The organism is Kitasatospora sp. NPDC002040 (assembly GCF_040296785.1).
In the GTDB taxonomy this organism is placed as follows: Bacteria; Actinomycetota; Actinomycetes; order Streptomycetales; family Streptomycetaceae; genus Kitasatospora.
This window is the reverse complement of the sequence record NZ_JBEOXV010000002.1, coordinates 1-57,671: the sequence shown is the minus strand read 5'-3', so window position 1 is coordinate 57,671 and position 57,671 is coordinate 1. Positions and strand designations below refer to the sequence as shown.

The 57,671-nt window shown below is 71.0% G+C and carries 43 protein-coding genes, 2 rRNA genes and 5 pseudogenes (1 of these 50 running past the window's edge); 15 read left to right on the top strand and 35 right to left on the bottom strand.

The window, feature by feature from the left end; genetic code table 11:
- Positions 1 to 297, bottom strand: the 5' portion of a protein-coding gene (locus ABT118_RS05720; protein WP_350645175.1) for a spirocyclase AveC family protein. 669 nt of this gene lie to the left of the window's left edge; only the first 297 of its 966 coding nucleotides appear in the window; it begins with the start codon at positions 295 to 297; its stop codon lies beyond the left edge, outside the window.
- A gap of 676 nt (positions 298 to 973) precedes the next feature.
- Here ABT118_RS05720 and ABT118_RS05715 point away from each other — a divergent pair.
- The 3 genes from ABT118_RS05715 (at position 974) to ABT118_RS05705 (ending at position 5,762) form a co-directional block, all read left to right on the top strand.
- Positions 974 to 2,935 (top strand): M60 family metallopeptidase, encoded by a 1,962-nt coding sequence (locus ABT118_RS05715; RefSeq protein WP_350645174.1) that lies wholly within the window; start codon positions 974 to 976, stop codon positions 2,933 to 2,935.
- 770 nt (positions 2,936 to 3,705) lie between these two features.
- The gene (locus ABT118_RS05710) at positions 3,706 to 3,978 is read left to right on the top strand and encodes a hypothetical protein (protein ID WP_350645173.1); all 273 of its coding nucleotides are present in this window, start codon (positions 3,706 to 3,708) and stop codon (positions 3,976 to 3,978) included.
- Positions 3,979 to 4,289: 311 nt separating this feature from the next.
- Positions 4,290 to 5,762 (top strand): M60 family metallopeptidase, encoded by a 1,473-nt coding sequence (locus ABT118_RS05705; protein WP_350645172.1) that lies wholly within the window; start codon positions 4,290 to 4,292, stop codon positions 5,760 to 5,762.
- A gap of 444 nt (positions 5,763 to 6,206) precedes the next feature.
- On the opposite strand, the gene ABT118_RS05700 is transcribed toward ABT118_RS05705, so the two are convergent.
- Entirely contained in the window at positions 6,207 to 6,407 is a 201-nt protein-coding gene (locus tag ABT118_RS05700) for a hypothetical protein (RefSeq protein ID WP_350645171.1), read from the bottom strand.
- Between the two features lie 245 nt (positions 6,408 to 6,652).
- Here ABT118_RS05700 and ABT118_RS05695 point away from each other — a divergent pair, with 245 nt between their 5' ends.
- Positions 6,653 to 8,329, top strand: coding sequence for a tetratricopeptide repeat-containing protein (locus tag ABT118_RS05695; protein ID WP_350645170.1), 1,677 nt, complete (start codon positions 6,653 to 6,655; stop codon positions 8,327 to 8,329).
- A gap of 54 nt (positions 8,330 to 8,383) precedes the next feature.
- The gene (locus ABT118_RS05690; RefSeq protein WP_350645169.1) at positions 8,384 to 8,590 is read left to right on the top strand and encodes a ketosteroid isomerase family protein; all 207 of its coding nucleotides are present in this window, start codon (positions 8,384 to 8,386) and stop codon (positions 8,588 to 8,590) included.
- Positions 8,591 to 8,770: 180 nt separating this feature from the next.
- Here the strand turns inward: ABT118_RS05690 and ABT118_RS05685 are convergent.
- A pseudogene (locus ABT118_RS05685) lies at positions 8,771 to 8,905 on the bottom strand (expansin C-terminal domain-related protein); the annotation flags it as partial.
- Positions 8,906 to 9,085: 180 nt separating this feature from the next.
- Positions 9,086 to 9,469: pseudogene (gene lexA, locus ABT118_RS05680) on the bottom strand (transcriptional repressor LexA); the annotation flags it as partial.
- A 49-nt stretch (positions 9,470 to 9,518) separates the two neighbouring features.
- Here lexA and ABT118_RS05675 point away from each other — a divergent pair.
- Positions 9,519 to 9,635, top strand: a pseudogene (locus tag ABT118_RS05675) (LexA family protein); the annotation flags it as partial.
- Here ABT118_RS05675 and ABT118_RS05670 read toward each other — a convergent pair.
- Together ABT118_RS05670 and ABT118_RS05665 are read right to left on the bottom strand one after the other, a co-directional pair.
- Positions 9,617 to 10,090, bottom strand: coding sequence for a hypothetical protein (locus ABT118_RS05670; protein ID WP_350646590.1), 474 nt, complete (start codon positions 10,088 to 10,090; stop codon positions 9,617 to 9,619). The pseudogene ABT118_RS05675 and the gene ABT118_RS05670 overlap by 19 nt on opposite strands.
- Positions 10,091 to 10,739: 649 nt before the next feature.
- A complete protein-coding gene (locus tag ABT118_RS05665) occupies positions 10,740 to 14,717 on the bottom strand; it encodes a ricin-type beta-trefoil lectin domain protein (RefSeq protein WP_350645168.1) in 3,978 nt (1,325 codons plus the stop codon).
- 326 nt (positions 14,718 to 15,043) lie between these two features.
- Here ABT118_RS05665 and ABT118_RS05660 point away from each other — a divergent pair, with 326 nt between their 5' ends.
- The gene (locus ABT118_RS05660; RefSeq protein ID WP_350645167.1) at positions 15,044 to 23,248 is read left to right on the top strand and encodes a ricin-type beta-trefoil lectin domain protein; all 8,205 of its coding nucleotides are present in this window, start codon (positions 15,044 to 15,046) and stop codon (positions 23,246 to 23,248) included.
- An 820-nt stretch (positions 23,249 to 24,068) separates the two neighbouring features.
- Here ABT118_RS05660 and ABT118_RS32705 read toward each other — a convergent pair.
- Both ABT118_RS32705 and ABT118_RS05650 read right to left on the bottom strand, forming a co-directional pair.
- A pseudogene (locus ABT118_RS32705) lies at positions 24,069 to 24,248 on the bottom strand (site-specific integrase); the annotation flags it as partial.
- A gap of 708 nt (positions 24,249 to 24,956) precedes the next feature.
- Positions 24,957 to 25,859 (bottom strand): MFS transporter, encoded by a 903-nt coding sequence (locus ABT118_RS05650; RefSeq protein WP_350645166.1) that lies wholly within the window; start codon positions 25,857 to 25,859, stop codon positions 24,957 to 24,959.
- A gap of 82 nt (positions 25,860 to 25,941) precedes the next feature.
- On the opposite strand from ABT118_RS05650, the gene ABT118_RS05645 reads away from it, so the two are divergent.
- The 3 genes from ABT118_RS05645 to ABT118_RS05635 all read left to right on the top strand — a co-directional run bounded on the left by ABT118_RS05645 (position 25,942) and on the right by ABT118_RS05635 (position 27,717).
- On the top strand, positions 25,942 to 26,928 hold the full coding sequence (locus tag ABT118_RS05645) for an ArsR/SmtB family transcription factor (RefSeq protein WP_350645165.1): 987 nt from the start codon (positions 25,942 to 25,944) through the stop codon (positions 26,926 to 26,928).
- A gap of 80 nt (positions 26,929 to 27,008) precedes the next feature.
- Positions 27,009 to 27,485, top strand: coding sequence for a GNAT family N-acetyltransferase (locus tag ABT118_RS05640; protein WP_350645164.1), 477 nt, complete (start codon positions 27,009 to 27,011; stop codon positions 27,483 to 27,485).
- A 4-nt stretch (positions 27,486 to 27,489) separates the two neighbouring features.
- Positions 27,490 to 27,717, top strand: coding sequence for a hypothetical protein (locus tag ABT118_RS05635; RefSeq protein WP_350645163.1), 228 nt, complete (start codon positions 27,490 to 27,492; stop codon positions 27,715 to 27,717).
- A 49-nt stretch (positions 27,718 to 27,766) separates the two neighbouring features.
- Here the strand turns inward: ABT118_RS05635 and ABT118_RS05630 are convergent, their stop codons facing one another.
- Complete coding sequence (locus ABT118_RS05630; protein WP_502884487.1) at positions 27,767 to 29,035, bottom strand: geranylgeranyl reductase family protein; 1,269 nt, start codon at positions 29,033 to 29,035, stop codon at positions 27,767 to 27,769.
- A 118-nt stretch (positions 29,036 to 29,153) separates the two neighbouring features.
- Between ABT118_RS05630 and ABT118_RS05625 the strand changes: the two genes are divergently transcribed.
- Positions 29,154 to 30,527 (top strand): dipeptidase, encoded by a 1,374-nt coding sequence (locus ABT118_RS05625; RefSeq protein ID WP_350645162.1) that lies wholly within the window; start codon positions 29,154 to 29,156, stop codon positions 30,525 to 30,527.
- Here ABT118_RS05625 and ABT118_RS05620 read toward each other — a convergent pair.
- The 7 genes from ABT118_RS05620 to ABT118_RS05590 form a co-directional block, all read right to left on the bottom strand.
- Complete coding sequence (locus tag ABT118_RS05620; protein WP_350645161.1) at positions 30,494 to 31,186, bottom strand: DUF4184 family protein; 693 nt, start codon at positions 31,184 to 31,186, stop codon at positions 30,494 to 30,496. The genes ABT118_RS05625 and ABT118_RS05620 overlap by 34 nt on opposite strands.
- 12 nt (positions 31,187 to 31,198) lie before the next feature.
- A complete protein-coding gene (locus ABT118_RS05615) occupies positions 31,199 to 31,672 on the bottom strand; it encodes an HIT family protein (RefSeq protein WP_350645160.1) in 474 nt (157 codons plus the stop codon).
- 75 nt (positions 31,673 to 31,747) lie between these two features.
- Positions 31,748 to 32,806 (bottom strand): NUDIX hydrolase, encoded by a 1,059-nt coding sequence (locus ABT118_RS05610; RefSeq protein WP_350645159.1) that lies wholly within the window; start codon positions 32,804 to 32,806, stop codon positions 31,748 to 31,750.
- A gap of 181 nt (positions 32,807 to 32,987) precedes the next feature.
- Positions 32,988 to 34,394 (bottom strand): acyl-CoA synthetase, encoded by a 1,407-nt coding sequence (locus ABT118_RS05605; RefSeq protein WP_350645158.1) that lies wholly within the window; start codon positions 34,392 to 34,394, stop codon positions 32,988 to 32,990.
- A gap of 93 nt (positions 34,395 to 34,487) precedes the next feature.
- Positions 34,488 to 35,450, bottom strand: coding sequence for an electron transfer flavoprotein subunit alpha/FixB family protein (locus ABT118_RS05600; protein WP_350645157.1), 963 nt, complete (start codon positions 35,448 to 35,450; stop codon positions 34,488 to 34,490).
- A gap of 42 nt (positions 35,451 to 35,492) precedes the next feature.
- On the bottom strand, positions 35,493 to 36,278 hold the full coding sequence (locus tag ABT118_RS05595) for an electron transfer flavoprotein subunit beta/FixA family protein (RefSeq protein ID WP_350645156.1): 786 nt from the start codon (positions 36,276 to 36,278) through the stop codon (positions 35,493 to 35,495).
- 435 nt (positions 36,279 to 36,713) lie between these two features.
- Positions 36,714 to 37,127 carry a TlpA family protein disulfide reductase gene (locus tag ABT118_RS05590; RefSeq protein ID WP_350645154.1) on the bottom strand — a complete coding sequence of 138 codons (414 nt, stop codon included), beginning with the start codon at positions 37,125 to 37,127 and terminating at the stop codon, positions 36,714 to 36,716.
- A gap of 185 nt (positions 37,128 to 37,312) precedes the next feature.
- Here ABT118_RS05590 and ABT118_RS05585 point away from each other — a divergent pair, with 185 nt between their 5' ends.
- Complete coding sequence (locus ABT118_RS05585) at positions 37,313 to 37,741, top strand: DUF4395 domain-containing protein (RefSeq protein WP_350645153.1); 429 nt, start codon at positions 37,313 to 37,315, stop codon at positions 37,739 to 37,741.
- A gap of 178 nt (positions 37,742 to 37,919) precedes the next feature.
- Positions 37,920 to 38,675 (top strand): lysophospholipid acyltransferase family protein, encoded by a 756-nt coding sequence (locus ABT118_RS05580; protein WP_350645152.1) that lies wholly within the window; start codon positions 37,920 to 37,922, stop codon positions 38,673 to 38,675.
- A 123-nt stretch (positions 38,676 to 38,798) separates the two neighbouring features.
- On the opposite strand, the gene ABT118_RS05575 is transcribed toward ABT118_RS05580, so the two are convergent.
- The 16 genes and pseudogenes from ABT118_RS05575 to ABT118_RS05500 form a co-directional block, all read right to left on the bottom strand.
- Positions 38,799 to 39,314: a hypothetical protein gene (locus ABT118_RS05575; RefSeq protein WP_350645151.1), complete on the bottom strand. Its 516-nt coding sequence runs from the start codon at positions 39,312 to 39,314 to the stop codon at positions 38,799 to 38,801.
- Positions 39,315 to 39,395: 81 nt separating this feature from the next.
- Complete coding sequence (locus tag ABT118_RS05570; RefSeq protein ID WP_350645150.1) at positions 39,396 to 40,022, bottom strand: hypothetical protein; 627 nt, start codon at positions 40,020 to 40,022, stop codon at positions 39,396 to 39,398.
- A gap of 11 nt (positions 40,023 to 40,033) precedes the next feature.
- A complete protein-coding gene (locus ABT118_RS05565) occupies positions 40,034 to 40,582 on the bottom strand; it encodes an Rv1363c family protein (protein ID WP_350645149.1) in 549 nt (182 codons plus the stop codon).
- An 11-nt stretch (positions 40,583 to 40,593) separates the two neighbouring features.
- Positions 40,594 to 41,085, bottom strand: a complete 492-nt coding sequence (locus ABT118_RS05560) for a hypothetical protein (protein WP_350645148.1) — start codon at positions 41,083 to 41,085, stop codon at positions 40,594 to 40,596.
- Positions 41,082 to 41,585, bottom strand: a complete 504-nt coding sequence (locus ABT118_RS05555; protein ID WP_350645146.1) for a hypothetical protein — start codon at positions 41,583 to 41,585, stop codon at positions 41,082 to 41,084. Before ABT118_RS05555 ends, ABT118_RS05560 begins: the two co-directional genes overlap by 4 nt.
- Positions 41,582 to 42,736 (bottom strand): MlaD family protein, encoded by a 1,155-nt coding sequence (locus ABT118_RS05550; protein WP_350645145.1) that lies wholly within the window; start codon positions 42,734 to 42,736, stop codon positions 41,582 to 41,584. The genes ABT118_RS05555 and ABT118_RS05550 overlap by 4 nt, the downstream gene beginning before the upstream one ends.
- A complete protein-coding gene (locus ABT118_RS05545; RefSeq protein WP_350645144.1) occupies positions 42,736 to 43,881 on the bottom strand; it encodes an MCE family protein in 1,146 nt (381 codons plus the stop codon). The genes ABT118_RS05550 and ABT118_RS05545 overlap by 1 nt, the downstream gene beginning before the upstream one ends.
- On the bottom strand, positions 43,878 to 44,870 hold the full coding sequence (locus ABT118_RS05540) for an MCE family protein (protein WP_350645142.1): 993 nt from the start codon (positions 44,868 to 44,870) through the stop codon (positions 43,878 to 43,880). Before ABT118_RS05540 ends, ABT118_RS05545 begins: the two co-directional genes overlap by 4 nt.
- Complete coding sequence (locus ABT118_RS05535) at positions 44,867 to 45,931, bottom strand: MCE family protein (RefSeq protein WP_350645141.1); 1,065 nt, start codon at positions 45,929 to 45,931, stop codon at positions 44,867 to 44,869. Before ABT118_RS05535 ends, ABT118_RS05540 begins: the two co-directional genes overlap by 4 nt.
- Entirely contained in the window at positions 45,928 to 46,962 is a 1,035-nt protein-coding gene (locus ABT118_RS05530) for an MCE family protein (protein ID WP_350645139.1), read from the bottom strand. Before ABT118_RS05530 ends, ABT118_RS05535 begins: the two co-directional genes overlap by 4 nt.
- Positions 46,959 to 48,203, bottom strand: a complete 1,245-nt coding sequence (locus ABT118_RS05525) for an MCE family protein (protein WP_350645137.1) — start codon at positions 48,201 to 48,203, stop codon at positions 46,959 to 46,961. Before ABT118_RS05525 ends, ABT118_RS05530 begins: the two co-directional genes overlap by 4 nt.
- Positions 48,200 to 49,057 (bottom strand): MlaE family ABC transporter permease, encoded by an 858-nt coding sequence (locus tag ABT118_RS05520; RefSeq protein ID WP_350645135.1) that lies wholly within the window; start codon positions 49,055 to 49,057, stop codon positions 48,200 to 48,202. The genes ABT118_RS05525 and ABT118_RS05520 overlap by 4 nt, the downstream gene beginning before the upstream one ends.
- A gap of 3 nt (positions 49,058 to 49,060) precedes the next feature.
- Positions 49,061 to 49,822 (bottom strand): MlaE family ABC transporter permease, encoded by a 762-nt coding sequence (locus ABT118_RS05515; protein WP_350645134.1) that lies wholly within the window; start codon positions 49,820 to 49,822, stop codon positions 49,061 to 49,063.
- Positions 49,823 to 49,836: 14 nt separating this feature from the next.
- Positions 49,837 to 50,709: pseudogene (locus ABT118_RS05510) on the bottom strand (ABC transporter ATP-binding protein); the annotation flags it as partial.
- A gap of 67 nt (positions 50,710 to 50,776) precedes the next feature.
- Positions 50,777 to 51,748, bottom strand: coding sequence for a hypothetical protein (locus ABT118_RS05505; RefSeq protein ID WP_350645132.1), 972 nt, complete (start codon positions 51,746 to 51,748; stop codon positions 50,777 to 50,779).
- 255 nt (positions 51,749 to 52,003) lie between these two features.
- The gene (locus ABT118_RS05500) at positions 52,004 to 52,633 is read right to left on the bottom strand and encodes a hypothetical protein (protein ID WP_350645130.1); all 630 of its coding nucleotides are present in this window, start codon (positions 52,631 to 52,633) and stop codon (positions 52,004 to 52,006) included.
- Positions 52,634 to 53,033: 400 nt separating this feature from the next.
- Between ABT118_RS05500 and ABT118_RS05495 the strand changes: the two genes are divergently transcribed.
- Complete coding sequence (locus tag ABT118_RS05495) at positions 53,034 to 54,236, top strand: PucR family transcriptional regulator (protein WP_350645129.1); 1,203 nt, start codon at positions 53,034 to 53,036, stop codon at positions 54,234 to 54,236.
- Positions 54,237 to 54,327: 91 nt separating this feature from the next.
- Entirely contained in the window at positions 54,328 to 55,290 is a 963-nt protein-coding gene (locus ABT118_RS05490; RefSeq protein WP_350645128.1) for an alpha/beta fold hydrolase, read from the top strand.
- A gap of 60 nt (positions 55,291 to 55,350) precedes the next feature.
- Here the strand turns inward: ABT118_RS05490 and ABT118_RS05485 are convergent, their stop codons facing one another.
- The 3 genes from ABT118_RS05485 to ABT118_RS05475 all read right to left on the bottom strand — a co-directional run.
- Entirely contained in the window at positions 55,351 to 56,325 is a 975-nt protein-coding gene (locus ABT118_RS05485; RefSeq protein ID WP_350645127.1) for a hypothetical protein, read from the bottom strand.
- A 112-nt stretch (positions 56,326 to 56,437) separates the two neighbouring features.
- Positions 56,438 to 56,554: ribosomal RNA gene (rrf, locus tag ABT118_RS05480) — 5S ribosomal RNA — on the bottom strand.
- 88 nt (positions 56,555 to 56,642) lie between these two features.
- A 23S ribosomal RNA gene (locus tag ABT118_RS05475) occupies positions 56,643 to 57,671 on the bottom strand; the annotation flags it as partial.

Sequence of the window (57,671 nt, the reverse complement as noted above, 5' to 3'; positions counted from 1 at the left end):
CGCGTCGAAGGACAGCCGGCCCTCCGCGCGGCTCTGCCGCCAGACCCAGCCGACGAGCACCGCCAGGGTGATGACCACCAGTGCGGTGAAGACCCCTTGCAGCACCAACGCCGTGGTGGTGGCGGCGGGGCGGGACCCGGTCAGGCGGTAGCCCTCGTCCGCCACCCACCGTACGAGGAGCGCGAGTTGGGCCGCGACACACATGGCCCCGGCGAGTGCCCAGCCCCTCGCGGCGACCTGCGCGCGGGACTGCGGGCGGACGGACGCCAGGCCGGTCCCGGCGTCGGAAGCGCTCATGCCCGCCACCGTCCTCGCGCGGTCCTGGTGACGCGGGGGCGGAGGAGTCCGGGTCCGCCGGCCCGTTGGTGCTCCCGCGCGATGCCGCGGGCCGGGGCCCGCTCACTGGCTGAGGCCATGGTGTTTCCTTCCGGAGCGTTGGCAGGGCCTGGTGCGCCCGCACTTGGGCGGATCCGGGCCGCGGCCAGATGGTCCGCCGGCCCGGCCGTGTCCGAGGCGCAGTGGGCCGTGTCGGTAGGTGCGTGGAGCGCACCGCCAGGCCGGTGTCCACAGCGTCAAGTAACGCCCCCTTCGCAGCCGGGCGGAAGCCAGTGGCCCGCGCCGGATGTTGAATGTCGGGCGGCGTTGAAATCCTGACCCGCTCTCGTCCGTGCCCACGGAACGTGCGGTGCGCCTGGACAGGCGATGGCCGCTCGGGCTGCGCGAGCGGGCGCGTGCGCCGATCCTGCGGGCCGCTGCCAGACGCGGACCGGAGTGCCACCCTCGAGCAACGGGATGCGAGTTCACTCGCCTGCTCCGTGAGCGAAGCGACGATCGGGTGATCCGGGCCGTGAGACTGAGGGTCCCACCGGGGGGTCTGTCAGGAGGCGAGTCCATGCACGGTCCTCGAAGGCGTCCCGCACGAGCGGGTGCGGTCCTGGTATCCCTACTGTCCCTGTCCCTGGCGGCACCGGCCGTGGCAGTGACACGCGCCGGCACCGCCGCGAGCGCCGATGTCCGGGCCGAGGCCCCGGCGGTGACGCTGACCCCGCAGGGCGGCGGCATGGCCGCCAAGGGCCGGGGCGTCACCGCGAGCGCCCACTTCGCCTTCGGCCCCCGGGACGACACCTGGACGGTCGAACTGTCCGTCGCTCCGTCGCCGGGCCTGCGGACGTACTCCGTCGACAACGGCGGAGCCTCGTGCCCGGTGAAGGACCCCACCGCCACCACCGTGTGCTCCTACGGCTCGGGCTGGGCCAAGTCCAAGGCGCCGTGGACCTCCGACCTGGTCTTCACGGTCGACGCGCAGACCACGGCGCAGAGCGTGTCCGCCGACGTGGACCTGGTGCTCCGTGACCGGCAGGGCAGGGAGACGGGCCGGGCCGCCCACACCTACACCTGGCAGACCACCCCCGCCCAGCCGCCCTTCCAGCAGAGCCGCCCGGAGCTGTTCACCCAGCCCCGGACCCTCACGCTGCAGGCGCTGCCCTCCTCCGCCTCCGAGAAGGACCGCACCCAGCGCAAGTACCTGTGGCCGGACATCCAGCCCACCGGCTTCTACCTCAACCCGGGCCAGGAACTCGACGTCGAGCTGGACACGGCGCCCGGCGCCCCGCCGGTGAACCTCATGATCGGCACCTGGGACCTGGTCTCCGCCACCGACGACACCGCCACCGACCGGGCCAGACCCGCCACGCTCCGGCTCAACCCCGGAACCAACCACATCAGCGACCCCTTCGGCGGACTCCTCTACGTCCAGTACGCCAAGGACTCCCTGGACGCCACCGCGCCACCGGTCACCGTGAGCCTCGGTCAGAGCGCCGTGCCCGTCCCCTACTTCCGCCAGCACCAGAGCACCAACGCGCAGTGGCGCGCCATGCTCGAGGCCAGCACCCTGCCCTGGGCCCAGTCCAGCGGCGACCACATGACGCTCACCACCACGCGCGACAGCGCCATGACCTACCGGGCCACCGACCAGAACGCCCTCCACGAGAACTACAGCCACATCTGGAAGGTCGAACAGGACGTCGCCGGCTTCGACGACTCCAAGCCCGCCCACCGCGTCGGCCCGCTGCGTCAGTTCCTGGTGGAGTCCAACAGCACCAACGCCGGGGGCAACCGCAACTCCGGGAACTACCGCATCGCCTTCCCCCGCAGCCAGAACTACATGGGCGGCGCCCTCGACCCCGCCCAGGTGCGCAAGGCCTGGGGCACCTGGCACGAGATGGGCCACGAGAACCAGCAGACCTGGACCTGGACCGCGATGACCGAGGTGACCGTCAACCAGTTCTCGCTCGCGGTCCAGCGCAACACCCCCGGCCTCACCGACGCCGACCCCAACACCTGGAACGACGCCTGGAAGTGGCTCCAACTCCCCAAGGACCAGCGCGACTACGACTGCGTCCCGCTCAACATGGAAGGCGGCACCCAGGAGGACCCCTCCTGCCCCTACTCGCAGCTGTTCACCAAGCTCGTCATGCTGGAGCAGCTGCGGGTCGCCTACGGTGACGCCGCGCAGGCCAAGGTCTACCAGCTGACCCGCGAGAACAAGCCCAAGTTCACCGACGACCAGTCCAAGCGGAACTACTACATGACCACCGCCTGCACCGCCACCGGCCACGACCTCAGCGCCTTCTTCACCACCTGGGGCGTCGCCGGCAGCCAGGGCGTCTGCGCACCGCTCGGCCTGCCCCAGCCCACCGGCGACCTGACCCGCATTGCGGTCCGCGGCGGCGGACAGCCCCTCACCACCACCGGCAACATCACCCTCGACCTCCCCGGCAGCCGCTACGCCACCGGCACCGTCGTCCACGCCACCACCGACCCCACCGGGTTCACCGGCTGGCAGCTCGACGGCAAGCCCGCCGGCACCGCCAACCCCCTGCCCGTCACCATGAACGGCCCCCACACCCTCACCGCACTCCACACCACCCCCTGACCCACCCACCACAGCGCCCCTGCCGGGCGGCAGGGGCGCTGTGGTGTGCTGTGGGGGCCGAGGAGGGGATGGGATGCCCGGTGGGGTGCTGCCGCTCACGGCGCCGATGCTGCCCCGGGCGTCCGGTCAAAGGGGCGGGCGGCCGGGGCAGGACGCGGGAGCGGTCTCCAACCGCCAGGGCCTCGGGGGCGGTCCGGAGCGGGTTGGTCGCCCGGAGCCTGTCCGGCACGGCGTACCGGCCGGACCGGCCCCGGGTTCCGCCCGCCGTGCCGGGTGACCGTGGGGGTTCTCACGGCCGGCTGGGCGGGCAGACGCTGCCCTGGTTAGAGGCGCCGACCGGAACAACGAGCGAACCGGCGCCGAGGAAACGGTTCGGCACGTCCGCGAGGCCGCAGGAGGGTGCTTTTCACCCCGTGGTCTCCCGCCGGGGCCCCGGCCCTGCCTGCAGCAGGAACAGCCGGCGCCGGACCCCCACACGCCGGCCCTGCCAGCGCACCACGGGTCTGCCTTGCCATCGCCCCCGCCACAGTTGGTGCTCTCCCGCGGCCACCAGCCACATGTCCGCCTTACGACGAAACGGGTCATCAACCACAGGCACGTCCTCGGTCCCCAGCCCGCCGCCTCACCTCCGGCGCACCGATGCGGCCGGCACAGGCCGGTTCTGTGGATCCGCGACCTTCCCGCGTTGCGGCCGCTGCGCCGAAGCCGGCCGGCGCGACCGCCCGCCGCGCCGGCCGGAACCAAGTGGGGCGCTTGGCGTTGGACACGGTATGACCGACCCCGACCCCGACCGCGCCCTCGGCGCCGCCCGGCGAATGCGCCGCGACGCCGCACAGCTCGCGTCCTCCATCGCGCGCGTGCTGACCATCCTGGACAACGCCGAGCCGCACCTGCGGCAGCCGCTGCAGACCGCGCTGGAGAACGCCATCGCCCCGCTCGCCCCGCCCTTCCTCTACGCCCGCTACCAGCTCGGCGACACCGCCCAGCAGGTCAACACCCTCGGCACCAGCCACCTCACCCCCGACGCCCCCGCGGCCACCTGACCAGCCGTCAGCCACAGGCGCCCCGTGCGGGGACCGGCCGAACCGGTGAAGCCCGCCCCGTCCAACCCCCCGAGACCCGACCGGCACAGGACCTCTTCCGGCCCGACGTGTGACAGGCCGCAAGGCCCGGTCCTGCGGCGGGAAGCCTCACCGGGGACCGGCGGCCGTGGTGCGCGCTCGCACCGGTGGCGGTCAGTCACTCCCCGGGTGTCCTCGGGTCGCGGTGTGTGGTGGTGGTCGGAAGACTCCGAGGTGCCGGACGCCGCACCCGACCGGGGGGTGGCGCCACGCTGTTCCGGAAGGACACGCCCGTGACCTCAAGGGTCCGCTCCCGCCGAGTTCTCCTGGCCGCCTGCTCGATCGTCATCGTCGCCACCGTCACGCCGCTGTCGGCACTCCCCGCCACCGCTGCCACCGCCGGTGCGGTCACCGCGGTGGCCCCCGCACCGGACGCGGTGGCCCTGGACCCCGCGCTGGTGCTGGCCCGGGGCGACGGGTCGCCGTCGGTGTTCTACCGCAAGACCCGGGAAACGGTGGAGATCTCCGCGGTCCCGCTGGACACCGCTGAAACCGCGCGGCTGGCCACGGTGCCGGGCCAGCATTTGAGCCAGGTGGTGGCCGCCGGGTACTACCTGCCCAAGGGCACCGATCTGGTCCTGGACGTCGTGATCCCGCCGGGCGGGACGCTCACGGTCGGCATCGGCACCCCGGACATGACGATCGCCGACACCGGGGACAAGGCGAAGGGGGAGATGCGGTTCACCGACGTCTCCGCCTCGGGCCGCGTCACCGTCACCGACACGTACGGGGTTGGCGGCGAGGTCTACCTCGCCCTGACCGGCCCGGTCGCCGCCGGACAGCACGCGAGGGTCGCCTTCCCTGCCAGCTCCGGCGCCCGGCCCCTGCCGTTCTTCCAGTGGGGTGTCACCACCCCCGCCCAGTTCCGCCAGCAGCTGGGCGACCTCCCCGACGCGCCCCGCGCGCAGCTGATGGGCCCGCACACGCTCCTCACCCTGGAGCGGGCCACCGCCCTGAAGTACCAGGACCAGGACCAGGACCGGCTCCTGGCGATCTACGAGAAGGCGATCGCCGCCGAGGACGCCTTGGTGGGGCTGGACGGCTCCTCACCCCGGCACAGCCGAAGCCCTCTGCCCTTCCACTTTGTATTCAGCGACTACCTGGACATCGGCGGGGCGTACACCTCCAAGGGGTTCATGGCCATCGGCCCGACCTGGACCTACTGGAGCCTCAAGCTCGCCGAGCTCGCCAAGCCCGACCACGAGGCCGTGTGGCACGAGGTGGGGCACGTCCAGCAGCCCCGGGCCGTCTCCGGCACCGGCTACACCGAACGTGATGTCGACATCTACGGCAACGCCGCCATCCGCGCCGTCACCGGCCAGCCCGGACTGGACAAGTCCACCTGGGACAAGGCCCTCGACGACATCGCCGGATGGAAGGCTGGGGTCGACGACGCGGCCAAGCGCAGCGACGCCCACCGCTGGTCCCAGGTCGCCTGCCTCGACCAGATCCGCATCCAGTCCGGCGACCGCTACTGGGCCGACATGCACAAGCTCATTCGCGACAACGCCTTCCCCACGCTCAAGGCCCAGGGCGACACCGCGTTCCCCGTCTACGCCAGCGCTGCCGCCGGCTACAACGTCGCACCCCACTTCGAACGCTGCGGCTACCCCGTCACCCCCGACGCCAAGACCTACCTCACCACCCTGAACCTCCCCACCGCCCCCGCCGAACTCCCCACCCGCAGCGAATGGCCCCAACCCTGACACACCCCCACGGCGGCCCCGCCGGAGCACCAGCGGGACCCAGCCGCCCGGCAGCTCGAAAGGTCGGAGCGAAACCGCGCCGACCTGTCACGCGGATGGATCGGGTGGATGTGCAGAGGGCCCGGATTGCGAAGGCTGTGGCGGGAGGTTCCGCAAGGTGGGACCGGGCATGTACGAGATCGTGACCGAGAATCGCCGGCTCAGCAGGTAGGACCGGAACGGTCCGCAGCTCCCTGACAGACCTTCAAGACGCGGCGATCCAACTGGCCTTCTTCCAGGTAATGCAGAGGCCGTCACCTGCAGGTGGCGGCCTTCCGGCTGTGTGCGTGGCCGCTCGGAAGGTGCCGTGAGGCCGATGTCATCGCCAGCTCGGGCGCCCTCGCACACCCTGCCAAGACGGGCCGGCGGGAGAAGAGAATCCCTCCCGCCGAGCCGCCTGTCGGGTCAGCTGATCAGTGAACGCAGGACGGGGACGCTGACGCCGAAGGCGGTCGCCCCGGCGAGTACGGCAGTGGCCACGGAGCTGCCGCTGAAGAAGGTCAGTCCGCCGCCGACGAGGCCGATGAAGGCGGCGGCCAGGAGGACGAGGGCTGCGTAGACGCTGAGGAAGGACTGGTCTGAGTGGTTCGGGCGCTGCGAGGTCATGTTCTCCTCCACGGATGCTGCCGGGCCGGGGCCCGGGTTCCTGCTGTGTGCCAGGTGGCGGGAAGGAGATGTGGTTGGTCTTGGTAGTCCCAACCCGACGGTGGCATCACCGCAGGTAAGGTCCGGACAACAGCGGGTTGTCCCGGGACAGCCGGGACAAGAAGGGGGCCCGTTCAAAGGGGTGGGAGCAGGACGTGACGGAGCGCAAACGTGGTGGGAGACCGTGGGCGCCGGTGCGAACCCAGGTGCCCGAGCTCAAGGCCCTGGCGGAGTTCCTGCGTAAGCAGATCGACGACAGCAGGCTGACGATGACCGAGGTCGCTTCGAAGGTCGGCTACTCCAAGAGCCAGACGGGGCTCTACCTGGCGGGCAAGCTGCCTCCCGAGGAGTTCGTGACGACACTGATCGACGTGACGGTGCGTGAGCCCGCCCTGCACCGGGTCCGGCTGGCCCGGGGCAGGGAGCTGTTCCTGGCGGCCCGCTCCCCCAGCATCTCGGTCGGGCAGGCCGGCGCCTCCGGCCCGGGGGCCGAGCTGGAGCTGCTGCGCGCCCAGCAGGTGGAGGTCTACAAGGAGCTGACCGCCTCGCAGCGCCAGGTCAACGACCTCCTGATCGCACAGCGCAACTCCCTGCAGCTGGTCGTCGTGCTGACCGGGATGATCGGCGCGCTGTCCGACCGGGTGGAGAGCCTCACCGCGGAGCGGGAGCACCTCCTTGAGATCTCGGCGGACCCCCAGGTGATGGAGCGGATGCAGATCCGTCTGGTGCGGGCGTTGGACCAGGAAGCGCGAGCGAAGGAGGAACTGCAGCTCGCCCGGGAGAAACAGCGGCAGGCCGAGGAGCTCGCCGTGGTCGCCCAGCAGCGGACGGCGGAGCTCATCGACGAACTCGACCGCCTGCGCGTCGGGGACACCGGCCAGCAGCACGCGCAGCTCGCGCCCACCGAAGCGGCCGGGGAGCCCGCGCCGGCGGACCTGGTGGGTGATGACTTCGAGACCGTCCTGGCCCGCGTCATGGCCATCAACGAGACCGACGACCGCACCATCCGGCGCATCGCCGACGAGCTCCACGATCCGGACGAGGATCCCCCCGCCGCGCTCGTCCAGCACCCCGCGGGTCGGCCCGCAGTGGTTGTCCCGGTTGTCCTGGACAACCGGCAGAGCGACTCCGACCAGGCGGTAGCCGCAGGTACAGCGGCTCTCATCGCCTTCTTAAGCCCCGCCTCGGGCCCCCTCCTCAGCGGCATGGCCCGGCTCGGAGCGATGACCGGGCGCAACGACAGCGCGGCACAGGCGTACGCGGAGCTGGTCGACAGGGACACCCGCGTGTGGGGCCCCGACCACACGCGCACACTGAAGCGGCGCCAACAGCTGGTCCAGCAGCTGAGCCAGTCAGGCCAGATGGGAGAGGCCGAACGCGTCGCAGCCGAACTCGTCAAAGACCTTGCCCGCGTCCACGGCCCCGGTCACCACAGCACCTTGTCGGTGCGCCGGCTGCACGCCGAGGCCGTCGGCAGCCTCGGCCGGACGGCGGAAGCCTCCGCCCTGTTCGCCGACCTCGCCGCCGACTACAGCCGTTCCCCGGGTCCTGATCACAGCGACACCCTCAGGATGCGCGAGCTGCACGCCGACGCCGTCGCCAGCCTTGGCAAGACGGCGGAGGCCGCCGCCCTGTTCGCCGACCTTGCCGCCGACTACAGCCGTGTCTGGGGCACCGACAACGTGTTCACGTTGCCGGTGCGCTACAAGCACGCCTGCCTCGTCAGGGAGACCGGCAACCCCCAGGAGGCAAAACGCCTCCTCGAAAAACTCCTCCCGGACGCCAGACGACGCCTGAAGCCCTTCGACTCCCTGGCCCTCCAAATCGCAGCCACCCACGACAGCTTCCACCCGACCAACCCGGACGACACCCCGAACAAGTGAACCCACGGGTTCAGCCAGACCCTGGCTGTCGACCGGTCCACCAGCCAGCTGGCCGTGACCAAGCACCAGGTGGACGTCATCGACGCGCAGCCCAGCCCCGGGGACGGCGTTCTGATCCACGTGACCGGTACCTTCTCCATCGACGGCAGCGCCGACGCCCTGCCCTTCGCCGACACCGTGAATCTGCTGCCCGACCCCGACCCCGACCGGCCCGGCCGCTCCTACATCCACAACCAGATCCGCCGCGTGGTCCCCGTCTGAGGCCCCGCGGCCGGGCCGGACCGCCTCGTTGGCGTACTCGCCTGCCGCGGCCTCATTGCCGTGTGTGCGCGGAGAGGGCCGCCACCCCCGACGGGGGTGGCGGCCCTCCCTCTGGCGTACGGAGGTGGGGTCAGAAGCCGGGTGCGGTGACGGGTCTGGCCAAACTGTGAGGTCGGCGGTCACCTGCCAGTTGGCGCCTGAGTTGCGTTCCATGGTCATCCAGGCCGTGTTGGTGCCCTTGATTTCGACCTTCGTGGTGCTGGCCCGGGAGTTGGAGTCGACGTTGATGAGCAGGAAGTAGGGGTGGCCTTGCATCTTGTAGCGGATGGGCAGGTGACAGGTTCCGCGACAAATCGGTGACAGCCACCGCGACCAGAAGCGTCGAAAGCCGCAGGTTGGCCAGTGCTCCGAGTGACGCCTATCTCGACCAGTCACATCTGTCCCCGTCCGGCGACCTGGGGACGGCCACGGCGGGGAAGGGTGGTGCTTCTCCTCTCAGAGGCGCCGAAGGACTGCCACGACCTTCCCCAGGATGACCGCGCCCTCACCCACGATGGGCTCGTAGAGCCGGTTCTGGGGCATGAGCCAGATCTTGCCGTCCTCGCGCTTGAGGCGCTTGACGGTGGCCTCGCCGTCGATCATCGCGGCCACGATGTCGCCGTTCTCGGCCACCGGCTGGCGGCGCACGGTGACCCAGTCGCCGTCGCAGATGGCGGCCTCGATCATCGAGTCGCCGCGCACGGTGAGCGCGAACAGCTCGCCCTCGCCGACCAGCTGACGGGGCAGCGGGAAGACGTCCTCGACCATCTGCTCGGCCAGGATCGGACCGCCGGCGGCGATCCGGCCGACCAGCGGCACGTAGGCGGCGGAGGGTCCGGTCACCGAGCTCGCACCGGAGGCCTTCTGCCCGATCTGGTCATCGGCAACGTACCCGCCGTCGATGCGGGAGATCGGCCAGGCGGTCGGCCTCAGCTCCACATCTTCCGTCGCGCACCAGCTCAAGAGCCTGGAGAAGCGCGGCTACGTCTACACCGACCCGCACCGCCGGCTGCGGTCCGCACGAGTCGGCAGGCGCCTCACGTCCAGATCGCCCAACAGGTGCCCGTTCACTCCCCGCACCGAGCACTGGTGAACGTAGAAGCCCTTCAAGCAGGCCGCGAGAACCTCCAGCGCCGAGGCACCGTACGGACGCTTCGGCGGGACCCGCCACGGCTGCCCGAACGGCATCGGGATCTCGGCCCCCACCGCCCCCATGTACCGGTGAAGATCAAGAAGCCCCACCGTCTCAGTCCCAAGACCCTCCCGCACCCGCCACCGCAGATGATCCACCAGGAAGTACGCGTAGGTCCTCTGCGTCCCACGGCCCTCGAACTGCCGTAGGAAGCCGTCCGCTTCCTCGTCCACCAGGCCGTCCGGCCACAAGATCGTGTAGGAGTACCCGCCACCAGCCCGTGGAATCTCCTGAACCCTCAGATCCCCCAGCACCAACCCGCTGACCAACAGTCACTCCTGACGCCGCACTCCAGTACGTGCAGGATCATCCCGAGACGGTTGGTAAACCATTCCAAACCAGACCAGAACAACACTCTGACAGACCATCAGGAGCGTGGATCAGTAGTCGGTAAACGAGATGACCGCGCGCTGGCGGTCCGTCAGCCCGTCGTCACCGCGCCGGGCACCGGGCGGCCGGCCGCTGGAGGTACGGGCGTTGGTGGGGTGCTCGGACATGGCTGCCTCTCAGGGGTTACAGGTGAGCGTATCGCGGCTGCTACCAGACCGTGCGGGCCTACATCTGCCCCAAGCGGGCCTCGGCCCAGCCCGTTCAGCCGCGGCCGCCATCGCCGCGAACCGTCGCCGGCTGGGTCCTGCGACGCCCCGACAACCTCCCCGAAGCCTCCCGCCGCCAGCTCACGGCGGTCCTGGCTAGGTGCCCCGAACTCGACGTTCTGACCGGCCGCGTCAGGTCCTTCGCCCAGATGCTCACCCAACGCGAATGCGAGCGGCCACCACAGTGGTCAACCGACGCAATCTTTTGACCTGCGGTTGTGTGTCAGTGACCGGAGAATGTCCCAGGCGCGTCATGATCACTTCCCGATGCTGGGACCCGCGGTGCTGGGTGCACTGCGGGTCCCTGTGCCTCATTGGTTGGTCAGCTGCTGGTGTTGGTGTAGTAGGTCCAGCGGTGGTTCGCGTGGTCGGGGAAGCAATCCCAGATGCCGAGTGCGGTGCTGTTGGCGTCGTTCCAGCCGGGGAGTTCGATGCAGCGGTTGGCGGTGGGGTTGTAGATGGTTCCGTCCGCGCGCAGGGTCCAGATCTGGCCGGTGGCGTTGCCGCAGTCGGCGATGACCAGCAGGGTGCCGTTGCCTGTTGCGTTGTTCTGGGTGGAGACGCAGCGTCCGCCGGTGCGCAGGGTTCCGTCGCCGGCGAAGGTGAACTTCTGGGTGGGGCCGTTGTAGCAGTCGTAGAGCCGCAGGGCCGTGCCGTTGGTGGCACCCCAGTTGTCGAGGCATCGGGTGGGGTTGTGGGCGGAGTTGAGGTTGTAGCCGACGGGGGTGGGGCCGGGCAGGGTGCGCGGGGCGTTGAACCGCGGGAGGCCTGCGTGCGGTGCGGTGCCCAGGTACTGGGTGAGTGTTCCGCTGCTGTTGGTGGTGATCAGGTCGGGGTTGCCGTCCCCGTTGATGTCACCGGGGGAATCGACCGTGGGGTAGGCGCTGGAGCTGAACCCGCCGGGGAGTACCGAACTGGTGGAGGGGCTGGTCCACCTCTGACTGACGCCGTCGAGGCAGTCCCACAGGATGAGGTGGTTGCCGGGGGTGTTCTGTCCGCCGGGAACGGCGAGGCAGCGGCCGGACTGGGGGTTTCGCAGGGTGCCGGGGTAGGGGCCGTCGGCCCACTTCTGGGCGCCGCCGTCGTTGCAGTCGAAGAGCTCGATGTTGCTGCCGTTGTAGGTGGTGCCGCCTGTCACGTCGAGGCATTTGCCGAGGATGTGCAGGGTGCCGTCGCTGCCTCGGGTGAAGGCCTGGGCTGCGCCGGGATGGCAGTCCCAGAGCTGGGCGACGGTGCCGTTGTCGGTGTGGGCGCCGTTGATGTCGGCGCACATGTTCGCGCCGGCGGAGTTGGTGACGCCGGAGACCAGTGTGCGGCGGTTCGGGGCGTGCAGGGACTTCGCGGCGGGCTTCCCGTTGGACAGCGGCAGCGCGAGGTTGCTGATCGCGCCGGTGATGCTGTCGCGGACCCACAGGGCGGGCGAGCCGGCGATGACGCCCGGGGACAGGAGGGTGAAGGCGCTCCAGTCCTCGTTGTCGGCGCCCAGTTCGATGCCTTCGGCGAGCAGGCAGCCGCCGAGCGGGCTGCCCGCGTAGTAGCGCAGGTGACCGCTTTCGATGGTCACGAGGTTGGGCCGGCCCGCGCTTGCCGGTGTCGCGCTGAGCGACGTCATCTGGGTGATGTTGTTCCAGGTGCCGTCAACGCCCTTGGCGCACAGGCTGCTGTTGCCGATCTGGGCGATGCCGGTGCGGTTGCTGTAGTGGCCGGGGGCACCGCCGGGAATGCGGGTGGAGTCGTTGTAGTAGATGTAGAGCTGCTTGCTGCCCTTGTTGTAGGCGAAGAGGTCGTCGACGCTGTTCTCACTGATGGAGCCGCGGTGGGCGATCAGGTAGTTGTTCCAGCTGTCCCCGTTGGGGTTGTTGCCCTCCGGGCTCTGGAACTTGGTGGAGGCGGTTCCCGGTTGGGCGGTGAAGTCGCTGTTTCCCGGGAGCAGGGTCAGTGAGCCGTCCGCAGCGGGGAACAGGTAGTCAGGGGTGCCGTCGAAGTTGACGTCGCCCGCCACGACCTTCGTCGCCGGGTTCCAGGGCGCGTAGAAGTCGTATGTGGCTGCCTGGGGCTGGGTGTTGCCGACGTTGTCGGCGGCCCGCACGTACAGGCGGTGGGTGCCCCACTGGTCGGGGTTGAGATTGACCGGGATGTCCGCGTAGGCGGCGCCGTTGGAGTCCACACCCGCCACCGGCACCGAGCTGTAGCCGGTGGGCGGGATGTTGTCGTCGAGGGCGTACTGGAACTCGCGGACGCCGCTTGCGATGCAGCTGCCGCGGGTGCAGCCGCCGGGAAGCGGGTCGGTGCTGGTCACGCGTACGGTGGCGCCGCTGTCACCGGCGTGGCCGGTCGGCTTGATGCCGCTGCCCATCGGAGGGAACACGGACGAGGGGGCGATGTACGCGAGCCGGGGTGCGCTCAGGTCGACGTTGAAGTAGCAGAACGCGCTGCTGCCACTGGTGAGCAGGCCATCGGTGGTCCAGGCGTTCCAGCCGTACTGGTGGCCGTCAGAGACCGGGCCGCCGATGTTCGCGTCCCCCCAGCCCCAGCCGTTGATGGTCTGGCTGACAGGCCAGCTCGCGTCTGCGGGACCGCCGCCGGCGCCGGCGGCCATGTTGTCCCAGACGTGGAAGCCCACCACGATGTTGGTGCCGGGCATCGGGGTCGAGCCCCAGGCGTGCAGGGTGATGTCGGAGGCACCGTTGCCGAGCGGCACCGTCCTGCCGATCCAGCCCGGCTGCCCGCCGCCGCACGCGGGGTTCCCCGGGTTGGGGGTGGTGTACATCGAGTCGGGCGTGTTGGGCGCGATGTCGTAGGTGGCGATCATGTAAGGGTTGGAATTGAACCGCATGAAGTGGTCGACGCTGGTGGAGCGGTTCTCGTCACCGAACAGTCCCACGGTCAGCGGTCGGCCTTCCTGGACGACGCTGCGCACCGCACCGGTGACGTCGAAGTCGACGTCACGTGTTCCGCATGTGCCGTAGGCACTCTGGAGCCACTTGGTCTCGCCCTCCTGGCGTACGCCGGGCTGGTTGTTCCAGCTGGTGCCGCCGCCGATCTCCCAGGTCCACTTCAGCGTCACCGGCGCGGTGGCGGCGCAGCTCCAGGCCGCCCCGTAGGTTTCCTTGAAGTAGACCCGGGCGCTGTCGATGTACATCTGCGGCGTGAGGGCGCCGGTGCCGAGCTCGTAGTAGGAGCGCTCCATGCCGTAGCAGTTGCTTTGGTAGTGCTGGAAGCCCGCGCCCTGGCCCTTGTCCTGGGCGATGTCGTACTGGGGGGTTCCTGCGCAGCCCTCCATGACCTGGGCGAAGTGGTTGGTGCCGGTGGTCGGCGCCGGCTGGAACGTCGGGTCGATGTACAGCGGCCAGACGGTGTCCTTGCCGTTCAGCAAGTCACTGTCGGGGGTCAGGGTGAGCGTGCCCGCTTCGGCGCGGACGCCGATCGGTCTGATGCGCGCGCCGTGGCCGGGTCCCTGCGTTGACGACCCGGTGACGGGGGTGGTCGGGGGGCTTGCGGCGCCGGCGAGCAAAGCGCCCTTGCCGATCTTTGCGGCGGCGTCCGTTGCGGGGGCACTGGTGGCTGAGTCCCACATCACGGGTGCTGGGGCCTGGAATGCGGGTTTGCCGTCTTTGCCGGTGGCGGTGAGGTTGCCCTGTGGGTCGGATGAGAATGTCAGGTCCTTGCCGTCGGCGCGGAGCCTGAGGGATTTCAGAGCGGGGTGGGTGGCGGCCTTGGCGTCCTTGACGACGAGGACCTCGCGCACGGCGCCCTGGTCGCTGACGTCGACTTGGAGGTCGACGCCGGCAAGGACTGCGGGGTAGGTGGCGGTGCCGCCGGTGATGGTGGGCTTCGGCAGGGGCAGCGGGAATGTCAGCGCGAGTGAGTGGCCGTTGCGGTCGCCGAGGATGGCCAGCGGTCCGCTGCCGCCGCCGGAGAGTTTGACGGTGGTCGGCGTGGTGGCGGGGGAGTAGCTGCCGTCGGTGTTGCGGGCGAGTGTGGGGTCCAGCGCCGTCCAGGTTTTGCCGTTCCTCATCCGCGCGGGCCGTAGGTGGGTGGTGAGGGCCAGTCTGCCGTCGGGCTGGGCGACGGTGAGGCTCGTCTCGGTCGTCAGTTCGTCGATGGTGACCGGTTTGCCGGTCTTCTTCGCCTTGAGTCGGGCGGCTTGAACGGCGTTGCCGGCGGCCGGTTCGGTGGGTTTCGCCGCGCGGGAGCCGGAGTCCGGAGCTGCTGCGAGGGGCCGGTCATCGGCGGTTGCGGCGCCGGGAGTGGTCAGGACGAGTCCGACGGCCAGTGCTGCCGCCAGACGCCTCGTCATACGGTGCCGACGTCGCGGCGCGACGGGAAGGGGTTCCCCCATGGTGTCTCAAATCGCCTTCGTGGTACGGGCGCACCCCTTCATCCGACCTGTGTGCGATGCATCACATTGGTCGGAGCGCGGAGTGGCCTTTGTCTGATTGTGGCGCGATTTCTGTCGACCCATCAGCTGACTGAGCGTCAATTTCCTGGCCGGTCGCAGCCGAACGCTATTGCGTCCCGACGGAGGCTGACAATAGCGTTCCCGCCGTCATTCTGGGCAGCCCGCGAGAAAACATCAATGCAGGTCACGGGCCCATTACAAGTTCACGAACAGTGGGGGGAAGCATGCGGCCCAGTTGGGGACCGTTCAGCATCAATTCATTGAGGGGAGGCCGTAGAGGACGAAAGCCACAAACCGTAGCCGCGCTCACCGCCGCGCTGACACTGGTCCTGCCACTGTCCGGCGAAGGCTTCGCACTGACCGCACTCGCGGCTGGCAAGGGCGAGGTGACACTCCAACAACTCCCGCGTGTCAGCGGCCACGACGCCGGCGGCACCCGCCAGCCGGAACAGTCGGCCCGCCCTGCCGGATCCCGCGCCATGACGCCACACATATCCAACCCCGTGCAGTGGCCCGGCCAGGCCACCGTGAACGTCGGCCTGACGACCGAACCCGGATCCCGGTTCAAGGACCCCAGCAGCCTGGCCGTCCGGGCGCCCTCCACACCGGTCATCCTGCGCGCCATCGCCCCCGACCAGGTCGGCGACCAGGCCAGGACCGCAGCCGGCGGTGGCCCCGTCAGTGCCCCTTCCTCGGTCGAGGTCAAGGTCGCCGACCGGGCCCAGAGCGCGAAGGCGACCGTCAACGGCCTGCTGGTCGGCCTCAAGCGCAACGACGGCTCCAAGGACGCCGCGAGCGTGGCCGTGTCCCTCGACTACGGCGCAATCGCCGACGCATTCGGCGGCAGTTGGGCCTCGCGGCTGCGCCTGGTGGCGATGCCCGCCTGCGCGCTGACCACACCGGAGCTGGACCAGTGCCGCACCCGCCGACCCCTCGATTCCACGATCGACCCCTCCGCCAAGACGATCAGCACCACCGTCGTCCTGCCCGGGCAGACACCCGGGAGCGCACCGTCCACACCGGACGATCCGCCCGCGACGAGAATCAACTCGACGGCCCTTCCCGCCGCCCCCGGCGCCAGCGCGATGGTGCTGGCGGCCGAATCGGGTGCCGACGGCTCGCAGGGCTCGTTCACCGCGACCGACCTGTCGGCCTCCGGCGCGTGGTCGCAGTCCGCCTCAGGCGCGTTCACCTACAGCTACCCGATCACCACACCGCCGTCTCTGACCGGACCCGGACCCGGGGTGGCACTGTCCTACGACTCCCAGTCGGTGGACGGGAAGACCTCCGCACGCAACTCCCAGGCCTCATGGATCGGTGACGGCTGGTCATACAGCCCCGGCTTCATCGAACGCGCCTACAAGGCGTGCAAGAACTCCGGCATCGACAACTCCGGAGACCAGTGCTGGGCCGGCTGGAACGCCACCCTGTCCCTCGGCTCCCACTCCGGTGAACTGGTGCGCGACAGCAGCGGCACCTACCACCTGCAGAGCGACGACGGCACCCGCATCGAACGCCTCACCGGAGCGTCCAACGGCCTCTGGCAGGGCGAGCACTTCAAGGTCACCACCACCGACGGCACCGCCTACTACCTCGGCCTGGGCCACGCACCCGGCACCACCGCCGACAGCCCCACCAACAGCGCCTGGGCCACACCCGTCTACCACCCCAACAGCGGCGACCCCTGCTACACCGCCGCCAAGGGCAAGGCCTCCCAGTGTGACCAGCCCAGCGGCTGGCGCTTCAACCTCGACTTCGTCGTCGACCCCCACGGCAACCTCCAACGCTACGACTGGGCCACCGAAACCAACCGCTACGCCACCGGCGGTGGGCAGGCAACCACCGGCGGCGGCACCCTGACCGCGTACGCACGCGGCGGCAACCCGAGCCGTGTCTCCTACGGCTACCAGCTCGCCGACGCGCTCGCCGGCCGCGAACCCTCCGCCCGGGTCACCTTCGACCTCGCCGAGCGATGCGTGGTCTCCGAAAGCACCTGCCGCCCGGAGAACCTGACCCCGTCCACCGCCTCCAAATGGCCCGACGTCCCCTACGACCTCGCCTGCCAAGACGGCTGGAGCACCAGCGGCACCGGACCGAACGTCTGCCGCATCACCTCCCCGACCTTCTGGTCCACCAAGCGGCTCAGCGCGATCCGCACCGAATTGCGCACCGCCGGCGGCTGGAACCCGGTCGACAAGTACGAACTGAAGCACCTCTTCTCCGAGGCCGGAGCACTCTACGACCCGGTGACAGGCCAGACCAGAGACAAGGAGATCGCAGGATCCCTGCAGTCGGTGATGTGGTTCGCCGAGATCAGGCGCACCGCCCAGGACACATCAGCCGGCGCCCCGGGCCCCGCGACCCTCGACCCGGTGACCTTCACCGCCACCGAGATCAACAACCGGGTGAGCGGCTCCACTGCGTCCGCCACACCGCTGTACCGGCCTCGCGTCATCGGCGTCAACACCGACACCGGAACCTCCATCGCCATCAGCTACCGCGACCCCGAATGCGACCGCTCCAAGGGCCGGATCCCCGCATCGGCCGACAGCAACACAATGGCCTGCTACCCGGTGTACTGGACCCCCGCCGGCGCGGCCAAGCCCATCGCCGACTGGTTCCACAAGACACTGGTCGCCAAGGTCACCGCATCCGACACCACCAAGGCCAACTCCCCCGCCAGGGTCACCAGCTACGACTACCGCGACGGAGCTGCCTGGCACCGCGACGACTCCGACCTCACCGACGACCAGTACCGCACCTGGAACGACTTCCGCGGCTACCGCACCGTCGTCACCACCACCGGCGCCGGCGGCGACCCGATCAGCCAGAGCGCCGTGTCCTACCTCCAGGGCATGGACGGTGACTACCTGGCGGGCGGAACCCGCCGGGTGAGCCGGCCCAGGAACTCCCTTGGTGAGGAAATCACCGACAGCAACTGGCTCGCCGGCATGGCCCAGGAAACCATCACCTTCACACAGGCCGGCGGAACGCCGATCGCCAAGCAGTTCAACGACACCCCCGGCTTCCTCGACAATCCGGTCAACCGTCCCCGAACCGCCTGGACATCCCAGAGCGGTGCCGCACTGTCGACACTGCCGCCGTTGGAAGCCCGCCGCGTCAAGTCGGTCAGCAGCCGCTCCAGCTCGCTCCTGTCCGACCAGAGCACCTGGCTCACCGGACGCACCAGCACCGCCTTCGACACCCTCGGACGGGCGGTCAAGACCGAGACCCGGCCCGATGTGACCACAGCCCTCGGGCAGATCTGTAGCACCACCGGTTACGCGACCTCTCCGGCGAGCAACCCGATGATGACCGGCTACCCGAGCGGAACCCTGACCGTCGCCGGCCCCTGTGGGACACCCGCCTCGGCAACCACGACCATCAGCGACCGACGGCTGATCTACGACGGCAGTGCTGACCCCGGCAATGTCGGCGCCCCAGGTGTACTGGGCCAGAACGGCACCAGCGTCGGCTACGTCACCGCCACCCAAGCCCTGAAGTCCTACGACGCGCAGGGCAACCCGGCCTACCAGACCCTCAACGCGCAAGCCTTCGACGGATACGGCCGGATCACCCGCAGCGTCGACGCCGCAGGCGCCGCCGAACTGACCGCCTTCACACCGGCTTCCAGCACCCTGCCAACCGAGATAGCCACCACCAATCCCCTGGGATGGACCGCCAAAAGCATCCTGGCACCGGCCCGTGGCCTGGCAACCCGCGCGATCGACGCGAACGGCCGGGTCACGGATGCGGCATACGACGCGCTCGGCCGACGCACCGCCGTCTGGCTGCCCGGCAACAGCAAGGACGCCAACAAGAAGGCCGACCGAACGTTCAGCTACGAGCTGCACGGCGTCGACCCCGCCCCGTCTTCACGTGCCAACCCGCCGAGCATCACCACCACGACCCAGCTGGACAACGGCACCTACCAGAGCGACGTCACCATCTACGACGCGTTCCTGAACCCCCGCCAGAGCCAGTCCGTCCCCGCCAACGGCGCCACCGGCCGAATCATCACCTCAAAGCGGTACGACAGCCAGGGCCGGGTGTCCAAGACCACCGCCGCCTGGTCCGACCCGACAACGGGCCCCGGCACCACCCTCTTCGAGGAGGCCGACAACACCGTCCCCTCCCAGACCAGGACCGTCTACGACGGCGTCGGCCGCACCATCGCCACCAAGCTCTACGCCAAGGCCGTCGAGCTCTGGCAGACCACCACCGCCTACCCGGGCGCCGAACGGACCGACACCACCCCGCCCAGCGGCGGCACGCCGAGCACCACCTACACCGACGCCATCGGCCGTACCAGCGCATCCGTTCTGCACGGCGGAACCGGCACCGGTGACGTCACCACCAGATACACCTACGACGTCCGCGGCAACCTCTCCACCATCGCCGACAACGCCAACAACATCTGGACCTACACCTACGACGTGCGCGGCAGCCTGATCGCACAGACCGACCCCAACGCAGGCACCTCCAGCACCACCTACGACGACCTCGGCAGGGTGACCACCACCACCGACGCCCGCGGCAAGCAGCTCTCCTACACCTACGACCGACTCGACCGCCCCGTCGGCCGCTACGAAGGCACCGACACCACCAACCAGACTAAACTCCTCGCCTCCTACACCTTCGACACCCTCGCCAAGGGCCTGCCCACCTCCACCACCCGCTACATCGGCGGAGCCGCAGGAAGCGCCTACACGCAGAAGATCAACGGCTACAACACCCGGTACCAGCCCACCTCCACCACCACCACAATCCCCACGGCCGAAGGCCGCCTCGCTGGCGACTACACCGCAGGACTCGCCTACACCGACAACCTCGGTCTGCTCGCCGGCTACACCTACAACGCGGACGGCGGACTGCCCGCCGAGAAGTACGGCTACACGCGCGACCTGCAGGGCGAGGTCATCGGGAGCGGCACCGACAGCACCCAGCTGCTCGACCTGGCCAACTACAACCCGCTCGGCCAGATCCTGCTGTCCCAGTACGGCACCCGTGGCGAACTCATGCGCACCGCGCACACCTACGACGACACCACCGGCCAACTGACCACTAGCAGCATCAAGCTGCAGCAGGCTGACGCCAACCCGGTCTCGTTCACCAGCTACGGCTACGACCAGATCGGCCGCCTCACCAGCGCCTCCGAAATGCAGTCCTCCGGAAGCGTCGATCTGTTCAACGACACCCAGTGCTTCCACTACGACGGCCTCAGTCGCCTCACCGAAGCCTGGACCGACACCGCAGGCGTCAGTGCCGCCGGCCCCGGCCAGACCTCGCACTGCAACAACGCCACCGTCAACATCAACTCCCTGGGCGGACCGGCACCCTACTGGCAGAGCTTCCAGTACAACCAACTCGGCGACCGGACCCAGCAGATCCGCCACGACGCCACCGGCGACACCTCACGCGACATCACACAGACCAACACCTACAACGGCAACGGCCGCACCCCGGCCAGCCGGCCCAACACCCTAACCTCCACCACCACCCGCACCGGCAACCCGACCACGACACTGACCTCCGCCCACCCCGGCATCGGCGGCATGCAGCTCTGCCTGGACGTCACCGCCGCACGCACCGCCGACGGAACCCCCGTCGAAACCTGGACCTGCCACGGTGGCTCCGCCCAGAAGTGGACCCGCCCCGGCGACGGCACGCTGCGCGCCTTCGGCAAGTGCGCCCGCCCCGGTGCCACCGCCGGAATCGGCGTCGGCATCGAACTGGGGACCTGCGACGGCAGCGCGGCCCAGCAGTGGCAGGACGGCGCCGGCGGCGCCCTCGTCCACACCGCGTCTACCCTCTGCCTCGAAATCCCCGGCTGGAACCAGAACCCCGGCACGCAGGTCGGCCTCTACTACTGCACCGGCCACCCCAACCAGCAGTGGCCCGCCACCGCCAACCCGCCTACGGGCCCTCGCTACAGCACCACTCTGACCCCGCAGTACGACAACGCGGGCAACACCACCACCCGCACTAACAGCACCACCACCACCTTGCCCTCCGCCATCCCCACCGGAAGCACCCCGCTCTGCCTGGACGCCTACGGCGGCCACACCGCCAACGGCACCCCCGTACAGACCTGGACCTGCCACGGCGCAGCCTCACAGGAATGGACGATCGGCACCGACGGCACCCTGCGCGTCCTCGGAGCCTGCGCCCGGCCCGTCGCAGGCAGCTCCGCCCGCAGCACTCAGATCGAGCTGTGGACCTGCGACGTCAACGACGGCAGCCAGCAGTGGCGCACCGCCACCAACGGCTCACTCATCCACAAAGCATCCGGCATGTGCCTCGACATCCCCTGGGCCAGCTCCAGCCAGGGCACCCGCGTCGCACTGTGGCCGTGCAACAAGAACGCCAACCAGAAGTGGGGCCCGGACGGCACCCAGCCGACCGCCGGCGCCACCCAGGTCCTCACCTACGACCTCGAAGGGCGCACCGAAACCGTCACCACCCCCAACGGGGCCGACAGCGCAACCTCCCGCTACCTCTACGACACCGACGGCAGTCTGCTCATCCAGCGCGGCCCCGACGGCACACTCCTCTACCTGTTCGGCGGCACAGAACAGCTCACCCTCTCCCCCGACGGCACCACCGTCACCGGCAACCGCTACTACCACCAGCCCGACGGCACCACCGCCATCCGCTCCAGCACCGGAAACACCACCTACGAACTCACCGACCCCCAGAACACCTCCACACTCCACGTCGACGCCACAAACAGAACAGTCACCCGACGCGCCTTCGACCCCTACGGCACACCCCGGGGAACAGTCCCCGCATCCTGGCCCGACAACCGGGGCTACCTCGGCAAACCCGTAGACGCCAACAGCGGCCTTAACCTCCTGGGTGCCCGGAACTACGACCCGACACTGGGACGCTTCCTCACCGTCGACCCCCTGCTCCAAGCCGGTAACCCCAACCAGATGGGCGGCTACACCTACAGCAACAACGACCCCGTCAACTCCAGCGACCCCACCGGGCTGCTTTCCCAGGACGGCCCCCTGGACTGCTCAGTAGTCCAAGGAACCTCAAGCTACATTGCAGGCCAGACCACCTGCGGCTACCCCAGCAGCGGGGGCGAGGACTGGCTGATCGAAGACATCGTCGACTGCTCGGGCGAGGAAGCCGGCAGCTGGGACGCCTGGACCTGCGGCATGCGCAATTCCATGTGGAAGAACGCGCAGGCGTCCGGTTGCCTTGGCGGGACCTGTGGCGGCGGAGCGGTAAGGCTTTCCAAAACCAAGATCAAGGGCCCGGAACCGGTCGGCCGTGGCGCAGCCAGGGCCGAGAAGGAGACCACTCACCCGGATGACTCCCCCGCCTCCGAAAAGGCGGCAGCCCGACGAGTTCATGCAGAGGCCGCGGAGAACGCCAGGAAGGCATCCCTCGAAGGCGGAGTACCCGCCTCCGACAAGCAACACATCCAGAAGCACTCCAAGACGAGCCCCGAAGCGCCCATCACCCCCAGTGACGTCGCCGCCGACGCGGGCACCGGCACATCCCAGAAGCCCCGCGGCGCGAAATCCGGCAAGTCGCCCTCCGAGAATGCCCTGCCGCCTTGCAAGAACAGCTTCCCAGCCGGCGTCCGAGTCGAAATGGTGGACGGGACGTCCAAGCCCATCGAGGACGTGCGAGTCGGCGACTACGTTCTCGCCGCCGACGCTGAAACAGGAACCGTACGGGCCGAACAGGTCACCAACACCATCGTCACACCAGACGACTACGAATACACCGACCTCACCCTCTCAGCACCCCAGACCGACGGCACCAGCCAGCCCGACCTCCACATCACCTCAACCCAGCACCACCCCTACTGGAACGCCAGCACCGCACACTGGACCGACGCCGCCAACCTCCACCCCGGCGACCAAGTACAAACCCCCGACAGAACAACACTCACCGTCAAATCACTCACCAACTACCTGACCCGCCCAACAACCGCCTACAACCTCACGGTCGCCCACCTCCACACGTACTATGTGCTCGCGGGGACCACGCCGGTCCTCGTACACAACTGCAATGGTGATGACCCTCAGAGTGCGCCTGGAGGGAAGAACGGCGCTGCCCTTAGCATCAAGCAGGTGAAGATGGCGTTGGGCAGGGCTGGCATGAGCGTTTCTGACTACGACATTGTGCACGTGCCAGAGATCAACACCGCAGGAGACGGCCTGCCCTCTTACGGGAACAGTCCCCACGACGGCAACGGAATGCCGAACCTGGGCCCGCGAGGACGCCCGGTAATCCAGATTTCCAATATGGGACTGGACAACATGGATACGGCTGTGGCCACGATCTTCCACGAGATATACCATCACCAGATGTTCGCCACTTGGCCGGACTCTATGGGCGGAACAGAGTCCGCTGCTGAGACATACGGGCAAGCTATGCTCGGCGTTTTCAGGCGAAGGACGGGCTGATGAATCAGATAAGGCGTTTCACGCCATCGGAGATCGAGACTCTCGGGCGAGAGAGAAACTTCCTCCGAGACCAGTCAGAGTGGCTTTGCCCTGCGTGTGGCGAGGTTTCGGTTCGCACCTACCTCCGAAAGACACAGCATGCGAATCGCCCCGCTGTGATCAGCTACACATGGTGTGCTGCTTGCCGCAAGATGTCTGGCTCAACCGGCCCTTTGCCACCCGGTCTGATCATCTCTGATCCCTGGCGCGAGTTGGACCCGGTAGCGTGGGAGGAGTTCGACGCGAGCTTGTACAGGCTCTTCGCTAGACTCGACCGGCTATGGGAGGACGGCGTGCTACCACAAAGCCTCGGTTGGACCGGCCGGTAGAACGCTGATGGACGGCCATGCCAACCCAAGGCCATCCTCAGCATCTTGAGCACATAGCGGATATCAATTGCCCGTTCCAGCGGTCAGGTACGGCGTGAACCGCCCCGGGGGTGATGGCGTCGAATCCATGTGAATCGACTCTCGGCCCTAACTTCGGTATGGCAAGGGAATATCCTCAGCCGCATCGATAAAATGAGCAAATGAAGCCCCGTCAGGTGACTCCTGACGGGGCTTCTGCGTGAGGTGACGGCAGTAGTTGACGGCAACGTCAGCGGACGGGTGCTGCACGGAGTGGGGGTTCGTCGCCGTCGTCGGGGCGGGGGGTTGGGTTGTGGAGGGCGTTGCCGAGGAGCTTGATGGCGTCGCGCTGGAGGCGGAGTCGGACGTGTAATGGTGACGCCGATGTGGGCGTGACCCACCAATTCCTTGATCACGACGAGTTCGATGTCCTGTTCCAGGAAGAGGGTCGCCGCCGAGTGCTGGAGGTTGTGGATGCGGGTGCGGCGGAGCGTGGCCCGCCGGAACAGGGTGTTGAAGTGCCGGGTGAGGGTGGCTCCCTCGCTCGGGGAGCCGTCGTGCCAGGTGAAGACGTACCCGCTCGCCTTCCAGCTCGTCCCCGCCGTCTCGCTCACCTGGCGCTGCCAGTCGCGGTGCTGTTCGAGGGAGTGCAGAAATCCGCTGCTCCACCCCTCGCGGTGACTCTGACCAGTACAGACAGAATCGGACCTCGGCAAAACTGGTGGAGCCCGAATCACGTTCCGCAAGACAGTGAGGCTGGTCAGTGTGGGCCCGGACCCGCCAGGCTGCGGAGCCGCCCGCCGCAGCGAAGACCCTCCCGCCCCCCAGCACAGCCGTCGCCGGCCGGCCCATCGGGCGTGCCACCACAGCCTGGAACCTCGCCCTGCTCTACGGCATGTTCTCGTGGAACGTCTTCACCCTGTTCACCTGGCTGCCCACGCTCCTGACCGAGGCCGGCCAGCCACCCGCGCTGAGCTCGGCGATGGTCTCTCTCGTCGTCGCCGTCGTGGGCTCGACGGAGTTATCGGCGAGGTTTCCGAGTGCGCGGCCGAGGAGGTCCATGGCGTCGCGCTGGAGGCGGGGGCGGACATGGGCGGACACCGTCGCGGATGTGGGCGTGACCCAAACAATTCCTTGATCAGGACGAGTTCGATGTCCTGTTCCAGGAGGAGGGCAACCGCCGAGTGCCGGAGGTTGTGGATGCGGATGCGGCGGAGCATGGCCCGCCGGAGTGCCGGTGAGAGTGGCGCCCTCGATCGGGGAGCCGTCGGGCCAGGTGAAGACGTACCCGCTCGCCTTCCAGCTCGTCCCCGCCGCCTCGCTCACCTGGCGCCGCACCGGCGGTAGACACGTCCCACCGCGAGGTGGGCACGCATGACGATCACCTTCAGGCAACGGGTGCGGAGAGCGGCAATCCCCATCCTGCCCCGCCCGCTCACGACGGTCCGGGGGCACGACCACACGACGCCTGCGCCGGATGCTGGGCGTGCAAGGCGGGCCCTGTCGGCCGCTCCCAGGCCTCCGTCGTGGCCACGATCGCCGCCACGCCCCCGGTCCTCGTCGTGGCGGCGTTCCTGGCCACGACTCCCGACTACCTTCGGGGCCGCGACGCGCGGCGGCACGGTGAGTGCGGCGTACATCAGGGCGACGGCGGCGAAACTCACCGCGTCCGCCAGGATCGCCGTCACGTACGCGCTCCGGGTGTCCACGTGCAGGGCGAGCGCGGCGACGGCCGTGCCCGCGCCGATCCCGACGTTGGTGACCACCCGCAGGTAGGCCCGGCCGGCCACCCGCTTGTCGGCGGGCAGCACCTCGGCGTAGAGCGCGCTGCGGACGGCGGCCGAACCGCGGTCCAGCGCGGCGACCAGGCAGGCCAGCGGGACGAACAGCGCGTAGGAGTGCACCAGCGTGTACGCGGTGACGCCGAGCGCCTCACCGGTCACCAGCACCACCAGCACCCGCCTGCTGCCCCACCGGTCGGCGGCCCGGCCCGCGGGCACCCCCGCCAGCACCCCGCAGAGCCCGGCGGCGGTCAGCGCCGTGCCGACCTGGACCGCGCCGAAGCCCAGCACCCGGGTGAAGAACAGCACCCCGAGGGTCATGCTCAGCCCGTTGCCCAGGCAGTTCACCAGGGTGACCAGGGCCAGTCGGCGGACGGTCGGGTCGGGGTGCCGCAGCCGGTTCCGGGCCGGGGTGGGCGCGAGGGCCTGATCAGTGGTGGTCATGGGACGATCCCACCGCCGGCCGTCCGCCGCCGGTACTCATTTAGGCTCCGGCTAACGGCAGGCCGGTCCCCGGGGAGGACGAATGCACCGCTTCCAGCTCGAACTGGACGACCTGGCCTCCGCCGCGTTCGCCTGCTCCCCGCTCCAGGAGGCCGTGCTCAGCCTGCGGATGTGGAGCCACCCCGGCATCTACCACCCGGCCCAGACCGCCTGGTTCGAGCTGATCCGGCCGGAGTTCGAACGCCTGCCGCAGGCCGCGCTGCTCCGCTCCCTGGTCGCCACCACCCGGTACGTCCCGGACTTCCTGACGCCCCGTCCGGCCACCCCGTTCCCCGGCTTCCGCAGCGAACTCGCGCTGGTCCGGGCGCTCCCGCCGGAGCAGCTCGCCGACGAGCTGGAGCGCACCTACCTCCCGCACGACCGCCGGCTCCCGCCCCTGCTGGCCGCCGGACTCGCCGACCCGGCCGCCCTGATCGCCGAGATCGCCGACGCGCTGGCCGCCTACTGGGACCGCTGCCTCGCCCCCGCCTGGTGGCCCCGGGCCCGTTCCGTGCTCCAGGCCGACATCGTGCACCGGTCCCGGATGCTCGCCGAGCGCGGCGCCGCCGCCCTCTTCGCCGACCTGGACGGCCGACTGGCCTGGGCCGACGGTGTGCTGACCATCCGTCGGGACTGGGCCTCCGGCGACGCCGACGTGGTGGTGGCCCGGCGCGGGCTGGTCTTCTCCCCCAGCTGCTTCGTCCGCGGCGCCGTCACCTCGATCAGCGGCGACTACCCGCCCTCGATCGTCTACCCCTCCCGCGGCCAGGCCACCATGCCCCCCTCGCCCGCCCCGGCCCCCGCCCCCGAAGCCCTCGCCCTCCTCCTCGGCACCCCCAAGGCCCGCCTGCTCACCCTCCTCGACGAGCCCGCCTCCACCACCGAACTCGCCGCCCGCCTCGGCGTCACCCCCGGCGCCGTCAGCCAGCACCTCGCCGTCCTGCACGCCACCCGCCTGGTCAGCCGCACCCGCAGCGGCCGCCTCGTCCTCTACACCCGCACCTCCTTGGGCGACCAGCTCCGCCACTGACCCCGGGCCCGGTCAGGGCGGCAGGCTCCCGGGCGGAAAGGCGGTTGACGGGCCACCGGGCGGCGGGGTTCGCTGCGGCGATGAAGGATCTTCGCATCGAGCCGGTGAGCGGTGACACGGCCCTCCGGGACTGGCAGCGCGTGCACAACCTGATCATCCCGACCGATCCGCTGTCGCTCGACGACATCCGCGAGCGGGCCGGGCGGAACCGGCTGGAGGTGGCGTACCTCGGGGAGGTCCTGGTGGGCTGCTCCACGGTGCGGCCGCCGACGGCGGAGGCGGACGTGGCGACCGTGATCGCCCGGGTGCTGCCGGAGCACCGGCGGCAGGGGCTGGGAGCCCGGCTGTACTCCCACTGCCTGGCGTACGCGCGCACGCTGGGTGCGGCCGCGATCGAGACGGTGGTGCTGGAATCGAACCCGGACGGGCTGCGGTTCGCCGGGGCGCACGGGTTCCGGGAGGTCGAGCGGTACCTGCTGCCGGGTGACACCGTGCGGTTCGTCGACCTGCGGCTGGACCCCGGCGGCGCGGGCACCCCGTCCGGCACGAGAGAATGACCTCATGACCGACGAGCACATCGAAGCACCGAAGTCCGCGAACGAACGCAGGGAGCAGCTGTTCCAGGCCATGCGCAAGGGTGGCGGCACCTGGGACTGGACCCGCGCGCGCGAGACGTACTACGAGCACCAGGACCCGCGCACCGTCCGCCGCGACCTCGAACAGCTGCGGAAGGCGGGCCGCGTGTTCCGCGACCGCGAGACCGGCCGGTACGAGGCGGTCGGCTACTGACGCCCCGGGTTTCCGGCCTCCTCCCCGGCCGGGGAGGAGGCCGGAGCCGTCAGCGGGCCGCGATCGAGGCCAGCCGGCGGGCCGCCCGGTAGTCGCGCATGATCTGCGCGAAGGTGGTGTGCCCCTGGGTGGTGCGGGCGAAGGCCCGCCAGGCCGGGCCGACCAGGCAGACGGCGGCGTGGAAGAGGTGCGGGCGCCGTTCGAAGGCGCCCAGCATGACCTTGCCCGCGCGCATCTCGACGCCGAGGCCGGCCTTGATCGCGAAGGCGTAGTTCAGCGCCTGCCGCCGCACGTCCGCCGAACCGTCCGCCTCGGCGACCTTGACCGCCCACTCGCCGGCGAGCCGGCCGGAGCGCAGCGCGTACGAGATGCCCTCCCTGGTCCACGGCTCCAGCAGGCCGGCCGCGTCGCCCGCGACCAGCACCCGGCCGCGCGACAGCGGCGAGTCCTCGGCCCGGCACCGGGTCAGGTGGCCGGACTCGACGCTCGGGGTGAAGCCGGACAGGCCCAACTGCCGGATGTAGTCCGCCAGGTACTCCTTGGTGGCCTCGCCGTCGCCGCGCGCCGAGATCACCCCGACGGTGAGCGAGGCGGACTCGGTCTTCGGGAAGACCCAGCCGTAGGAGCCGGGCAGCGGGCCCCAGTCCAGGTGGATCCGGCCCTCCCAGGCGCGGACCACCGACTCGGGCACCGGGATCTCGGCCTCCAGACCGAGGTCGATCTGGTCGAAGGTGACCCCGACGTGGCGGCCGATCCGGCTGGCGCTGCCGTCCGCGCCGACCACCGCGCGGGCCTCGATCCGGCGGCCGTCCGAGGTGGTGACGGTGACGGTGCGTCCGGCCCCGGCGGGCTGCTCGACGCCCGCCACGGTGACGCCGGTGACCAGCACCGCGCCGGCCTGCTCGGCCGACTGCACCAGGCGCAGGTCGAACTCGTCCCGGTTCACCAGGCCGAACAGCATCCGCTTGGAGCGCCGGGTGCGGGTGAAGCGGCCCTTGAGGGCGAAGGTGACGGCGTACACGCGATCCTGCAGCGGAAGCTTGAAGTCCTCCGGCAGACTGTCCCGCGACGGGCCGATGATGCCGCCGCCGCAGGTCTTGTAGCGGGGGTGCTCGGCCTTGTCGAGCAGCAGCACCCGACGCCCCTGCCGGGCGGCGGCGTACGCGGCGGAGGACCCGGCCGGGCCCGCGCCGACCACCACCACGTCCCAGACGCCGGCCAACGGGCCGGGCCCGTCCGACACTTCGTCAGCGTCCGGCCCGGGCGCGGCGGGCAGGTCGGGGCGGTCCTGGTCGTGGGAGCTACCGGAGTCAGTCACGGGCAACAATCCTAGTGCCGCCGAGCAGCTGCGATGCCAGACCCGGTCGAAGTGGCGGCCCTATGATCGATCCATCCCGTACGGCACCATTTCATCCGCGCACCCCCGGAGTGAACCGATGACCCAGCAGTCCCTGGCCGCGGCCGTCCGATCCCTGATGCCGCAGGCCAGGGCCGAGCTCGCCGAACTGGTCGCCTTCCAGTCCGTCGCCGACCCCCGGCAGTTCCCGGTGGCGGAGTGCGAGAAGGCGGCCCGCTGGGTCGCCGACGCGTTCGCGGCCGAGGGCCTGACGGGCATTCGGCTGCTGGACACCCCGGACGGCACCCAGTCCGTCTACGGCGAACTGCCGGGCCCGGACGGCGCCCCGACGGTGCTGCTGTACTCGCACTACGACGTGCAGCCGCCGCTGGACGAGTCCGGCTGGCACTCCCCCGCCTTCGAGCTGACCGAGCGGGACGGCCGCTGGTACGGGCGCGGCGCCGCCGACTGCAAGGGCAACATCCTGATGCACCTGACCGCCCTGCGGGCGCTGCGCCAGGTGGACGGCGGCTACCCGGTCGGGCTCAAGGTGATCGTGGAGGGGTCGGAGGAGCAGGGCACCGGCGGCCTGGAGCAGTACGCCCACGCCCACCCCGAACTGCTCACCGCCGACGTGGTGGTGATCGGCGACACCGGCAACTTCGCCCCCGGCCTGCCGACCGTCACCGCCACCCTGCGCGGCATCACCGAGGCCGCGGTCACCGTCACCACGCTGGCGGGCAACCTGCACTCCGGTGCGTTCGGCGGCGCGGCCCCCGACGCCCTGCAGTCGCTGATCAAGGTGCTCGCCTCGCTCCACGACGAGCACGGCGACGTCGCGGTGGAGGGCCTGCGGACCGACCAGGCCTGGCCCGGCGTCGAGTACCCCGAGGAGCAGTTCCGGGCCGACGCCAAGGTGTTGGAGGGCGTCGCGCTCACCGGCACCGGCACGGTCGCCGACCGCCTCTGGGCCCGCCCGGCCGTCACCGTCCTCGGCATCGACGCACCCCCCGTGGTCGGCGCCACCTCCTCGGTGCACTCCACCGCCCGGGCCCGGGTCAGCCTGCGCATCCCGCCGGGCATGGAGCTGACGACCGCCCAGGAGGCCCTGGAGGCCCACCTGCTGGCCGCCGTCCCGGTCGGCGCCCACGGCGAGGTCGAACGCCTCGGCGGCGGCAGCCCGTTCAGCGCCGACACCACCGGGCCGGCCTACGAGGCGATGGGCGCCGCCATGCAGGAGGCCTTCGGCACCCCCATGGTCGCCTCCGGCGAGGGCGGCTCGATCCCGCTCTGCAACACCCTGCACACCCTCTACCCGTCGGCCGAGATCATCCTGATCGGCGTCGAGGACCCCACCACCCAGATCCACGCCGTCAACGAGAGCGTCGACCCGGCGGAGCTGGAGCGGATGGCCCTCACCGAGGCCCTCTTCCTGCGCAACTACGCCGCCCTGCGCGGTGGCCCGACCGCCTGAGCAACCGGGCCGGGCCGGCGTCCGATCAGCGCGTGGACGGTCGCGCCGGCGGCCAGTCCGGCGCCCGCGCCGAAGCAGAACTCGCTGATCAGGCCGCGTTCGCGCCGGGCCAGCCGGTGCAGGACACCGGCGGCGGTGGCCAGGGCCAGACCTGCGACGGTTCGCCGGGGCAAGGTGGGCGGCACCGTCCGGTGGCGGGCGAGCAGGGCCAGGCCGACGGCCGAACTCCCGTACTGGAGCACGGTGTACAGCGGCAGGCCCGCCACCTCGGTGTTCAGCACCGGGAGCAGCCGGACGCCGGCCCGGCCCTCGTGCGTGAACGAGTCCCAGCAGACGTGGGTGGCGGCGCCGATCGCGGCCGAGGCGGCGAACCACCCGAGCTGCCCCCGCTCCACCGGCCGGGGCGCCGAGGGGCGCAGCAGTCCGTACCACCAGGCCGTCAGCCCGCCCGCGATCAGCACGTCCACGGTCGGGACGGCCCACCAGCGGTGGGTGACGGCGCCGAGGCCGTAGCAGCCGCGCAGCAGCGAGTCGGCGAAGAAGGGTGCGTCCGGTGCCATCGACCCGGCCACCAGCCCGGCGGCGATCAGCGGGCCGCGCGCCCGGGTGCCGTCCAACAGCGGTAGCACGGCGGCCGGGTGACTGAGCGTGAAGGGCACCCGGCCATCCTGTCAGAGCCGGTCCAGTTCCTCGCCAATCGCGCGCCGGAGCCCGTCGTGGTGCGCGCCGAGCGCGTGTTCGGGCGTGGGCGCCGTCCAGTGCGTCCGGGGATAGAGCCAGACCGGGTGCCCGAGCAGTTCGGCCGGTTCCCAGTCGTAGCGGGGCCAGATGTGGGCGTGCAGGAAGCTGTCGGTATTGCCGAGGATCTCCAGGTTGATCCGGCGGAAGGCCGGGTCGAGGCGGCGGCAGGCGCGTTCGACGGCCTCGCCGAGGCGGTCCATGTCGGCCAGGAAGGCGGTGCGCTGGGGCCGGGTCAGCTCGGAGAGGCGCTCCACCCCGGGCCGGTCGGTCAGCAGCACCGTGTAGCCGGGCAGGAACTGCACATCGCCGATCACCGCGAACCCGCCCGGGAGCCGCCGCAGCACGGTCGGGTTCTGGCCGCGCAGGGCGGCGCCGATCCGGTCCGTGCGCCAGTCGTCCGTCATGCGCCCGACGCTACCCGACCGTCCGTCACCGCCCCACCCCCGCCTATACCTCGACCGACCGTCACGGCGGCCCGGCTACCCCGGCGTCGGCGCGCCGATCCCGGCGGGGACCCCCGCCTCCAGGTAGCGCAACTCGCCGCGCTCCCGCGCCTCCAGCGCGGCAGCGAGCCGCCGCAGCCGGGTCGGGGGGAGCAGGGCGGCGGCCTGGTCGAGGGTGACGAAGCGCCAGCCGCGCAACTCCTCGGCCGGCAGCCGGAGCGCGCTCCGGGCGCGTGCGTCCAGCCGCCCGCCGTCGTACACCAACCGCAGGCCGCCTCTGCGCGGCCCGGTGCGCGGCTCCCAGTCCACGGCGAGCAGCCGGAGGGCGCTGGGTTCGAGGCGCAGGCCGAGCTCCTCGGCGGTCTCCCGGAGGGCGGCGTCGGTGGGGGCCTCGCCGCGCTCCACCACGCCGCCGGGGAACTCCCAGTCGGGCTTGTAGACGGGGTCGACCAGCAGCACCCGGTCCTGGTGGTCGAAGAGCAGCACCGCGGCGGCCACGGTGTCGCCGGTGGTGTCGGCGCTCTGCACGATCGGGCAGACCGCGACGCCGTCCTTGACCAGGGCGGCGAGGTGTTCGGCGGTCTGACGCGGGGTCAGCCCGGCGGTGTCGACCAGCTGGGCGTCCCGGCTGAGCCAGCGCCGGGCCAGCCGGTACTGGGGCAGGTGCTCGCTGCACCAGGTCCGGACCCGGGCGCTGGCGGCCGGGTCGCCGGGGACCTCGTCCCGGTTCGCGATCCGCTCGTGCAGGATCGTTTCCGCAGGGTCCAGCACGAAGTGGTGCACCGCCAGCCCCCGGGCGGCCAGCGCGCCGAAGATCTCGTCCCGGTAGTCCTCCCGCAGCAGTGTCATCGGCACCACCAGCGGCCCGGCCACCTCGGCCAGCAGCGCCGCCGCCACCTCGGGCACCAGCCGCCGCCAGGAGGCCAGGTCCTGGTAGTCGGAGACGGTGGCCATCCGGTCGGCCGGCAGCAGCTGCCGCAGGCCGTGGCCGACCAGCTCGGGGTCGTACAGCACGCTCCCCGGCAGCAGCTCCACCAACTCCCGGCAGGCACTCGTCTTGCCCGCTCCGAACGTGCCGTTGACCCAGATGATCACTGTGCCCCGCCTTCCGCCGCCCCGATGACCCAGCCCCAGCCGGCGCCATCGAGGTGGTCCCCCGCCGTGGCCCGGCCCATGCCTGCCCCGGCGCGCCAACGTCGGTTCCCGGCCGTACGGCATGTGTCAGCCGCACTCTCGGATCTTCTGACCTGCTCAGGTCAGGTCGGACACCGCCGACTCAGGCCCGGTCGATCAGCTGCTTCTTCAGCACCTTGCCCATCGCGTTCCTGGGCAGCTCCGCCACCAGCACCACCCGCCGGGGCCGCTTGTGCCCGGAGAGCCGCTCGGCCACGAAGGCGGTGAGCTGATCCCCCGTCACCGTCCCGTCCGCGATCACGTACGCCACCACGGCCTGGCCGAGGTCCGGGTCGGGTGCGCCGACCACCGCCGCGTCGGCCACCGCCGGGTGGTCCCGCAGCGCGGCCTCCACCTCGCCCGCGCCGATCCGGTAGCCGCCGCTCTTGATCAGGTCCACCGAGGCCCGTCCGACGATCCGGTGGAATCCGTCCGGGCCGATGGTGGCCACGTCCCCGGTGCGGAACCAGCCGTCGGCGGTCCACGCCTCGGCGTCCGCGTCGGGGCGGTTGAGGTAGCAGCTGAACAGCGTCGGCCCGGCCACCTGGAGCTCGCCGACGGTCTCGCCGTCGTTCGGCACCGGCCCGCCGTCCTCCCCCACAAGCCGGGTCCGCACCCCCGCCACCGGGAGCCCGACGCTGCCGGGGCGGCGCTCGCCGTCCGCGCGGGTGGAGACGGTGATCAGCGACTCGGTCATGCCGTACCGCTCGATCGGCGCCTGCCCGGTGAGCGCGGCGATCCGGTCGAACACCGGGGTGGGCAGCGGCGCGCTGCCGGACACCAGCAGCCGTGCGCCCGCCAGCGCCCGGGCCGAGGCCTCGGCGGCGGCGATCCTGGACCAGACCGTCGGGACCCCGAAGTACAGGCTGCCGCCCGCCTTGGCGTACGCCTCCGGCGCGGGCCGGCCGGTGTGCACCAGCCGGCTGCCGGTGCGCAGCGCGCCCAGGACGCCGAGCACCAGCCCGTGCACGTGGAACAGCGGGAGCCCGTGCACCAGGGTGTCCTCGGCGCTCCACTGCCAGGCGGCCGCCAGCGCGTCCAGGTCGGCCGCGACCGCCTCCCGCCGGATCACCGCGCCCTTGGGCGCGCCGGTGGTACCGGAGGTGTAGAGCACGAAGGCGGTCGCCCCGGCCGCGGGCTCGGCGTACGTGGCGGCCGAACGGGCCGTCAGGTCGACCGGCAGCGCCGCGATCCCGGGCACCGCCGCCGCCCCGACCGGCTGCGCCAGCAGGACGGCACCGGAGTCGCGCAGGATGTGGTCGCGCTCCTTGGGCCCGGAGTCCGGCGGCAGCGGCACCACGGGGACGCCCGCGAGCAGCCCGCCGACCGTGGCCACCACGGTCTCGGCGCTCGGCCCGGCCAGCACCGCCAGCGCAGGGGCTCCGGCCACCCGGTCCGCCACCGCCGTTGCGGCGGCGAGCAGTTGCTCGCGGGAGAGCGGGTGTCCGTCGATCCGAAGGGCGTCGGCCGAGTCGCCGTACCCGCCGTCAAGTGCCGTCAGCAGTCCCATGGTCACGGACTCTACCGGCCGGAAACACGGCGGAGCGGGGAACTGCCCGGCCGGTCGGCCGGGCGGTTCCCCGCTCCGTCAGGTACTTGCTGCTCAGCCCTTGCGGGACTTGACCTCGGCGGTCAGCTGCGGCAGCACCGCGAACAGGTCGCCGACCACGCCGTAGTCGACCAGCTCGAAGATCGGGGCCTCGGGGTCCTTGTTGACCGCCACGATGGTCTTCGAGGTCTGCATGCCGGCCCGGTGCTGGATCGCACCGGAGATGCCCGCCGCGACGTACAGCTGCGGCGAGACCTGCTTGCCGGTCTGGCCGACCTGGTTGGTGTGCGGGTACCAGCCCGCGTCCACGGCGGCGCGCGAGGCACCGACGGCCGCGCCGAGCGCGTCCGCCAGGTCCTCGACCACCGAGAAGCCCTCGGCGGCACCGACGCCGCGGCCACCGGAGACCACGATCGCGGCCTCGGTCAGCTCGGGGCGGCCGGAGGAGACGCGCGGAGTACGGGCGACCACGGTGGCGGCCTTGCCGGTGAACTCGACCGTGACGTTCTCGACCGCACCGGCGGCCGCGGCGGCCTCGGGGCTGGTGGAGTTCGGCTTCACGGTGATGACCGGAGTGCCGTGCGAGACCTTCGACTTGACCTGGAAGGAGGCCGCGAAGACCGACTGGGTGGCGACCGGGCCGCCGTCGCCGGCCTCCAGGTCCACCGCGTCGGTGATGATGCCGGAGCCGAGGCGCAGCGCGACCCGCGCGGCGACCTCCTTGCCCTCGCCGGAGGAGGTGACCAGCACCGCGGCCGCGTCGGCGGCCTTGGCGAGCTGGGTCAGCGCGTCCACCTTGGGCACGACCAGCTGGTCGGCGAACTCGGCGCCGTCGGCGACGTACACCTTGGCCGCACCGAACTCGGCCGCCTTGGCGGCGATGTCGGCAGCGGCGGCACCGGCGCCCAGGACCACCGCGCTCGGCTCGCCGATGCGGCGGGCCAGGGTCAGCAGTTCGAGGGCCGGCTTGCGGACCACACCGTCGGCGTGGTCCACGAGAACCAGGATCTCAGCCATGATTTCTTGCTCCTGATGGATCGTGAAGTGCGCGAACGGGGGTTAGATGAACTTCTGCTCGGCCAGGTAGCCGGCGAGCGCCTTGCCGCCCTCGCCCTCGTCCTTGACGATGGTGCCGGCGGTGCGGGCCGGGCGGGCGGTGATCTCCGCGACGGCGGTCCAGGAGCCGGCCAGGCCGACCTCGTCCGCCTCGATGCCCAGGTCGTCCAGGTCGTAGGACTCGACCGGCTTCTTCTTCGCGGCCATGATCCCCTTGAAGGAGGGGTAACGGGCCTCGCCGGACTGGTCGGTGACCGAGATCACGGCGGGCAGCTGCGCCTCGAGCTGCTCGGTGGCGGCGTCGCCGTCCCGGCGGCCCTTGACGGTCTCGCCGTCCAGGGTGACCTCGGAGAGCAGCGTGGCCTGCGGGACGCCGAGGCGCTCGGCCAGCAGGGCCGGCAGCACGCCCATGGTGCCGTCGGTGGAGGCCATGCCGCAGACGACCAGGTCGAAGCCGGTCTTCTCCAGGGCCTTGGCGATGATCGCGGAGGTGCCGATCACGTCGGTGCCGTGGATGTCGTCGTCGTTCACGTGGACGGCCTTGTCGGCGCCCATCGACAGCGCCTTGCGCAGCGCGTCCTTGGCGTCGTCCGGGCCGACGGTCAGCACGGTGACCTCGGCGTCGCCGTGAGCCTCGGCGATGCGGAGCGCCTGCTCCACGCCGTACTCGTCCAGCTCCGACAGGAGGCCGTCCACGGCGTCCCGGTCGGTGGTGGTGTCGTCCGCGAAGCGACGGTCACCGGTCGCGTCGGGCACGTACTTCACACAGACAACGATCCTCAAGCTCACGGCTTGTCTCCTGTACTGGTCTCGTCCGGCGGCTGCGGCTGTGCAAGCGGGCGCGAACACGTCACGCACCCGCTCCGGGCAGCGGATTCCTGTGCCCGTCCGGAACTTGCTGGCAGCATACTCGCGAGTAGCTTAGCCGTCACTACTGGCCAGTAGCTTAGCTCTGCCGAAGTCCGACCGGGTGCTCCGCACCCCGCGCCGCCCCCGGCCGCGAAGTGGCCGTGGACAGCCACACTGCCGTCTTCGCCCCATCCTGCCCCAGCCCGGGCCGCCTACCCCCTGACCGGGCGGCAGATCCACTGTGAGATTGAACGGTCTTGACAGAATCACCTGGCCGGACGGGGTCGGACGGCCCCTCATGCCCGCTCCCCGGCGCGCGCCCTGATGGACCGCCACCCAGGGCTGCGGCAGGGTCAGACCGCGGCTGCGGCGGGGTCAGACCGCCTCGCCCAGCGCGGCGATCACGTCCGAACGGCGCGGCTGACCGGCCGCCCGGCGGATCTGCCGACCGCTCGCGTCCAGCACCAGCACGGTCGGCGTCCGCAGGATGTCCAGCCGGCGGACCAGGTCGAGCTGCTCCTCGGCGTCCAGCTCGATGTGCGCCACCCCCGGCACCATCGCCGCCACCTCGGCCAGCACCCGCCTGGTGGCCCGGCACGGCTGGCAGAACGCGGTGGAGAACTGCACCAGCGTGGCCCGCTCCCCCAGCTCCTCACCCAGCTCGGCGGCGGTCAGCACCACCGCCCCGTCCTTCGCCCGCACCCGCAGCCTCCCGTCACGCCGTGCCCGGACCAGGCCGAAGCCACCCGCCAGCACGAGCACCGCGACACACACCAACAACCCGGTCATCGCTCCAGTGTGCGGTATCCCACCGGCCTCCCGGCCGGGGGGCGTACCATCTCCGGCATGGACTCCACGAGGCTGACCCGCCGACGGGTGGTCGACCTGTGCCGGGCGACCACGACGCGCTGTCGCTGACGCGCTGCCGCTCCGTCGCCCCGTCGCCTCTCCCCCCTCTTCTGTGGAGTCCCTCCGTGCAGATCGACCCGCGCGGTCCGCGTTTCGCGGCCGTGCTCACCTCGCTGGTCCTCGCCGCCGTCCTGATCACCGGAAGCGGAGTGCTGCTCGCCGTCCAGGCCGCCGTCTTCGCCATCGGCGCCCTGATCGGCCTCCAGTACTCGCCGTACGGCTGGCTCTACCGGGTCCTGGTCCGGCCCCGGCTCGGGCCGCCGGCCGAGCTGGAGGACGCCCGGCCGCCCCGGTTCGCCCAGGCGGTCGGCCTCGGCTTCGCCGTGCTCGGCACCGTCGGCTACCTCACCGGCGTGACCTGGCTCGGACTGCTGGCCACCGCTTTCGCGCTCGGCGCCGCCTTCCTGAACGCGGCCTTCGGCTACTGCCTCGGCTGCGAGATGTACCTGCTGCTGCACCGGGGCCGGGCCCGGCTGGGCGCGGCGGCCCGGTAGCCCACCCCACTGTTCATCTGCGCCGCAGGCCGGGCAGGCGTGACATCCGGCCACGCTTCGGGGGATCATTCGGGTGTAACACCCGTGGCCACCGCGGCGTGCCGCGCCTCCGGTCGGCCCCACCCACGCCCCGGGACCACCTGACCGGGCCCAGAGCCCGTGGGAAGTAGGGCCTACCGTGGCAGAGTTCGTCTACCCGCCGGTGATCCGCACCGCGCTCACCGTGTTCCGGGCGCTGGACGTCAAGATCAAGATCATCGGCGCGGAGAACATTCCGGCCACGGGCGGCGCGGTCCTGGTGAGCAATCACATCAGCTACCTCGACTTCCTCTTCGCCGGCCTCGGCGCCTTCAAGGGCGGCAAGCGCAAGACCCGCTTCATGGCCAAGGACGACGTCTTCAAGCACGGCATCTCCGGCCCGCTGATGCGCGGCATGAAGCACATCCCGGTCGACCGGGCCGACGGCCAGCCCGCGTACGAGGCCGCCGTCAAGGCGCTCCGGGCCGGCGAGGTGGTCGGGGTCTTCCCCGAGGCCACCATCAGCCGCTCGTTCACCCTGAAGAAGTTCAAGACCGGCGCCGCCCGGATGGCCGCCGACTCCGGCGCGCCGCTGCTCCCCGTCATCCTCTGGGGCACCCAGCAGCTCTGGACCAAGGGCCGCCCGAAGACCCTCACCAAGCGGCACGTCCCGGTCACCATCATGATCGGCGAGCCGATCGTGCTCGCCCCGGGCGACAAGCCCGTCATGGTCACCCGCCGCCTCCGCGCCGCCATGACCGAGATGCTCGACCAGGCCCAGCGCGACTACCCCGGCGCCCCGTCCGGCCCCGACGACACCTGGTGGCTCCCCGCCCACCTCGGCGGCACCGCCCCCACCCTGGAGGTCGCCGAGGCCGAGGACGACGCCGAGGCGGAACGCCGCAGCCAGCGCTGAGCCCGCCCTGCGCCCCACCGAGCCACGGCCCCCGTTCCCTCCCTGCCAAGGGTTGATGCGGGGGCCGTTTCGGCATCGGATCAGTCAGCCGCCGGTCACGCAGCCGGTGAAGCAGACGTTGAACTACTGGCCCGCTCCCCCGGCAGGCTCATGATCCGGCGTCAGCTGCCAGTTCTCGGCCTCCCTTTCGGCCCAGGCCAGCTCGTCCCGGTACCGCCGCTCGGCCCGAACTCGGCCGACCCACCGAATGCCGGCGACAGCGAACCCCGTCACCGCGACCAGCAGGCCACCGATGACGGTCGGATTCACCCAACCCGCCACCAGTTCGACACCGCTGTCGGCGCCACGCTCCACACACTGCCTGCTGATCGGGAAGAGACCTCCATCCCTGACGACACCGTCGCGGAGCTTCAGGGATCGGCAGGCATCCTTCGGGTCGAGCCAGGGCGCCGAGAACAGTCCCTCGATGCAGGCGCAACCCGCCGTCCCGGCCGCCACGAGCCCAACGACGCCCGGCATCCTCAGCAGCGCCGACCACCCTCGCACCAAGGCCGACCACACCAGCCAACCGCCGCCCAGCAGTACGAGGAACGGCGATGCGAACAACCACACGCCCAGTAGACCTTCGGTATCGCTCATGGCAATGCCCCCCTGTTCTCACCATGCTCGGCACCAAGCTTTGAACGCGTTCAATATAGTGCCCGCCACCCAGCCCGGGAATCAGCGCCCGTAGGTGTCGATGTTCTCGATCCGCCAGGTGCCTCCGGTGCGCACGGCGTCGACGGCGAACATCGCGGCCGAGTAGCTCGGCGCCTCCTTGGCGCCGTCCGCGGTGCTGGTGTTGCGCTGGTCGGCGAAGATCAGCAGGCGGGCCCGGTCACCGTCCAGTGCGGAGACCGCGGCGTCGGTGACGATGGTGGTGAGGACCAGCTTCTTGGCCGCCGCCTGGGCCCGGACCTGGGCCAGCAGGGTGCGGTGCTGCTCCACCGCCCGGCCGGTGAGCAGGCGTTGGGCGGCCTGGTCGGTCCGGCCGGGGTCGGCGTGGGTGAAGGAGAACAGGGCGTTCACGGCCTCGGTGATCCGGCCCTTCACCTCGCTGGTGGCGGCCGGGTCGGACAGTGCCGTGTTGTGCTGCCCCGCGTCGGCCCGGAGGTCGGCGGCGGCCACTGCCGACCAGGTGGCGAAGGCGCCGAGCAGCACCGCCAGGACCAGCAGCGCGGCGGGCCAACGGCGCCGCCGGGGCCGGCTCGGCCGGGGAGTCCGGGCCACCGGCGCCGGGGCGGCCACCGGGCGGGCGGCGGCCAGGCGGCGTTGACGGTTGATCAGGTGGCGGGTGGTGGTGGACACGGTGCTGCTCCTCACTGCCCGGCCGACGGTGCGGTGGACGCGGTGGTGCCCATCGGGGCCTGTCCGAGGGCGCTGAGCTTCCAGCCCTCGCCCGTCCTGGTGAGCCGGCCCAGCATCCGGCTGTCCTTGGTGACGGGCTGCTCCTGCCCGGTCCTCACGGTGATCCGGACCGCGATCAGCACGGCGGCCTGACCGGCCGCCTGATCCAGTTCGGTGACCGCGCCGTCCAGCACCCGGGCGGTGGTGACGCTCTGCGCCTGCTTCACCTGCTTCTCGAACTCGGCCCGGCCCTGCACCAGTTGGCTGTGCAGGTCACCGGTGGTGGACTGCTCCCAGAGGTCGAGCCCGGGGGCCAGGGCGGCGTGGTCCAGGGTGTTCAGGTTCTGCACGGCCTGTTCACCCGCCGCTAGGGCCCGGTCCCTGGACCGGGCCAGGTCGGCGGCGCCGTCGTGCGCAGCCGCGTACCAGGACCACCCGCCCCAGACCGCCGCCCCGGCCGCCAGCAGGACCAGGCAGACCGCCAGCACCGGCAGCCGCTCGCGCATCGCACGCACTGTCATCCACTCCTCCGTTACAGCGACTTGAGATCGGTGACCAGCCAGTGACCGGCTTCGAGCCGAGCGCCGACCAGGAGTTGGGCGGCCGTCAGGGTGGGCGTACCGTCCGGGCGGCGGGCACTCTGGTCGAGCAGCACCAGCAGCTCGGCCCGGTCGGCGTCGAGCCGGACCACGCCGGTGGCCACCACCCGGCTGGTGAGCGTGAGTTGCTGCTCGCCGACCCAGCCGCGCAGCTGCTCGGTCAGGGCCCGGTACTGCTCGCCCGCCGCTCCGGTGAACACCGCCCGCGCGGCCGTCCTGGTGCCCTCGCTGTCGGTCGCGGAGTAGGAGAAGGCCCGTCCGAGCGCCGAGCCGACCTCCTCGGTCACCCGGGCCGTGGCCGCCCGGTCGGTCAGCGCGCGGTCCGCGGTGTCGGCGCCGTTCCGGACCAGCTGCCCGGTCACCAGCAGGGCCAGCCCGGCGGCCAGCACCAGCGCGGGCGCGATCCAGCGCAGCAGCGGCCTCACACCGCCTCCACCGGTACGGTCGCCAGGTCGGCGACCTTCCAGCCGTCCCCGGTACGGGTCAGCGCGACCGTCACCCGGCGCCGGTCGGTGCTCACCGCACCTCCTGCCGACGTCAGTTCGAGCCGGACCACGGCGATCATCCTGGCGCTGCCGCCCGCCGGGTCGAGCGCGGTGAGCGCGGCCTCGGCGACCGTGGCACGGACCGTCAGGTCCGGCGCCGGGCCGGTGGCCAGCCGGTCGTGCAGGGGTGCGCGGGTGGTGGCCAGCCAGCGGGCCCGGGTGGCCTCCGGGTCGGCCGCGTCGGCGCTGGTGAGCACCGCGACCGCCGACCGCCCGGCCGCCAGCGCACCGGCGCGGGCCCGCTCGCCGGCCGTGGCGCTGCGTGCCTGCCAGTGGCTCAGCCCGCCCAGCACGAGCACCACCAGCGCCACGCCCCACGCCAGCCGAATCCACCCCGACCGGGTCTGCACCGGCCGGGTCCACCCCGGGCTCCTGCTCACCGGCCCGCCCCCGGGGTGGCCGGCGCGACCGGCGTCGGAACGCCGCCCTTGGGCGCGTTGCCGGACCCCCGCACCGAACTCCCCGAGCTCGCAGGCGCGTTGCAGCGGGCACCGGCGTTGAACTCGGGCGCGGTCCCGGTGTCCAGGCCGTTGCGGTAGACCGTGCCCTGGTAGCCGTCGGTGCAGGGCAGCGGCGAGAAGAAGGTGACGGCCATGCCCAGCCGGGCACCCTCGGCGGTGACCGCCGTCGCCCCGACCGCCGCTGCCGCCGGGAGCCGGACCAGCAGTTCCTCGATGCCGTGCTGGCGGGTGACGCCCAGTTCGGCGGTGGTCAGCAGATTGGCCAGCAGCACGCTCAGACCCGGGTCCAGGTCCTGCACCAGGGCGCTCACCTGGCCGGCCGCCTGCGGACCGGTGGCGATCACCCGCCGCAGATCGCCGTCGGAGCGGGCGAGTTGGGCGGAGAGCTGGGCGGCGCCGGTGGCGAAGGAGCGGATCGCCGAGGCCTCCTCGGCCTGGGTCCGCAGCACCGTCTCGCCGTCCACGATCAGCCGGGTGGTGGCGGGCAGGGCGGTGTTGGCGGCGGTGAGGAAGCCCCGGCTGCCGTCCAGCAGCGCCTGCAGGTTGTCGGCCTGGCCGTTGAAGGCGGTACCGAACTCGTCCACCACCGTGCGCAGCGAGTTGAGCGGGACCGAGCCGACCAGGGCGTCCACCCGGGTCAGCATGTCGGTGACGGGTGCGGGCACGGTGGTGTCGGCCCGGGCGATCTCGGCCCCGTCGTGCAGGTAGGGCGGCTGGTCGGTGCTCGGGCGCAGGTCGATGTACTGCTCCCCGACGGCGGACAGGTTGGCGACCACGGCCTTGAGCCGGTCCGGGATCGGCGGCGCGTCCTGGGAGATCCGCAGTTCGGCCCGCACACCGTCCGGGGTGAGCCGGATCGGGCCGACCCGACCGACCGAGACACCCCGGTAGGTGACGTCGGCGTGCTCGAACAGGCCGCCGGTGCGCTCCAGTTGGACGTCGACCACGTAGTAGCCGCGCAGCCCGACGTACCGGCCGAGGTCGGCGTGCCGGACCGCGATGTAGCCGAGCACCAGGACGGCGATCAGCAGGAAGCCGAGGTTCTTCAGCCGGACGGCGAGGGTGAGCATCAGCGCGCCTTTCCGGACGGGTCGGTGACGGAGGGGCCAGCGGCGGAGGGGCCAGTGACCGAGGGCAGCGGCAACGGCAGCTGCCGTGCGAGCGACTCGGGTGCGGGCTCGGGATCGGGCCCCGGCGGCGGAGCCGCGTTGTCGTCCGGGTCCAGCTCCGGGATGATCCGGGTGCCGGGCGCGGCGGCCAGGTCCAGGTAGACGTTCAGGTAGTCGCCCTTGACGCCGCGCAGCACCTCGTCGGTGAACGGGTAGGTGAGCAGCACCTGGAGCGAGTCCGGCAGCGCCTTGCCCGCGTCGGCCAGCCGTTGCAGGGTGGGCGCGATCGCCTTGAGGTCGGCGACCATGTCGTCCCGGCTGCGGTTGACGGTGTCGACGGCGACGCCCGAGAGGGTGTCCAGGGAGCGGAGCAGGGTGAGCAGGTCGCCGCGCTGCTCCTCCAGCACCTTGAGGCCGGGGCTGAGTCCGGTGAGCACGGTGCCGATCTCCCGGTCCCGGGTGGCCAGGGTGCCGGCCAGCCGGTCGAGGCCGTCGAGGGCGGCGGTCAGATCGGCCCGGTGGGCGTCGAGTTCGCCGGTGAAGGTCTTCAGCCGGTCGAGCACCGAACGGATCCGGTCCTCGTTCCCGGTCATCGCCTGGGCCAGCTCGGTGTTGATGCTGCGCAGCTGGTCGATCCCACCGCCGTTCAGCAGCATCGACAGCGCCCCGAACACCTCCTCCACCTCGGTGGAGCGGCCGGTCCTGCTGTCGGGGATGACGGAGCCGTCGGCCAGGCTCCCCTGCGCGGCCTCGCTGCCGGACGGCGCCGTCAGCCGGACGTACTTCTCGCCGAGCAGGCCGGACTGCGCGAGCTGGGCGTGACTGTTGGCGGGCAGGCGGACGTTGCCGTTCAGCCGCAGGGTGACCACGGCGCTCCAGTCGTCCGGGGAGAGCTCGATCCCGGTGACCCGGCCGACCGCGACGCCGTTGACCTTGACGGCCGACTGCGGGACCAGGCTGAGCACGTCGCCGAAGCGGGCGGTCACCTGGTACGGGTGGTCCCCCAGGTCGGCGCCGCCGGGCAGCGGCAGGTTCTGCACCCCGCCGGGGGCGACCGAGCAGGCGGTGGCGAGGACCAGCGGGAGCAGCAGGAGTTGACGTCTCATCGGCCCACTCCTGGCAGGGGTAGCGGCAGTTCGGCGATCTCGGTCAGGTTGGCCCGGCCGGCCAGCGTGCCCCGGGCCGGGTCGTAGGCGCGGAGCAGGTTGCCGGCGGCCAGCGGGGCGGTGTCGAGGAGTTCGGCGAGCGAGGCCCGCTGGTCCACCAGGCTCTGCGTGATCGGGACCAGTTGGTCGATGCTGGCGGCGAGCCGGGTGCGGTTCTGCTCGACGAAGGTCTTCACCTCGCCCAGCGCCACCGCGAGGTTCTGCAGCGCGAGCCCGAGCTCCTCCTTGTCCTCGGCCAGGAAGGTGTTGACGTCGGCGAGGCGGTCGGTGGCGGAGCGGACCTGGGTGTCGTTCTCCCGCAGCATGGTGGTGAAGGCCTGCAGCTGGGTGAGGGTGTCGAACAGGTCGTCGCTGTGGCCGGAGAGCGTCTTGGCCATCCGGCCCAGCTGTTCGATGCTGTCGCCGATCGCCCTGCCGTTGCCGCCCATGTTCCGGGCGCCGGTGTCGAGCAGCCGGGAGAGCGCACCGGTGGCGTTGGCGCCGTCCGGGCCGAGCGCCGTACTGAGGTCGGTCAGGCTCTGGTAGAGCTGGTCGATCTCGACCGGTTCGGCCGTCCGGTCGGCCGGGATCACCGCCCGGTCGGTGAGCAGCGGGCCGCCGGTCCAGGCGGGGGTGAGCTGGATGTACCGGTCGGCGACCACGCTGGGTGCGACCACCACGGCGGAGGCGTCGGCCGGCACCTTCACGCCGTGGTCGAGAGTGAGCTGCACCCTGACCCGTTCGCCCTCGGGGCGGACGGCGTCCACGGTGCCGACCTTGACGCCGAGCACCCGCAGGTCGGAACCCGCGTAGACGCCCACGGCGTGGTCGAAGTAGACCGTCACCCGGCTTCCCTCCGGGCCGGGGACGGCGATCAGGGCGGCCACCAGCGCGGCGACGGCCGCTCCGGTGCCGATCACGACGGAGGTCCTGGTACCGGGCCGCTTCATCCCCGGCCTCCTTCCGGCCGGTCGGGCATGCAGCCCTGGGCGGGTGACGTGCCGTCGGGCAGGTAGGCCCGGGGCACCACACCGCACAGGTAGGTGTCGAACCAGCGGCCGTTGCCGAGGGTGTTGCCCATCAGCCGGTAGTAGGGGCCGAGCAGGGCGAGGGTCTGGTCCAGGCTCTGCTGATTGGCCTTCAGCACCCCGGTGACCCGGTCCAGCGCGGCCAGGGTGGGGGCGAGTTGGCGCTCCTGGTCCCGGACCAGTCCGGTCAGCTGGACGGACAGCGCCGAGGTGCCGACGAGCAGTTGGTGCACGGCGGCGCGGCGGCGCTGGATCTCGGCGAGCAGTTGGTCGCCGTCGCCGATCAGGGCCGCGAACCGGCTGTTCTGCTCGCTCACGGTCCGGGTCAACTGTGCGCTGCCGGAGAGCAGTCGGGCCAGCTGGGCGTCCCGGTCGGCGACGGTGCGGGAGAGCGCGGCGAGCCCGTCGGCGGCGCTGCGCACCGACTCGGGGGTGTCCTTGAAGGTGTCGGAGATGACCCGGAAGCTCTCGGCCAGCTTGGCGGTGTCGATCGCGCCGAGGGTCTTGCCGAGCCCGTCGAGCGCCTGGGTGACGTCGTACGGCGAGGTGGTCCGGGCCGCCGGGATGGTCCGGTCCGGGTCCTGCTCGGCCGCGCCGAGCGGGTCCAGGGCGAGGTACTTCTCGCCCAGCAGGGTGCGGATGCCGATCGCGGCGGTGGAGGCGTCGCCGATCCAGGCGTCCTTGACCCGGAAGGCCACCCGCACCTTCCCCTGCGCCAGGCCGACCTCGGTGACCTTGCCGACCTTGGCCCCGGCCACCCGGACCTCGTTGCCCGGCCGCAGTCCGCCCGCCTCGGTGAACTCGGCGGTGTACTCGGTCCCTTGGCCGAGCCACGGCAGCCGGTCCCCCTGGTAGGCGACCGCGCAGAGCAGCAGCAGCACCAGCAGGCCGACGGCGCCGACGGCCACCGGGTTGCGCTCGCGCAGCGGTCTGAACAGCGGCCCGGACCGCGGGCGGCCCGGTCGCGGCAGGAGTCGGTTCATCCCTGGCACCTCGGTTCGGTGACGGTGATGCCGGTGGGCGGGGTGCTGCCGTCGGCGGTGGAGACGCCCGAGACGGCGGCCTGGCAGAGGTAGAGGTTGAACCAGGACCCGTACGAGGCGAGCCGGCCCAGCGTGCGCAGCTTCTCCGGGCTGCGCTGGAGGAAGGTCTCCAGCTGGGTGCTGTGCTCGGCCAGGCCGGTGGAGAGCCGGCCCAGTTGGCCGATGGTGTCCTTGAGCGGCGGCCGGCTGTCCTGGAGCAGCCCGGCGGTGCTGGTGGTGAGGGCGCCCAGGGCCTGGACGGCCTCGCCGATGGGCTGCCGGTCCCGGGCGAAGCCGGCCACCAACTGCTGGAGGGTGCTCACCAGTTCGGTGAAGCCCTGTTCGTTGCTGTTGACGGTGGCGACCACGGTGTTCAGGTTGTCGATCACCCGGCCGATCACCTCGTCCTTGGCGGCGAGCGTGCTGGTCAGCGAACCGACGCTGCGCAACAGGCCGTCCACGGTGCCGCCCTGGCCCTGGAGCACCTGGACGATCTCGTCGGCGAGCTGGTTCACCTCGTTCGGGGACAGGCCCTGGAACAGCGGCTGGAATCCGCTGAACAGCTGGGTCAGGTCCAGTGCGGGCCTGGTCCGTTCCAGCGGGATGGTGGCGCCGGGGGCCAGGGGCTCGGCCAACGGGCCGGTGCCGCGCTCCAGTTCGAGGTAGCGCTGCCCGACCAGGTTGAGGTACTTGACCGAGGCGGTGACCGAGGCGGGCAGCTGCCTGTCCCGGCGGACCGAGAAGCTCACCTGGGCGTACCTGCGGTCGACCACGGTGACGCTGTCCACCTCGCCGACCCGGACGCCCGCGATCCGGACGCTGTCGCCGACGTTGAGTCCGGTGACGTCGGTGAACCGGGCCCGGTAGCCGGAGGTGTCGTCCCCGAGGCCGGTGTCGGCGATGCCGAGCCCGAGCGCGGTGGTGGCGAGGGCGGTGACCAGGATGAAGAGCAGGGACTTGACCACCGGTCCGGCCGGGATGCGGCGGCTCATCCGAGCTTCACCTCCGTTCCGCGCAGCAGCGGGCCGGCCAGCACGCTGCTCCAGTCGGGCAGGTCCTGCCCGGGGGCCAGGAGTTCGTTCACCAGCGCGTTCTCCTGCGGTGAGTTGGGCAGGCCGAGGCCGAGCGCGGCGGGCATCGGGAAGCCCTCGCCCGCGGCGGAGGGGGGCGGTGTGCTGCCTCGTCCGGTGTAGGGGGTGTCGTAGCACTTGGGGCCGCCGGTGGCGGTGTAGGCGGGAGCGTCCTTGCCGGGCTGGTACCTGCCCCGGGACGGCAGGGTGGAGACGCTGACGTGCAGGCCCGGCCGGTCGGTGCCCTTGCCCAGCGCCTTGTCCATCACCGGGACGAAGTCGGCCAGCGTGCGCAGGGTGCAGGGGAAGGCGGGGGCGTACTCGGCCAGCAGCTCCAGGGTGGCCCGGCTGTCGGCGGAGAGCCGGATCAGGGTGGACCGGTTGCGCTGCAGGAAGTCGGTGAGGTCCCGCGCGCTCGCGCTGCCGGACGCGTACAGGGCGCGCAGGCCGGACTGCTGCTGGGCCAGAGTGCCGCTGGTGGTGGTCAGGTCGGTGAGGGCCTGGAGGATCTCGGGAGCGGCGTCGCCGTACGTCCGACCGACCGTCACCAGGTGCTCGATGTCCCGGGTCAGGGTGGGCAGTTCGGGGTTGAGCCCGGCCAGGTAGGAGTCCAGTTCGACCAGCGAGGCGCCGAGCTGGGCGCCCCGCCCGCGCAGGGCGGTGGAGACGGCGTTCAGGGTGGCGGCGAGCTTCTCCGGCTGGACGGCGGAGAGCAGCGGCAGCAGGTGGTCGAGGACCTGCTCCAGCTCGACGGCCTCGGCGGAGCGGTCCTGGGCGATCACGGCGCCCGCCCGCAGCGCGCTGCCCGGGCCGGCCGCCGGGGGCACCAGCGCGACGAACCGCTCGCCGAACAACGTGGTCGGCAGCAGCTGGGCCGTCACCCCGGCCGGGATGCCGTCCAGCCGGGCCGGGTCGAGGGCGAGCGTGAGCCGGGCCCGGTCGCCGTCGGTACCGACCCCGCTGACCCGGCCGACCACCACGCCGCGCAGCTTCACGTCCGCGTTGACGTGCAGTTCGTTGCCGGTCGCCCCGGTCTCCAGGGTGACGGTGGCCTCGTCGGTGAAGGCCTTGTTGTAGACCGCGACCGAGACCCCGGCCAGCAGCACGGGCACCAGCAGGAACACCACTCCGGCGGTCATCCGGCCGGGCCGACGGGGGCTCATCCGGCCACCCGCACCGTGGTGGTGGCGCCCCAGATGGCGAGCGAGAGGAAGAAGTCGGTGATGCTGATGATGACGATGGCGTTCCGGACCGACCGGCCGACCGCGATGCCGACCCCGGCCGGGCCGCCCTTGGCGTGGAAGCCGTAGTAGCAGTGCGCCAGGATCACGATCACGCTGAAGACCAGCACCTTGAGACCCGAGAGCAGCACGTCCGCCGGGGAGAGGAAGAGGTCGAAGTAGTGGTCGTAGGTGCCGGGTGACTGGCCGTTGACCAGCACCGTCACCGCCCGGGAGGCGGCGTACGAGGAGAGCAGGCCGATCCCGTACAGCGGCAGCACCGCGACCACCCCGGCGATGATCCGGGTGGTGACCAGGTAGGGCAGGCTGCGCACGCCCATCCCCTCGAGCGCGTCGATCTCCTCGTTGATCCGCATCGCGCCGAGCTGGGCGGTGAAGCCCGCGCCGACCGTGGCGGACAGCGCCAGGCCGGCCACCAGCGGGGCGATCTCGCGGGTGTTGAAGTAGGCGGAGACGAAGCCGGTGAACGCGGCGGTGCCGAGCTGGTTCATCGCGGCGTGGCCCTGCAGCCCGACCACGGTGCCGGTGGCGGCGGTCATCCCGATCATCACGCCGACGGTGCCGCCGATCACGCCCAGCCCACCGCTGCCGAAGGCGACTTCGGCCAGCAGGCGCTGGACCTCCTTGAAGTAACGGCGCAGTGCGCGCGGGATCCAGAGCAGGGCCGCCAGGTGGAACAGCAGGTGGTCGCCGGTCTCCTCCAGCCAGGCCAGCCGGGAGCGGCGGGGCGGCTCGGGCGGTCCGCCCGGCGGGGTGGCGCGGTCCAGCAGGGCCATGGCTCAGGCTCCCTTCTGCGGGATGACCCGCAGGTAGACCGCGGTGAGCACGACGTTGACCACGAACAGCAGCAGGAAGGTGATCACCACGGCCTGGTTGACCGCGTCGCCGACGCCCTTGGGACCGCCGCGCGGGTTCAACCCCCGATAGGCGGCGACGATCCCGGCGATGAAGCCGAAGATCAGCGCCTTGAGCTCGCTGATGTACAGGTCCGGCAGCTGGGCCAGCGCGGAGAAGCTGGCCAGGTACGCGCCCGGGGTGCCGTGCTGGAGGATCACGTTGAAGAAGTAGCCGCCCAGGGTGCCGACCACCGAGACCAGGCCGTTCAGCAGCACGGCGACCGCCATCGCGGCCAGCACCCGTGGCACCACCAGCCGTTGGACGGGCGAGACGCCCATCACCTCCATCGCGTCCAGCTCCTCCCGGATCTTCCGCGAGCCGAGGTCGGCGCAGATCGCCGAGCCGCCCGCACCGGCGATCAGCAGGGCCACGATCAGCGGGCTGGCCTGCTGGATCACCGCCAGCACACTGGCCCCGCCGGTGAACGACTGGGCGCCCAACTGCTGCGCCAGCGAACCGACCTGAAGGGCGATCACGGCACCGAACGGGATCGAGACAAGGGCCGCGGGCAGGATCGTCACGCTGGCCAGGAACCAGAACTGCTCGACCAGCTCCCGCAGTTGGAACGGGCGCCGGAAGGTGTCCCGGACGGTGTGGGCCGTGAGGGCGAACAGCTGCCCGGTCTGCCGCAGCGCGCCGGTCACCGCGCCACCCCCGCCCGGCGCTCCAGCGCCCGGCGCGGCGGCAGCCCCGGCGAGGGCTGCAACTGCTCGGGCAGCGGCCGGAACTCCTCCACCGGTACGGTCTCCTGGGCCAGCAGGTCCTGGTCCTTCTCCTCCGACATCCCGATCGGCCCGGCCCGGCGCCCGCTGAGGAACTGCCGGACCACCGGCTGCTCGCTGCGCAGCAGTTCCTCCCGCGAGCCGAAGGCGACCAGCTCGCGGCGGAACAGCATGCCGATGTTGTCCGGGACGGTCGCGGCGATGTCCAGGTTGTGGGTGACGATCAGCATGGTGGCGTCGATCTGCGCGTTCAGGTCCACCAGCAGCTGGGACAGGTACGAGGTGCGGACCGGGTCGAGGCCGGAGTCCGGCTCGTCGCAGAGCACGATCTGCGGGTCCAGCACCAGCGCCCGGGCCAGGCCGGCCCGTTTGCGCATCCCACCGGAGATCTCGCCGGGCAGCTTGGCCTCCGAGCCGAGCAGGCCGACCATCTCCATCCGCTCCAGCACGATCCGGCGGATCTCCGCCTCGGTCTTCCGGGTGTGCTCCCGGAGCGGGAAGGCGATGTTGTCGAAGAGGCTCAACGAGCCGAACAGCGCGCCGTCCTGGAACATCAGGCCGAACAGGCGACGGGCCCGGTAGATGTCCCGCTCGGGGCTGTTGACCATGTCGACGCCCTCCACCAGCACCCGGCCGCGCTCCGGCTTGAGCAGCCCGATCACCGACTTGAGGAAGACCGTCTTACCGGTGCCGGACGGCCCGAGCAGCACCGTCACCTCGCCGGGCGGCAGCGTCAGCGTGACGTCCTCCCAGACGGTCTGCCGCCCGAAGGACTTGGTCAGCCCCTCGACGGTCACCTCGATACCCATGGCACCTCCCGGTTCTCTCGGCCGTGCGCCGTTCTGCTCTGTCGGTCGGCCGGCACTCGGCCGGCGGTCAACTGCGGCGGTGCGGCAGTGCCGGGAGTTCGATCTCCGGCTCGCACCCGTTCGGCTGGTCGCTGGTCGGGGTGCAGATCGCCCCCTGGATCAGGTTCAGCGTGTTGCCCGGCCCGGAGACCGCCGCCGTGAACAGCGGGTCCAGGTCCTCCCCGCCGGTGCCGCAACCGCTGAACGGCGGGATCACCAGGTCGCGTTGGGACAGCGGGCCGCCGCCCTGGAGGGTGTAGTCCGGCTTGCCGTCGCCGCCGCCGGGCAGGTAGTCGTCCTGCCGGCCCTTGAGCTGGAGGTCGACCGGCCTGACGGTGCGGCAGTTCGGGCCGACGTCCAGCGGGGTCCCGTTGACCTTGACGTCGTAGATCCGGAGCGACTGGTAGCCGGCGATGGTGAACTCGGCGGGCTGGTCCCAGTCCGAGTTCCCGGTGGCCACGATGGTCAGCAGGCCCTGCGGGACCAGCTCCATCTTGGCCGTGGTCGGCATGAAGCCGAAGGTCAGGAAGGTGGTGTCGGAGGGCGGCAGCTTCAGGTAGCCGAGCGAGTCCGCCTCGAAGTAGGGCTGCTGGCCCGGCTCCGGGTCCCAGAGGGTGACGAACCGCCGGGTCATGTTCAGCCCCGCCAGCACCGGGTGGTTGCCCGGGTCGTTCACCACCGAGGCCTGGCCGAGCTTGTGCACGTTCGCGTAGCCGACCGCGAAGGCACAGGCCGGGGTCGGCGGGAACGGGTCCATGTCCGGCAGCGGCAGCACCATCGCGCCGGCCGGCACCGGGGGCAACCGGGCCGGGTCCAGCTCGCCGATCGGCGGGTCCGGGCAGGTGTTCACCCCCGAGTGGTGCTGCTCGGCCGCCACCGCGGCCGCCGTGCCGGGCGCCGCGCCCGACGACGGGGCCCCCGCCACCGCTCCCGCGAGCAGGGCCGCCACCAGCACGGCGGCAGGCCGCACCGCACGGCGGCGGCGCACTGCGTCCGTCATGACTGAACTCCTCGGAACGGTAGGGGTTTTACCGGCAGCGGCCGGCTCACCGGCTCGGGACGCAGGACACTACGGCCGGGTAACAAGACGTCACAAGTGATCGCACCCGGACAGTTCGGCGGGAAAGTCCGAGCCGGGATTTCCTGTCACCGGATGACAATTCCGCTCCCCCGCCTAGTCACGCCGCGCACATTCCGCGCACGGGCCCCGACCCGGGAACCACCGGATCGGGGCCCGCGACCGCACCGGCTCAGCTCACGGCGAGGTGATGACCTGCGGAGCGGCCAGCACGTACGCCGCGTTGTAGACCGCCGCGTCGTTGTTGTTCAGCAGACCCAGGCAGCTGCCCGAGACGGCATAGGCGTGCAGGTCGCCGCCGCTGATGGTGAGGGTGTTGGTGGAGTTGTTGTAGCTGCCCGTGAGGGTGGCGGGCGTGGTGCTGGTCGGGCCGGCGAAGTCGGCGGTGCAGCCGGCGCCGCTGATGTGGGCCTTGACCCCGGTGAGGTTGCCGGTGGTCACGCCGGTGACGGAGTTGTAGCTGAGCGCGTTGAGGCTCCACGGCAGGTTCTGCGGAGTGACGCTGAAGGTGATGCCGAGCGGGCCCGAGCAGCTGGTCCAGCTCACCGAGGTGATGCTGGAGATCGGCAGACCGTTGCTGGTCGGCGCCAGGGTGCCCGCCGCCGAGGAGGAGGTACAGGTCAGCTTGGTCCCGGTCTTGGTGTCGGTCAGCTTCGGCGAGGTCGCCTTGGCCGTCCAGGCACCGCCGGGGCTGGCGGTCCAGACCGCGGTCGGACCGGCGGTGGCGACGCTCGGGGCGAAAGTCAGGCCGACGGCCGCGGTCAGCCCTGCGGCTGCGACCAGGGCGCCCTTGACAGGCTTGCGCACGAGTGGTCCTTTCTGGGGGTAGACGCACCCGGGCAGGCCGAACTCCGCTGTGGGCAGCGTGGATTCGACCAGAGGGTGCTTCCGGGAAGCGGGGCGGTGGGTGGGGCTGCCCTCGCTGAGCCGGGACATTACGCGCGGGTAATCAGGCCACGCAACGGCGTTCGCACAGATCCGGAAAACCCGGCTACCAGCGGGTATTTTCTTGTTCCCGGCCTATCAGAAGCGGTCCCGCACTTTGTCCGGAAGTGAGCGCTCCACCTCGTTCGCCCTGCCAACTCCCTTGGCAGTCGGCAGTGTTCTGTGTCCTGAGTACTGCGCTTCCGACCGCTCGTGCTCTATCTTCGGCGAACCATCACATGTCGTATGCGTGCGGCCCAACGGCCCGGCAGCAGGGGGATCCATGGCCACACCGCGCAAGGCCCCGGGCTTCACCGCCTCCATCGACCGGATCCCGCGCGAGCTGGCCGCCGTGATGCGCCCCGAACTCCCCAGCCTGCTCAAGGAGATGGCCGCCGAGATCGTCGGCGTCATCCCCGAGTACCGGGAGCTGCTGGAGGGACCGAACGCCAGGGTGATCCGGGTCGGCATCGAGCAGAACGTGGCCACCTTCGTCGACCAGGTCGCCGCCCCCACCGCCACCACCTCGCTCCGGGACGAGATCTGCCGCCGGTTCGGCCGGCACGAGGCCTTCGAGGGCCGCAGCCTCGACATGCTCCAGGACGCCTACCGGATCGGCTGCCAGGTCGCCCTGCGCCGGGTCCGCACCGTCGGCCGCCGGCACAACCTGTCGGCCGCCGTCCTGATGGCCTTCGCCGACGCGCTCTTCGCGTACATGGGCGAGATCGCCGAACTCTCCCGCGAGGGCTACTTACAGGCCATGGCCGAACTCGGCGAGGAGCCGGACAACCGCCGCCGCCGCCTGCTGCGCCGCATCCTCGGCGGCACCGCCGTCGCCCGCGGGGCCCTCGCCGAACTGGCCGAGCACGCCGCCTGGCCACTGCCGGAACACGTCACCCTGGTCGCCCTCGCCCCCGGCTCCCGCCCCAACCGGGCCGCCCTGGACCGCGACATCCTGGTCGACCTGGCCGACCGCGAACCCCATCTGCTGCTGCCCGGCCGGGTGGACGAGGACCGCCGCCCGGCCCTCGCCCTCGCCCTGGCCGACTGCCGGGCCGCCGTCGGACTCACCACCCCGCTCGCCGAGGCCGCCGACTCGCTGCGCTGGGCCCGGCAGCTGCTCCCCCTCGCCGGACCCGAGCCGACCCTGACCTACTGTCAGGACCACCTGGTCCAGCTCCTCCTGCTCGGCGACCCGGCCCTGATCCAGCAGATCGCCCACCGCTACCTCGCCCCGCTCGCCGAGCTCACCCCCATCCGGCGCGCCCGCCTGCTGGAGACCCTGAGCGCCTGGCTCACCACCCGGGCCACCGCCGCCGAGCTGGCCGAACAGCTCGGCGTCCACCCCCAGACCGTCCGCTACCGGCTGCGGGTCCTGGAGCGCGCCTTCGGCGACCGGCTCGCCGACCCCGAGGTCCGGTTCGCCACCGAGGTGGTACTACGGGCCGCCTCGATCGGCCGTCCGGGACTCCCGTCGGGTGGTTGACCCCCCGTCAGCCGTTCTTCCCAACGCCCGGGACCGGCAGGCAGGATGGTCATGTCAACTCCGGCAGCGCCGTCGAGCGAAGGGCCGTTCCATGACCACGATCACGCACCGCCAGGTCGAATCCGCCAGCGGACTGTCGATGCACATCGCCGAAGCGGGCAGCGGGCCACTGGTCCTGCTGCTGCACGGCTTCCCCGAGGGCTGGTACTCCTGGCGCCACCAGCTCGTCGCCCTGGCCGAGGCCGGCTACCACGCGGTCGCACCGGACCAGCGCGGCTACGGCAGCACCGGCGGGCCGGACGAGATCGATGCGTACTCGCTGCTGCACCTGTCCGGTGACATCCTCGGCCTGCTCCCCGCCCTGGGCGCCGAACGCGCAGTGGTGGTCGGCCACGACTGGGGCGCCCCGGTCGCCTGGACCGCCGCGCTGCTCCGTCCCGACCTGGTCCGCGGCGTGGTCGGCCTCTCCGTCCCACCGTTCCCGCGCGGGCCGATGCCGATCCTCCAGCTCTTCCGCCAACTCCTCGGCGACACCTACTACATGTCCTACTTCCAGCACCCCGGGACCGCCGACGCCGAACTCGCGCGGGACCCGTACACCACCTTCCGCACCGTGCTCGCCGGCCGCCCGGCACTCAGCCCCGAACGGATTCCGCTGGTCCCCGAGGGGAAGGGGTTCCTGGACATGTTCACCCAGCCGACCACCCTCCCCGACTGGCTCACCGAGGCCGATCTCGCCCACTTCGCCGCCGAGTTCACCGCGAGCGGCTTCACCCGCCCGCTCAACTGGTACCGCAACCTCGACCGCAACTGGCACCTCACCGCCCCCTGGCACAACGCCCGGATCCTGCCCCCGGCCCTGCTGATCCTCGGCGAACACGACCTGGTCGTCGCCAACGACGGCGCCCGCGCCGGCCTCAGCACCCTCAACGAGCTCGCACCGAACCTGGCCGAACCGCTCTGGCTCCCCGACTGCGGCCACTGGACCCAGCAGGAGAAGCCCAAGGAGGTCAACCAGGCCCTGCTCGGCTTCCTGGACGACCTCAAGGACTAGGGGGACCGGCAGCGACCGCCTGCGCTGGTGCCGCAGGCGGTCGTCGTGCCCGGGCCCGGGTCAGGCGTGGTCGACCATCTGCGCCCACACGCCCAGGGCGACGTAGAGGGCCAGCACCGTACAGCCGAAGCCGGCGGTGGCCAGCAGCCAACCCACCCTGCTGCCGAATCCCGAACCGTCCAGCAGCGGCAGGACCAGCAGATACAGCGCCGTGGCCACCACCGCGTGCACGCTCTGGGCCCCGGCATCCCAGGCGACCCGGTGCAGTGCTTCCGGCCCGGCCACCGCGCCGATACTCGCCGCGATGGCCGCCAGCGGAATCGCCAGCACCGCGACCAGCAACCCGACCCCGCGCCAGGTCCAACCGCCGCGGACCCACTTCTCCGGATCGCGGACGGTCTCGTCCACCACCGCTCCGAGCTCCCGCTGCGCCGGCGCCCACAGCGCCCGGACCTGACCTCCGGCCCGCGGCTCCCGGTACACGACGGCATCGGTCGCCGTGACGGTCGTCCGATCGGGCAGCTCCAGGACCAGCGTCGCCTGGTAACCCCACTGGTCGTCGTCCGCGTCCCGGAGCGCGGACACCTCGGCCACCTGGACCACGGTGGCCCAGCCCACTTCCGCCCCGGCCTGCTGCAGCGCACGGATCGACGCACCCCCGGTCGGCTCGCCCAGCGAGACCGGCACCGCGATCACCAACGGCAGCAACACCCAGACCGCCCCCTGTCGCAGGTACACCCACCAACCGGCACTCTGGGTCCTCGGCACGTACGGCTCCGACCGCACGGGCACGGCATCCTGCACCGGATCCACCGGCCGCCCCGCGCCGGAACCCCGGTAGCGGACCCGCCGAATCCAGAGCACCCCCACCCGCACCCACAGCAGCGCCAGGCCGACCCAGCCGAGCCGGATCAGCCCTTCGAACGGTGGCACCTCCCCCGGGCGCATCCCGTACGCCCAGACGATCACGATCCCCAAAGCCCCCCAGGCCCCGACCGCGCAGGCCCGGGCGGACCATGCCAGTGCTCTCCCCATCACCGTGCCACCCCTCGAAGATCAAAGCTGACGGGATTCTGCCACAGGGGACTGACGCCGGAAATGCGAAAAGGCCCCCCGGCATAAGCCGGGAGGCCTTCTCTGAATGATTGTTCGGCGGCGTCCTACTCTCCCACAGGGTCCCCCCTGCAGTACCATCGGCGCTATGAGGCTTAGCTTCCGGGTTCGGAATGTAACCGGGCGTTTCCCTCACGCTATGACCACCGAAACACTATGAAACTGTATGACCGCACCACACCCGTGACCAAACGGTGTGGGGTCGTTGTTTCAGAACAACACAGTGGACGCGAGCAACTGAGGACAAGCCCTCGGCCTATTAGTACCGGTCAGCTCCACCCCTTACAGGGCTTCCACATCCGGCCTATCAACCCAGTCGTCTACTGGGAGCCTTACCCTCTCAAGGAGGTGGGAATATTCATCTCGAAGCAGGCTTCCCGCTTAGATGCTTTCAGCGGTTATCCCTCCCGAACGTAGCCAACCAGCCATGCCCTTGGCAGAACAACTGGCACACCAGAGGTTCGTCCGTCCCGGTCCTCTCGTACTAGGGACAGCCCTTCTCAATATTCCTACGCGCACAGCGGATAGGGACCGAACTGTCTCACGACGTTCTAAACCCAGCTCGCGTACCGCTTTAATGGGCGAACAGCCCAACCCTTGGGACCTACTCCAGCCCCAGGATGCGACGAGCCGACATCGAGGTGCCAAACCATCCCGTCGATATGGACTCTTGGGGAAGATCAGCCTGTTATCCCCGGGGTACCTTTTATCCGTTGAGCGACGGCGCTTCCACAAGCCACCGCCGGATCACTAGTCCCGACTTTCGTCCCTGCTCGACCCGTCGGTCTCACAGTCAAGCTCCCTTGTGCACTTACACTCAACACCTGATTGCCAACCAGGCTGAGGGAACCTTTGGGCGCCTCCGTTACTCTTTAGGAGGCAACCGCCCCAGTTAAACTACCCACCAGACACTGTCCCTGATCCGGATCACGGACCCAGGTTAGACATCCAGCACGACCAGAGTGGTATTTCAACGACGACTCCACAACAACTGGCGTTGCTGCTTCAAAGTCTCCCACCTATCCTACACAAGCCGAACCGAACACCAATATCAAGCTATAGTAAAGGTCCCGGGGTCTTTCCGTCCTGCTGCGCGAAACGAGCATCTTTACTCGTAATGCAATTTCACCGGGCCTATGGTTGAGACAGTCGAGAAGTCGTTACGCCATTCGTGCAGGTCGGAACTTACCCGACAAGGAATTTCGCTACCTTAGGATGGTTATAGTTACCACCGCCGTTTACTGGCGCTTAAGTTCTCAGCTTCGCCA

Bases quoted from the DNA above. Each gene is read 5' to 3' on its own strand.
- ABT118_RS05710 (WP_350645173.1), top strand. From the start codon at position 3,706: ATGACCGACCCCGACCCCGACCGCGCCCTCGGCGCCGCCCGGCGAATG.
- ABT118_RS05700 (WP_350645171.1), bottom strand. From the start codon at position 6,407: ATGACCTCGCAGCGCCCGAACCACTCAGACCAGTCCTTCCTCAGCGTC.
- ABT118_RS05665 (WP_350645168.1), bottom strand. From the start codon at position 14,717: ATGACGAGGCGTCTGGCGGCAGCACTGGCCGTCGGACTCGTCCTGACC.
- ABT118_RS05660 (WP_350645167.1), top strand. From the start codon at position 15,044: ATGCGGCCCAGTTGGGGACCGTTCAGCATCAATTCATTGAGGGGAGGC.
- ABT118_RS05650 (WP_350645166.1), bottom strand. From the start codon at position 25,859: ATGACCACCACTGATCAGGCCCTCGCGCCCACCCCGGCCCGGAACCGG.
- ABT118_RS05645 (WP_350645165.1), top strand. From the start codon at position 25,942: ATGCACCGCTTCCAGCTCGAACTGGACGACCTGGCCTCCGCCGCGTTC.
- ABT118_RS05640 (WP_350645164.1), top strand. From the start codon at position 27,009: ATGAAGGATCTTCGCATCGAGCCGGTGAGCGGTGACACGGCCCTCCGG.
- ABT118_RS05635 (WP_350645163.1), top strand. From the start codon at position 27,490: ATGACCGACGAGCACATCGAAGCACCGAAGTCCGCGAACGAACGCAGG.
- ABT118_RS05625 (WP_350645162.1), top strand. From the start codon at position 29,154: ATGACCCAGCAGTCCCTGGCCGCGGCCGTCCGATCCCTGATGCCGCAG.
- ABT118_RS05615 (WP_350645160.1), bottom strand. From the start codon at position 31,672: ATGACGGACGACTGGCGCACGGACCGGATCGGCGCCGCCCTGCGCGGC.
- ABT118_RS05605 (WP_350645158.1), bottom strand. From the start codon at position 34,394: ATGGGACTGCTGACGGCACTTGACGGCGGGTACGGCGACTCGGCCGAC.
- ABT118_RS05600 (WP_350645157.1), bottom strand. From the start codon at position 35,450: ATGGCTGAGATCCTGGTTCTCGTGGACCACGCCGACGGTGTGGTCCGC.
- ABT118_RS05590 (WP_350645154.1), bottom strand. From the start codon at position 37,127: ATGACCGGGTTGTTGGTGTGTGTCGCGGTGCTCGTGCTGGCGGGTGGC.
- ABT118_RS05575 (WP_350645151.1), bottom strand. From the start codon at position 39,314: ATGAGCGATACCGAAGGTCTACTGGGCGTGTGGTTGTTCGCATCGCCG.
- ABT118_RS05565 (WP_350645149.1), bottom strand. From the start codon at position 40,582: ATGACAGTGCGTGCGATGCGCGAGCGGCTGCCGGTGCTGGCGGTCTGC.
- ABT118_RS05550 (WP_350645145.1), bottom strand. From the start codon at position 42,736: ATGCTCACCCTCGCCGTCCGGCTGAAGAACCTCGGCTTCCTGCTGATC.
- ABT118_RS05545 (WP_350645144.1), bottom strand. From the start codon at position 43,881: ATGAGACGTCAACTCCTGCTGCTCCCGCTGGTCCTCGCCACCGCCTGC.
- ABT118_RS05540 (WP_350645142.1), bottom strand. From the start codon at position 44,870: ATGAAGCGGCCCGGTACCAGGACCTCCGTCGTGATCGGCACCGGAGCG.
- ABT118_RS05535 (WP_350645141.1), bottom strand. From the start codon at position 45,931: ATGAACCGACTCCTGCCGCGACCGGGCCGCCCGCGGTCCGGGCCGCTG.
- ABT118_RS05530 (WP_350645139.1), bottom strand. From the start codon at position 46,962: ATGAGCCGCCGCATCCCGGCCGGACCGGTGGTCAAGTCCCTGCTCTTC.
- ABT118_RS05525 (WP_350645137.1), bottom strand. From the start codon at position 48,203: ATGAGCCCCCGTCGGCCCGGCCGGATGACCGCCGGAGTGGTGTTCCTG.
- ABT118_RS05520 (WP_350645135.1), bottom strand. From the start codon at position 49,057: ATGGCCCTGCTGGACCGCGCCACCCCGCCGGGCGGACCGCCCGAGCCG.
- ABT118_RS05505 (WP_350645132.1), bottom strand. From the start codon at position 51,748: ATGACGGACGCAGTGCGCCGCCGCCGTGCGGTGCGGCCTGCCGCCGTG.
- ABT118_RS05495 (WP_350645129.1), top strand. From the start codon at position 53,034: ATGGCCACACCGCGCAAGGCCCCGGGCTTCACCGCCTCCATCGACCGG.
- ABT118_RS05490 (WP_350645128.1), top strand. From the start codon at position 54,328: ATGACCACGATCACGCACCGCCAGGTCGAATCCGCCAGCGGACTGTCG.
- ABT118_RS05485 (WP_350645127.1), bottom strand. From the start codon at position 56,325: ATGGGGAGAGCACTGGCATGGTCCGCCCGGGCCTGCGCGGTCGGGGCC.